The 57,671-nt window shown below is 63.4% G+C and carries 49 protein-coding genes, 1 tRNA gene, 3 rRNA genes and 6 pseudogenes (2 of these 59 cut by a window edge); 38 read left to right on the top strand and 21 right to left on the bottom strand.

The features are described 5' to 3' along the window. Both G6N41_RS00540 and G6N41_RS00535 read right to left on the bottom strand, forming a co-directional pair. On the bottom strand, positions 1–228 hold the 5' portion of the coding sequence (locus G6N41_RS00540; RefSeq protein WP_198965176.1) for a hypothetical protein. The gene continues 54 nt to the left of window position 1, outside the view; the window shows 228 of its 282 coding nt (coding positions 1–228); the start codon lies at positions 226–228; the stop codon falls past the left edge of the window. Further along, on the bottom strand, positions 204–515 hold the full coding sequence (locus G6N41_RS00535; RefSeq protein WP_198968056.1) for a hypothetical protein: 312 nt from the start codon (positions 513–515) through the stop codon (positions 204–206). The genes G6N41_RS00540 and G6N41_RS00535 overlap by 25 nt, the downstream gene beginning before the upstream one ends. A gap of 194 nt (positions 516–709) precedes the next feature. Here G6N41_RS00535 and G6N41_RS00530 point away from each other — a divergent pair, with 194 nt between their 5' ends. Then, complete coding sequence (locus tag G6N41_RS00530) at positions 710–1,591, top strand: LysR family transcriptional regulator (RefSeq protein ID WP_231608744.1); 882 nt, start codon at positions 710–712, stop codon at positions 1,589–1,591. A gap of 130 nt (positions 1,592–1,721) precedes the next feature. Continuing rightward, complete coding sequence (locus G6N41_RS29690) at positions 1,722–2,234, top strand: PE family protein (RefSeq protein WP_198966289.1); 513 nt, start codon at positions 1,722–1,724, stop codon at positions 2,232–2,234. A gap of 9 nt (positions 2,235–2,243) precedes the next feature. On the opposite strand, the gene G6N41_RS00520 is transcribed toward G6N41_RS29690, so the two are convergent. Next, positions 2,244–2,891: a TetR/AcrR family transcriptional regulator gene (locus tag G6N41_RS00520; RefSeq protein WP_198966288.1), complete on the bottom strand. Its 648-nt coding sequence runs from the start codon at positions 2,889–2,891 to the stop codon at positions 2,244–2,246. 141 nt (positions 2,892–3,032) lie between these two features. Here G6N41_RS00520 and G6N41_RS00515 point away from each other — a divergent pair, with 141 nt between their 5' ends. Genes G6N41_RS00515 through G6N41_RS00505 form a run of 3 tightly spaced genes read left to right on the top strand, consistent with a single transcriptional unit; the run spans position 3,033 to position 6,098 of the window. Then, positions 3,033–4,823 (top strand): CocE/NonD family hydrolase, encoded by a 1,791-nt coding sequence (locus tag G6N41_RS00515; protein WP_198966287.1) that lies wholly within the window; start codon positions 3,033–3,035, stop codon positions 4,821–4,823. Between the two features lie 50 nt (positions 4,824–4,873). Next, positions 4,874–5,746, top strand: coding sequence for a haloalkane dehalogenase (locus G6N41_RS00510; protein ID WP_198967662.1), 873 nt, complete (start codon positions 4,874–4,876; stop codon positions 5,744–5,746). Then, positions 5,739–6,098, top strand: a complete 360-nt coding sequence (locus G6N41_RS00505; RefSeq protein ID WP_198966286.1) for a YciI family protein — start codon at positions 5,739–5,741, stop codon at positions 6,096–6,098. The genes G6N41_RS00510 and G6N41_RS00505 overlap by 8 nt, the downstream gene beginning before the upstream one ends. 132 nt (positions 6,099–6,230) lie before the next feature. On the opposite strand, the gene G6N41_RS00500 is transcribed toward G6N41_RS00505, so the two are convergent. Further along, positions 6,231–7,348 (bottom strand): IS3-like element ISMyma1 family transposase gene (locus G6N41_RS00500; RefSeq protein WP_198967661.1). Its coding sequence is split into 2 segments (ribosomal slippage): positions 6,231–7,081 and positions 7,081–7,348, totalling 1,119 coding nucleotides; the frame shifts between segments, so codons are not numbered across the junction. Positions 7,349–7,437: 89 nt separating this feature from the next. On the opposite strand from G6N41_RS00500, the pseudogene G6N41_RS00495 reads away from it, so the two are divergent. Continuing rightward, a pseudogene (locus G6N41_RS00495) lies at positions 7,438–7,785 on the top strand (PPOX class F420-dependent oxidoreductase); the annotation flags it as partial. A 9-nt stretch (positions 7,786–7,794) separates the two neighbouring features. Here the strand turns inward: G6N41_RS00495 and G6N41_RS00490 are convergent. Continuing rightward, positions 7,795–8,666 (bottom strand): annotated as a pseudogene (locus G6N41_RS00490) (IS5 family transposase). A 46-nt stretch (positions 8,667–8,712) separates the two neighbouring features. Continuing rightward, positions 8,713–11,382, bottom strand: a pseudogene (gene adhE / locus G6N41_RS00485) (bifunctional acetaldehyde-CoA/alcohol dehydrogenase). A gap of 504 nt (positions 11,383–11,886) precedes the next feature. Here adhE and G6N41_RS00480 point away from each other — a divergent pair. Further along, positions 11,887–12,417, top strand: coding sequence for a PE family protein (locus G6N41_RS00480; RefSeq protein WP_117433081.1), 531 nt, complete (start codon positions 11,887–11,889; stop codon positions 12,415–12,417). Positions 12,418–12,952: 535 nt separating this feature from the next. On the opposite strand, the gene G6N41_RS00475 is transcribed toward G6N41_RS00480, so the two are convergent. Then, positions 12,953–13,897, bottom strand: a complete 945-nt coding sequence (locus tag G6N41_RS00475; protein WP_198966285.1) for a hypothetical protein — start codon at positions 13,895–13,897, stop codon at positions 12,953–12,955. Positions 13,898–13,947: 50 nt separating this feature from the next. Here G6N41_RS00475 and G6N41_RS00470 point away from each other — a divergent pair. After that, positions 13,948–14,819, top strand: a pseudogene (locus G6N41_RS00470) (IS5 family transposase). Between the two features lie 10 nt (positions 14,820–14,829). Here G6N41_RS00470 and G6N41_RS00465 read toward each other — a convergent pair. From G6N41_RS00465 to G6N41_RS00455, 3 genes are all read right to left on the bottom strand, one after another. After that, positions 14,830–15,120, bottom strand: a complete 291-nt coding sequence (locus G6N41_RS00465; RefSeq protein ID WP_198966284.1) for a hypothetical protein — start codon at positions 15,118–15,120, stop codon at positions 14,830–14,832. A 641-nt stretch (positions 15,121–15,761) separates the two neighbouring features. Beyond that, entirely contained in the window at positions 15,762–15,890 is a 129-nt protein-coding gene (locus G6N41_RS29375; RefSeq protein WP_259593347.1) for a hypothetical protein, read from the bottom strand. Positions 15,891–16,009: 119 nt separating this feature from the next. Beyond that, positions 16,010–16,085, bottom strand: a tRNA-Arg gene (locus G6N41_RS00455). A 134-nt stretch (positions 16,086–16,219) separates the two neighbouring features. Here G6N41_RS00455 and argS point away from each other — a divergent pair. The 5 genes from argS to thrB all read left to right on the top strand — a co-directional run bounded on the left by argS (position 16,220) and on the right by thrB (position 22,695). Next, positions 16,220–17,872, top strand: coding sequence for an arginine--tRNA ligase (gene argS / locus G6N41_RS00450; RefSeq protein WP_198966283.1), 1,653 nt, complete (start codon positions 16,220–16,222; stop codon positions 17,870–17,872). An 80-nt stretch (positions 17,873–17,952) separates the two neighbouring features. Then, positions 17,953–19,287: a diaminopimelate decarboxylase gene (lysA, locus tag G6N41_RS00445; RefSeq protein ID WP_231608962.1), complete on the top strand. Its 1,335-nt coding sequence runs from the start codon at positions 17,953–17,955 to the stop codon at positions 19,285–19,287. 3 nt (positions 19,288–19,290) lie between these two features. After that, positions 19,291–20,616, top strand: coding sequence for a homoserine dehydrogenase (locus G6N41_RS00440; protein ID WP_198966281.1), 1,326 nt, complete (start codon positions 19,291–19,293; stop codon positions 20,614–20,616). Beyond that, positions 20,613–21,695, top strand: a complete 1,083-nt coding sequence (gene thrC / locus G6N41_RS00435; protein ID WP_198966280.1) for a threonine synthase — start codon at positions 20,613–20,615, stop codon at positions 21,693–21,695. The genes G6N41_RS00440 and thrC overlap by 4 nt, the downstream gene beginning before the upstream one ends. A gap of 55 nt (positions 21,696–21,750) precedes the next feature. Continuing rightward, entirely contained in the window at positions 21,751–22,695 is a 945-nt protein-coding gene (thrB, locus tag G6N41_RS00430) for a homoserine kinase (protein ID WP_198966279.1), read from the top strand. A gap of 67 nt (positions 22,696–22,762) precedes the next feature. Here the strand turns inward: thrB and G6N41_RS27605 are convergent, their stop codons facing one another. The 4 genes from G6N41_RS27605 to G6N41_RS00410 form a co-directional block, all read right to left on the bottom strand. Further along, on the bottom strand, positions 22,763–23,341 hold the full coding sequence (locus G6N41_RS27605; RefSeq protein ID WP_231608742.1) for a hypothetical protein: 579 nt from the start codon (positions 23,339–23,341) through the stop codon (positions 22,763–22,765). 10 nt (positions 23,342–23,351) lie between these two features. After that, entirely contained in the window at positions 23,352–23,507 is a 156-nt protein-coding gene (locus G6N41_RS00420; RefSeq protein WP_198965232.1) for a hypothetical protein, read from the bottom strand. Further along, positions 23,483–23,764, bottom strand: a complete 282-nt coding sequence (locus G6N41_RS00415) for a hypothetical protein (RefSeq protein ID WP_198965176.1) — start codon at positions 23,762–23,764, stop codon at positions 23,483–23,485. Before G6N41_RS00415 ends, G6N41_RS00420 begins: the two co-directional genes overlap by 25 nt. Positions 23,765–23,836: 72 nt before the next feature. After that, the gene (locus tag G6N41_RS00410) at positions 23,837–24,052 is read right to left on the bottom strand and encodes a hypothetical protein (protein ID WP_198968062.1); all 216 of its coding nucleotides are present in this window, start codon (positions 24,050–24,052) and stop codon (positions 23,837–23,839) included. 350 nt (positions 24,053–24,402) lie between these two features. Here G6N41_RS00410 and rho point away from each other — a divergent pair, with 350 nt between their 5' ends. The 16 genes and pseudogenes from rho (at position 24,403) to G6N41_RS00330 (ending at position 39,380) form a co-directional block, all read left to right on the top strand. Beyond that, positions 24,403–26,268, top strand: a complete 1,866-nt coding sequence (gene rho, locus G6N41_RS00405; protein ID WP_198967660.1) for a transcription termination factor Rho — start codon at positions 24,403–24,405, stop codon at positions 26,266–26,268. Between the two features lie 191 nt (positions 26,269–26,459). Beyond that, complete coding sequence (gene rpmE, locus G6N41_RS00400) at positions 26,460–26,705, top strand: 50S ribosomal protein L31 (RefSeq protein WP_198966278.1); 246 nt, start codon at positions 26,460–26,462, stop codon at positions 26,703–26,705. Positions 26,706–26,792: 87 nt separating this feature from the next. Beyond that, positions 26,793–27,866, top strand: a complete 1,074-nt coding sequence (gene prfA, locus G6N41_RS00395) for a peptide chain release factor 1 (RefSeq protein ID WP_020730038.1) — start codon at positions 26,793–26,795, stop codon at positions 27,864–27,866. Beyond that, the gene (prmC, locus tag G6N41_RS00390) at positions 27,863–28,711 is read left to right on the top strand and encodes a peptide chain release factor N(5)-glutamine methyltransferase (RefSeq protein WP_198966277.1); all 849 of its coding nucleotides are present in this window, start codon (positions 27,863–27,865) and stop codon (positions 28,709–28,711) included. Before prfA ends, prmC begins: the two co-directional genes overlap by 4 nt. A 52-nt stretch (positions 28,712–28,763) precedes the next feature. Further along, a complete protein-coding gene (locus G6N41_RS00385) occupies positions 28,764–29,414 on the top strand; it encodes an L-threonylcarbamoyladenylate synthase (protein ID WP_011741633.1) in 651 nt (216 codons plus the stop codon). A gap of 78 nt (positions 29,415–29,492) precedes the next feature. Then, complete coding sequence (locus tag G6N41_RS00380) at positions 29,493–30,674, top strand: glycosyltransferase family 4 protein (protein ID WP_198966276.1); 1,182 nt, start codon at positions 29,493–29,495, stop codon at positions 30,672–30,674. Between the two features lie 249 nt (positions 30,675–30,923). Then, positions 30,924–31,424 (top strand): annotated as a pseudogene (locus tag G6N41_RS00375) (ATP synthase subunit I). Continuing rightward, positions 31,417–32,169, top strand: coding sequence for a F0F1 ATP synthase subunit A (gene atpB, locus G6N41_RS00370; protein WP_198966274.1), 753 nt, complete (start codon positions 31,417–31,419; stop codon positions 32,167–32,169). Before G6N41_RS00375 ends, atpB begins: the two are co-directional and overlap by 8 nt. A 90-nt stretch (positions 32,170–32,259) precedes the next feature. Beyond that, complete coding sequence (locus G6N41_RS00365) at positions 32,260–32,505, top strand: F0F1 ATP synthase subunit C (RefSeq protein WP_011741629.1); 246 nt, start codon at positions 32,260–32,262, stop codon at positions 32,503–32,505. A gap of 41 nt (positions 32,506–32,546) precedes the next feature. Next, complete coding sequence (locus G6N41_RS00360) at positions 32,547–33,059, top strand: F0F1 ATP synthase subunit B (protein WP_198966273.1); 513 nt, start codon at positions 32,547–32,549, stop codon at positions 33,057–33,059. Between the two features lie 6 nt (positions 33,060–33,065). After that, the gene (locus tag G6N41_RS00355) at positions 33,066–34,403 is read left to right on the top strand and encodes a F0F1 ATP synthase subunit B/delta (RefSeq protein WP_198966272.1); all 1,338 of its coding nucleotides are present in this window, start codon (positions 33,066–33,068) and stop codon (positions 34,401–34,403) included. Positions 34,404–34,464: 61 nt separating this feature from the next. Further along, positions 34,465–36,114: a F0F1 ATP synthase subunit alpha gene (gene atpA, locus G6N41_RS00350; protein WP_198966271.1), complete on the top strand. Its 1,650-nt coding sequence runs from the start codon at positions 34,465–34,467 to the stop codon at positions 36,112–36,114. 18 nt (positions 36,115–36,132) lie between these two features. Continuing rightward, positions 36,133–37,047 (top strand): F0F1 ATP synthase subunit gamma, encoded by a 915-nt coding sequence (locus G6N41_RS00345; protein ID WP_198966270.1) that lies wholly within the window; start codon positions 36,133–36,135, stop codon positions 37,045–37,047. Positions 37,048–37,075: 28 nt separating this feature from the next. Further along, the gene (atpD, locus tag G6N41_RS00340; RefSeq protein WP_011741624.1) at positions 37,076–38,527 is read left to right on the top strand and encodes a F0F1 ATP synthase subunit beta; all 1,452 of its coding nucleotides are present in this window, start codon (positions 37,076–37,078) and stop codon (positions 38,525–38,527) included. A 36-nt stretch (positions 38,528–38,563) separates the two neighbouring features. Continuing rightward, a complete protein-coding gene (locus tag G6N41_RS00335; protein WP_012395670.1) occupies positions 38,564–38,929 on the top strand; it encodes a F0F1 ATP synthase subunit epsilon in 366 nt (121 codons plus the stop codon). 7 nt (positions 38,930–38,936) lie between these two features. Further along, positions 38,937–39,380 (top strand): DUF2550 domain-containing protein, encoded by a 444-nt coding sequence (locus tag G6N41_RS00330; protein WP_011741622.1) that lies wholly within the window; start codon positions 38,937–38,939, stop codon positions 39,378–39,380. Positions 39,381–39,470: 90 nt separating this feature from the next. Here G6N41_RS00330 and G6N41_RS00325 read toward each other — a convergent pair whose 3' ends face one another. After that, the gene (locus tag G6N41_RS00325; protein ID WP_198967659.1) at positions 39,471–40,064 is read right to left on the bottom strand and encodes a cob(I)yrinic acid a,c-diamide adenosyltransferase; all 594 of its coding nucleotides are present in this window, start codon (positions 40,062–40,064) and stop codon (positions 39,471–39,473) included. A 70-nt stretch (positions 40,065–40,134) separates the two neighbouring features. Between G6N41_RS00325 and murA the strand changes: the two genes are divergently transcribed. The 4 genes from murA to rrf all read left to right on the top strand — a co-directional run bounded on the left by murA (position 40,135) and on the right by rrf (position 46,796). Further along, complete coding sequence (gene murA / locus G6N41_RS00320; protein WP_198966269.1) at positions 40,135–41,388, top strand: UDP-N-acetylglucosamine 1-carboxyvinyltransferase; 1,254 nt, start codon at positions 40,135–40,137, stop codon at positions 41,386–41,388. Positions 41,389–41,680: 292 nt separating this feature from the next. Continuing rightward, positions 41,681–43,211 (top strand): 16S ribosomal RNA (locus G6N41_RS00315). Positions 43,212–43,486: 275 nt separating this feature from the next. Further along, positions 43,487–46,591: ribosomal RNA gene (locus G6N41_RS00310) — 23S ribosomal RNA — on the top strand. A 91-nt stretch (positions 46,592–46,682) separates the two neighbouring features. Beyond that, a 5S ribosomal RNA gene (rrf, locus tag G6N41_RS00305) occupies positions 46,683–46,796 on the top strand. Together the 16S, 23S and 5S rRNA genes form the textbook arrangement of a ribosomal RNA operon. A gap of 42 nt (positions 46,797–46,838) precedes the next feature. On the opposite strand, the gene G6N41_RS00300 is transcribed toward rrf, so the two are convergent. From G6N41_RS00300 to G6N41_RS00285, 4 genes are all read right to left on the bottom strand, one after another. Continuing rightward, on the bottom strand, positions 46,839–47,357 hold the full coding sequence (locus G6N41_RS00300; RefSeq protein WP_198966268.1) for a methylated-DNA--[protein]-cysteine S-methyltransferase: 519 nt from the start codon (positions 47,355–47,357) through the stop codon (positions 46,839–46,841). Beyond that, positions 47,354–48,841 carry a DNA-3-methyladenine glycosylase 2 family protein gene (locus G6N41_RS00295; protein WP_198966267.1) on the bottom strand — a complete coding sequence of 496 codons (1,488 nt, stop codon included), beginning with the start codon at positions 48,839–48,841 and terminating at the stop codon, positions 47,354–47,356. The genes G6N41_RS00300 and G6N41_RS00295 overlap by 4 nt, the downstream gene beginning before the upstream one ends. Before the next feature lie 82 nt (positions 48,842–48,923). Continuing rightward, on the bottom strand, positions 48,924–50,543 hold the full coding sequence (locus G6N41_RS00290; RefSeq protein WP_198966266.1) for an adenylate/guanylate cyclase domain-containing protein: 1,620 nt from the start codon (positions 50,541–50,543) through the stop codon (positions 48,924–48,926). Positions 50,544–50,674: 131 nt separating this feature from the next. Continuing rightward, the gene (locus G6N41_RS00285) at positions 50,675–52,315 is read right to left on the bottom strand and encodes an adenylate/guanylate cyclase domain-containing protein (protein ID WP_198966265.1); all 1,641 of its coding nucleotides are present in this window, start codon (positions 52,313–52,315) and stop codon (positions 50,675–50,677) included. Positions 52,316–52,360: 45 nt separating this feature from the next. Between G6N41_RS00285 and nucS the strand changes: the two genes are divergently transcribed. Continuing rightward, complete coding sequence (gene nucS / locus G6N41_RS00280) at positions 52,361–53,032, top strand: endonuclease NucS (RefSeq protein WP_012395662.1); 672 nt, start codon at positions 52,361–52,363, stop codon at positions 53,030–53,032. 22 nt (positions 53,033–53,054) lie between these two features. After that, positions 53,055–53,348 (top strand): hypothetical protein, encoded by a 294-nt coding sequence (locus G6N41_RS00275; RefSeq protein WP_198966264.1) that lies wholly within the window; start codon positions 53,055–53,057, stop codon positions 53,346–53,348. Here G6N41_RS00275 and mce read toward each other — a convergent pair. Then, complete coding sequence (mce, locus tag G6N41_RS00270) at positions 53,345–53,812, bottom strand: methylmalonyl-CoA epimerase (protein ID WP_198966263.1); 468 nt, start codon at positions 53,810–53,812, stop codon at positions 53,345–53,347. The genes G6N41_RS00275 and mce overlap by 4 nt on opposite strands. Positions 53,813–53,894: 82 nt before the next feature. Between mce and G6N41_RS00265 the strand changes: the two genes are divergently transcribed. The 3 genes and pseudogenes from G6N41_RS00265 (at position 53,895) to G6N41_RS00255 (ending at position 57,158) form a co-directional block, all read left to right on the top strand. Beyond that, entirely contained in the window at positions 53,895–55,076 is a 1,182-nt protein-coding gene (locus tag G6N41_RS00265; protein WP_198966262.1) for an acetyl-CoA C-acetyltransferase, read from the top strand. 176 nt (positions 55,077–55,252) lie between these two features. Beyond that, positions 55,253–56,167: a tetratricopeptide repeat protein gene (locus G6N41_RS00260; protein ID WP_036456211.1), complete on the top strand. Its 915-nt coding sequence runs from the start codon at positions 55,253–55,255 to the stop codon at positions 56,165–56,167. A 117-nt stretch (positions 56,168–56,284) separates the two neighbouring features. Further along, positions 56,285–57,158 (top strand): annotated as a pseudogene (locus G6N41_RS00255) (IS5 family transposase). A gap of 10 nt (positions 57,159–57,168) precedes the next feature. Here the strand turns inward: G6N41_RS00255 and glgB are convergent. Then, positions 57,169–57,671, bottom strand: partial view of a 1,4-alpha-glucan branching protein GlgB gene (glgB, locus tag G6N41_RS00250; RefSeq protein WP_198966261.1) — the 3' end only. 1,693 nt of this gene lie beyond the right edge of the window; 503 of the gene's 2,196 nt are visible here — the last part of the coding sequence; its start codon lies off the right edge, out of view; its stop codon occupies positions 57,169–57,171.

Genomic DNA, 57,671 nt, shown 5'->3' with positions numbered 1-57,671 from the left:
CTTCGGCCTCATCGCCTGCTTTGCAGATGGTGATCGAGGACCGCAGCAGCGGGAGGGTTTCGTCGTCGACACACCCGAGATCTGGTCGCGGGCCTTGGCGCCGCGCAGGTAGCGGTCGATCGTGGCGCTGCTCATCGCCAACAGCTCGGCACGCACCGCCGGGCCGTAACGGTCACGGCCGTCCACCAGTTCGCCGTGGCGTTCTAGAGCATCCAACTGAAGTGCCATGGAAGCGGCCAGATACCGGCCGCACTGCCCGCCTGAGGCCGCCCACACCTTCTGCAACACCTTGAGCGCATCCTAGAGTACTTCGGATTGCGTTGCCGGCGAGTCCGTTTGGCGACCTGCCGACCCGCTCCCGGCGGCGCGGCCGCCGCCCTCAACCGCCGCCGGGCGTTGTCACGCGACCAGCCGGTGACCGCCACCACCTGATCCAGAATCTGCCCCTTGTCCGCCTTCGGCGCCCCCACATACGCCCTGGCGAACTTCGCGGTGATCTCGGCCCGAGACGACATCGACAGCCCACTTCCCATGCCTGCTGAGGATCGACCGTTTCGCGGGCATTTTTACGTGATGCACCGAGGACGCTTCACGGGCATTTTTCGTGATGCTTGCCGTTGAATAGTCCAGCGAATGATTCTGATCTAATCTAGTAAGCAAATGTGATGAATATGGGGTCGGCGAATGTTGAATTTTGCAGCGGGTGGTCGTGCTGCACGAACTGCAGCGACGGGGCACGCTGGCCGCGGTGGCGAAGGCGCTTTCATACAGTCCATCGGCGGTCTCACAGCAGCTGGCGCAGCTCGAGCGCGAATGCGGGATGGCCCTGATCGAACCCGTGGGCCGGGGCGTGCGGCTGACCGATGCGGGTGAGGCACTCGTCGAGCACACCAGGTTGGCGATCGCTACCTTGGAGCGGGCCGAGGCCCTGCTGGCAGCCAGCCAAGGGCGGGTAGCCGGTCGGTTGCGGGTCGCGGCATTTCAGACGTTGCTGCTCTCAATCCTGCCTAGGGTGCTTGATGCGCTGGCTCGCGATTACCCCGACCTGCGCGTCGAAGTCGCGCAGCGCGAGGCTGATGAGGCGACTTCGGGTCTGCTGGCCGGCACCTTCGATGTGGTGCTGGGGGAGGAGTATCCGGGCGGGCGGCTGCCGCCGAGCCCGAGTCTGGATCGCGTGGACCTGCGAACTGACGAGCTGTTTCTCGCGATGCCAAGGATCGGGCCCTGGAGCGACGCGACGACGCTGTCCGACCTGGAATACGCGTCGTGGGCCCTGGACCCAGAACCCACTGTGCCCGGCCGGTGGGCGCGCAGCGTGTGTCGCGCCGCCGGTTTCGAACCGGATGTGCGCTTCGACGGAGTGGATCTGCTGGTGCATCTGCAGATGGTGCAGGCAGGGCTCGCGGTTGCCATCTTGCCCGCCCTGCTCGGCCAAGACCGGATGCGCGGGGTGCGGCTTGCCCCGTTGCCCGCTTCGCCGAAACGCCAGTTGTTTACGTTGACCCGTACATCACGCACCGCCCACCCGGCGGTGGTGGCGTTTCGCACCGCGTTGGCCGAGGGCTTCGACGCGCAACATCAATACGATTGAAATTCAATCTTCCGTTCGTGCGGGTCAGGTGAAATTCGGTTTTCCCACGTTGTGGTCGAAATCCGGCCTACGATTTCGGTGACGGATCGGCGGCCCATGGCTGGGCTGTCTGGTTTGCCTGGAGGTCGCAATGTCGTTTGTGATAGCAGAGCCGGAGTTGATGGCCGCGGCGGCAACGGATTTGGCGACTATCGGTTCGACACTGAGTGCGGCGCACCTGGCGGCGGCCCCAACCGCTGCGGTGCTGGCCGCCGCCGGCGACGAGGTGTCGGTGGGGATCGCGCAACTGTTCTCCGCCCACGCCCAGGACTATCAGACGCTGGCCGGGCAGGCGGCCGCATTTCATGAGCGGTTTGTCCAGAATCTGACGGCGAGCGCGAGCTCGTATGTCGGCATTGATGCGGCGCTGGCCTCGCTGTTGGACGGGTTGAAGACGATGGTGCGTTCGTTCGGGACCGCTGTGGAGGCTCAGATAGTCCGAGTCACCGGTACGGTGCTGATGGGACTGCTCACTTCGGCTCCCGAGAGTCTGTATCCTGCCCTGCTGGGCTTCATTTTGCTCAGCGCTGTCGTCGCCACGCTTCTTGTGGCCATGATCGAGGCGGCGACCGAGGTAATTACCGGGCAAGTGGCTTTGATCTAGTCGCGCGACTCACGGTCTGCGTGTGTGTCGAGGACGTTGGGCGGGCGACTTCTTCGCGGGATGCAGGTCGCCGTCGATATAGCGCTGCAGGTTCGGCGATATCGCCGCGAGGACTTCGGAATCGCTCATTGACGCGATTGGCTCGATCTGCCAGACGTACCGGGTCATGGCTAGGCCGATCAATTGACTGGCGATCAGCCCGCTTCGCGTGAGGCGGTCATCTTCGTCGGTGTCGAGCTGCGACACTCCGATCAAAGAACTCTCAACAATGCGTCGCAACTTCAGGCGGGTGGCGTCCTCATGCGCAGCCGTCAACAAAATGGCCCGCAGTGACGGGCCGATCTCGTCGTCTGCCCAGCTGCCCAGGAGGGTCTGCAAGAGCCGGCGGCCCAGGTCGGCCTTCGGGGTGGTCCATGTCTCGGCGACCGTGTCGAGCCACCGTTGCGGTGGAGTGGTCGCTGCGTCGAGCAGCCCTTCCTTTGAACCGAAATAGTGATAAATCAGCGAAGGGTCGACGTCGGCGGCCCGCGCAACCGAGCGGACAGTGGTTCCGGCCGAACCGTTTTCAGCGAAGGAATCCCGAGCTACGGAAAGGATCTGGGCGGCGAGTACGCCCTTCTCGTCGCGCGGACCCGGCTTCACCCGTCTGCTGCCCATCGTGAATCTGCCCCCTGCCCACGGCGCGCCAGTGCCGGCCGATGACAAACAAAGTTACCACTTGCGTTGAAATTATCCCGGAAGTACTGTAGCCATAGTCTCAACGAGTGACGAAACTAAAGCCGCAAGGCGGGAGGTCTCATGGCCGTGCAGGGCAGTGCTCGTCGGTTGGAAAAGGCATCCGGCTTGGTCGAGGGTGAGCGGCAACTCAACGGGCCGCAGACAACCGGCCGCGAATGCACCAATCTTAGTGAGCTGCAATACAACACGATGCGGGAGAACAATGTTGCCATCCCGGTTCGGGATGGCACCGTGTTGCTGGCCGATGTGCACCGGCCCGATGCTCAGGGCCGTTTTCCCGCCTTGATCGCCGCCTCGTCGTATCCGCGGCAAATCCAAGATCTCGGTGCCCCGATGGGGTTCATCGAAGCCGGCGTCACCGATTTCTGGGTGCCTCGGGGCTATGTCCACGTGATCGCGAACGTGCGTGGTACCGGGGGTTCGGGGGGTACCTTCGGGTTCTTCGACGCCACCGAACGCCGCGACATGCACGATCTGGTGGAGTGGGCGGCCGCGCAGCCCTGGTGCGACGGCAACGTGGGGATGATCGGCATCAGCTACTTCGCCATGACCCAGCTACAGGCGGCCGTGGAGCGGCCACCGCATCTGAAAGCCATCTTCCCGGTGGCGGTGACCACAGACCTCTACGAGGCGGCCATGCACCATGGCCTGTTCAGCTCGTCGTTTGTCAGCCCGTTTCTTGCCATGGTGGGCATTGCGTCGGAGCGAAGTGACGCACTGTGGCGGGGCAAGCTGGTCGGACTGGCCCGACAGGTGCTCAATACCCCACGGCTGCGCCGGAAGTTCGCGACGGCGAACGGGGAAGCCGCCCTGGCCATGCTGCGCCAACTGACCAAGATTCGGCACAATCCGCGCCCGTGGGACCAGTTGTGGCTCTCGGCGGCGGTCGAGCATCCCACCCGCGATGAGTGGTGGGACGAACGCGATCTCAACCCTCTGCTGGAACGGATCGATGTGCCGGTATATCTGGGTTGCGATTGGCAGAACGTCCCGTTGCACCTTCCGTCTACCTTCGCGGCATGGAAGGCGCTGGCGGACAGGCCCTCTACCCGGATGGGGATACTCGGGGAGTTCGGTTTGACCTGGCCGTGGGAGAGCCTTCATCTCGAGGCCTTGGCGCGGTTTGACCATTGGCTCAAGAGCCGCGACACCGGGATCCTGGACGGGCCGGCCATCCGCTACGTATTGCCCGGCGCCCAGGGATGGCGGACCACCGCGACGTGGCCGCCGCCCGGCGTCGTCTACCGGGAGTTTGCGCTGCGCGCTGACGGGGAACTCGGCGCCGACGAGGGTGAGCCGGGTGCTCGTGAGTACCTGGTCCTCGGCGGTGGTTTGAATCGGGCCGCCCCCAGCGCGATTGATCCGCCCTCGATGCTCACCTGGACCAGTGCGTCGCTGACCCAAGACCTCGATGTAGTCGGCGATATCGAACTGCGTCTCGTCGCCGCAGCCACCGCAATGGACACCGGGTGGATCGCGACGCTGCACGAAGTTGCCCAAGACGGCACCGTCTCCGACGTCACCGCCGGGTGGCTTCGGGCCAGCATGCGCCGCGTCGATGAGAAGGCCAGCCAGCGCGGCGCGCCGGTTCTGCCTTGCCGAGATATGGAGGCCGTTCCCATCGGTGAGGATGTCGTCTACCGGATACCGTTGGTGGCCAACGCACGACGGTTCAAGGCCGGTTGCCGCATTCGGCTGATCCTCACCAGCGACGACCAGGACCCGGCGACTCCGGCCATCATGAGCTTCCGGCACGCCAGCGTCGGCACCAGTAGCCGCAACACCATCCGTTCCTCGTCGCGGTTGCACCTTCCAGTGTTGCCCGCCCAGTCGTCGGAGCTGCAGTCGTGAGTGTCGGCCAGGGCAGCGCGGGAGCCCCTCGGGAAGCGGTCACCGGGCCGATGAAACGGGTCGACGTGCTCGACAGCGCGATGAGCTATATCGACGTGGGGCAGGGCGATCCCATTGTCTTCATACACGGCAACCCGACTTCGTCCTACCTGTGGCGCAACGTGATCCCGCATCTCAGCGACGTGGGTCGGTGCCTGGCGCCGGACCTGATCGGCATGGGGGCCTCCGGCACCTCGCCGACCTTCTCCTACCGGTTCGCCGACCATGTCCGGTACCTCGACGCGTGGTTCGAGGCCGTCGGGATTACCGAGAACGTGGTGTTGGTGATGCACGACTGGGGTTCGGCGCTGGGTTTCTACCGCGCGCTGCGCTATCCGGAACAGATTGCCGGTATCGCTTACATGGATGCGCTCGTGCAGCCCAGGACCTGGGCGGGCTTCACCGACTATGAGCCCCTGATGCGGGCGCTGCGCACCGAACAGGGCGAGCGGATGGCTTTGGCGGAGAACGTCTTTGTGGAGAAGGTGGTGCCTGGAGGTGTGCAACGCCAGCTGACCGAGGAGGAGATGGCCGTCTATCGCAAGCCCTACCCCACGCCCCAGAGCCGCATCCCCACGCTGCTCTGGGCCCGTGAGATCCCGGTCGAGGGTGAGCCGGCTGACGTGCAGGCGATGGTACAGGAGTATGTAGACTTCTTATCGCGCAGCGACATTCCGAAACTTCTCATAGTCGCGGAGCCGGGCGCAATCCTGCATGAAGGGGGCAGCGAGCTCGACTTCGCGCGCTCGTGGCCCAACCAGCGCGAAGTGAAGGTCGCCGGCCGTCACTTCCTGCAAGAGGACTCCCCGGACGCGATTGGCACGGCCGTGCGCGCCTTCGTCCTCGACGTGCGCGAACGCCAAAATGGAGCCGATCGTGCCTGACCGACTCGAATCACGCAAAGTCATCCAGGATTTCGGCGGCCCGGTTGGGTTGACGCTTTACGTGGTCACCTCGGTGGCGCAGGGATTGGACGCCGTGCAAGCGCATATCGAGGATCACCTCGGCTACCTGCGGGAGTTGGAAGACCGTGGCGTGCTCTTTGCCGCCGGCCCGTTTTGGACCGACGACGGCGATCACTTCGAAGGCGACGGATTGCTGATCTACCGCGCCGGCTCGGTGGTCGAGGCCCAGGCGATCGCCGACGCCGATCCCATGCACGCTAGCGGAGCCAGGACCTATCGGATCAGGCCGTGGTTTGTCCATGACGGCACCATCGTGAACCGCCTCTCCTAGTGGCGCCATGACCGTTGATCTTTTCCGGGCCAAGTAATTTCTGCACCATCCAGAAAGGCATTTCGATGAGTTTCAGTAGTGATGAGGTCGTGGCCTGACCCCGTGAACTGGTCCGCGGCGAACGAGAGTCATTCATCGGTGGGTACAGGCGGCAGCATAGCGGGCAGGCGGTAGGTAGCCCAGCGATGAATGCCGCCGATGATGGTTGTACTCGTGCTTCCAGTCGCCGATGACGACACGGGCCTGGGCCAGCGACCAGAAGCTATTGATGTTGAGGCACTCGTCGCGGATGCGGGAGTTGAACGACTCAACATAGCCGTTGCGCCACGGCTCGCCGGGCGGGATGAAGTGGAGTCCGACCTGGCCCTCGGCCCAGTCTGCCATTGCGCTGCAAGCCAATTCGGGTCCGTTGTCACACCGCAGCACCGCGGGTAAGGCCCCGCGCCCGGCGGCTATGCGGCCCAACTCCTCGGTGAGGTGATCACCGGTGATGCTGCGCTCGACCATACCGCCGAGGCATTGGCGGGTGTGCTCGTCGATGATCGACACGATCTTGATCGGCCGCCCATCGGTGGTCACGTCGAACTGGAAGTCCACCGCCCACACCCGATCGGGTGCATCGGCGACTACCTCTGGCGGGGCGGTGGAGGTGCCGTGCCGTTTGCACTTGCGACGCTGCGGGACCCGCAGTCCTTCCTCACGCCAAAGCCGTTGCACCTTCTTATGGTTCACTTCCCAGCCTTCGCCGCGGGCATCGTGGTAGGCCGGTCGGAACCCGCGACGAGGATGCTTGTTGGCGTAGTCGCGTAGCCACTCCCTCAGAGCGGCGTCCGGATCGGCCGGCGTGCCCGCAACCGGTTCGTGGCGTTGGGTGGCGCGGTGCTGTCCGGTGACGCGGCAGGCAAACCGCTCGCTGACCCCCAGCACGCGCTGGAGATGACGAACGGCCGCCCGCCGGCGCTCCGGGCCTAAAAGTTTCCCCGGGCGATCTCCCACAGCGCGTCCTTCTCCAACTCGGCATCGGCCAACAACCTTTTGAGTGCGGCGTTCTCGCGTTCGAGGTCCTTGAGCCGTTTAGCGTCCTCGGCCTTCAGGCCGCCGAACTGGTTGCGCCACCGGTAGTAGGTAGCCTCAGAGACCCCCAGCTCGCGGCAGACCGCCGCGGTGTCCTTGCACTCGGCCAACAGCCCGTCCGCGGTCATCAGCTTGCGCACAATCTGCTCCGGACTGTGCCGTTTCCTCGTCGCCATGATCTTGTCGAGCCTTCCTGCCCACAACGTGGGCCACAAGACTCTCACAAGCCGTGGATCAACCGATCGGGGTCAGGCCAGTCGCATTCATGAAGAGCCAGCCGCTGGCCAGGGTCGCGACGGTCGACGGTGACGGTCAACCCGATGTCGTCCCGGTCGGTTTCGAGTTCGATGGGACCTACATCAACATCGGCGGCTATCAGCCGTCGAAGACGTGGCGCCACCACAACGTCTTGGCCGGCAACGACAAGATCGCATTGGTCATTGACGATTTGGTGTCCACGCAGCCCTGGAGTCCCCGGTTTCTGCGTGTGTACGGTATGGCCGAGGTGGTAGCCGGTGATCAGCCGTATCTGCGGGTGACTCCGAAGATCTCGTGGAGTTTGAACCTGCGCGGCGAACCGGTGGCCAATGACGAATCATTGGCGCCGCCTAGGTCCTGTCTGCTAATTGCGGACGCGGTGGTAGGTGATGATGGCGGCCAGGGTGACACCGCCGAGGTAGGTCAGGGCGTATTTGTCGTAGCGGGTGGCGACCGCGCGCCAGTGTTTGAGCCGGTTGAAGCTTCGCTCGACGGTGTTGCGGTGCTTGTAGATTCGGCCTGAGAACCCCGGAGGCCGTCCTCTGTTGCGGCCTTTGGCTTTGCGGCGGGTGATCTGGTCGCTGCGCTCGGGGATGGTGTGGGCGATCTTGAGCCGGCGCAGCTGTGCCCGCGTCGAGTCATGGGAGTACGCCTTGTCCGCCAGCAGGCGATACGGGGCGTATGAGTTGCTGCACCGGGCGGCCAGCAGTGGCCAAAGCATCGGATTATCACCGGCTTGACCGGCCGACAGTGCCAGGGTGACCGGACTGCACAGCTGGTCGGTCAAGGCGTGGATCTTGGTAGTCAGCCCGCCGCGGGAATGCCCAATGGCGTGGTCATCGGGCTCATCGAGATATTTCTTGTAATTCGACAGATCCCCTGTGCGGCGCCCGGGCGCGCTCCGGCTGCGTGTTGGTGGGCGCGCACACTGGTCGAATCGACCGACAACAGTGCGCCCAGGTCGGCGTCCTCGGCGTCGAGGTCAGAGGCGATCGCCGCGAAGATCCGCGCGTAGATGCCATCGACCGACCAGCGTAGATGCCTCTCGGCCACCGATTGCCAGGGACCGAAGTGCTCGGGCAGGTCACACCACGGAGATCCCGTACGGTAACGCCAGATAATGCCCTCCAGAGTACGTCGATGATCGTTCCACGGCCGGCCACGCCGCCGCCCCGCAGGCAACACCGCCACGATCAGCGACCACAAATCATCAGAAATCGCATGCGTCCGCATCACCCAAACAGCATCAGCCAAAACACCATTCACATTAAGCAGACACGCCCTAAACGGACCGTCCATCAACATCCCCGGGCTTGATTGGCGCCGGGGCCGGCTCCCCAACGCCCGTGTCACCGTAGTAGCCCAGCCGAAGCAAATCGGTGATCTCGCTGACCAGGGGCATCCGCGGGTTGGTGCGGTTGCTGAGATCCTCGAACGCAGTCATCGCCAGCGTCGGCAGCGCGGCCAGGAACTCCTGCTCGTCAACCCCGAATTCCCGCAGCGATCTCGGCATGTCCAGTCGGTCCAGCAGATCGTCGACCCCTGCGAACAATCGCTGGCGGCTGTCGTCGGGAAGATGGCCACCAAACACCAGCTGACCGAGTTGCGCGTATTTGTCCGGTGCGATGTACGCCGAATATCCAGGCGCGGGCATGAACTTGGTAGGCAGACTTGCGTTGTAACGCAGCACGTGCGGCAGGAAGATGCCGTTCGCCCGGCCATGCGGGACCGAGAATTTCGCACCAACGGCGTGGGCGAGGGCATGATTGGTCCCGACGAAGGCATTCGAGAAGGCCAGGCCGGCAAGCGTCGCCGCATTGGACATGCTCGTTCACGCGGACAGATCTTCGGGATCGTCGTACGCCCTGGGCAGAGCGTCGAAGATCAGCCGTACCGCCTGGGCGCACAACGCATCCGTGTAGGGCGAGGCGAAGATCGACACGATCGCCTCCAGCGCGTGGGTCAGCACGTCGATGCCGGTGTCCGCGGTCAGCTTCTGCGGCATTGACGAGGTCAGCACCGGGTCCACGATCGCCAGGTCGGGGACCAAGCTGTAGTCGACGAGCGTTTCCTTCTTTCCGCCAACGGTCAACACCGCCGCCGGCGAAACTTCCGACCCGGTGCCCGATGTCGTTGGGACAGCAACCAGTTGGATGCGATGACGGTCGGTCGGATAGTCGGCCACCCGCTTGCGCGGGTCGAGGAAGGGCATCGTCAAAGCGTCGAGGCTTTTCTCCGGGTGCTCGTAGAACAGCCGCATCGCCTTGCCGGCGTCGAGCACCGAACCGCCGCCGATGGCGATCAGCAGATCGGGCTGCACCCGCTGCATGAGCGCGACACCGCGGCGGATGGTCGTCTCGTCGGGCTCGGGTGTCACTTCGCTGAACACCTGCACGTGCTGGGCGCGCAACTTGCCACGCAGCGCCTCGACCACGCCGCGCTCCTCGGTCAGTGCGTCGGTGACCACCACGACGGTCTCGCAGTCGAGCTCGCGCAGATTGTCCAATGCGCCTTCGTTGAAGTAGGTGTTGGACGGCACGCGGAACCATTGCGGCGGCGTGCGCCGCCGCGACACCGTCTTGATGTTGAGCAACTGGCGATAGTTGACGTTCTCGGTGGTGCTCGATCCGCCCCAGGTGCCACAGCCCAGCGAGAACGTGGGTGTCAGATTGTTGTAGACCCCGCCGAGCGCTCCGACCGCGGTTGGCGCGTTGACCAGGATGCGGCCGGTGCGAACCGCCAACCCGTATGCCTCGATGACGTCGTCGTCTTTGGCGTAGATCGCCGAGGTATGGCCCAACCCGCCGTGCTCGGTGACCAAGACGGCGGCGTCGATGCCGTGCTGCACACTGCGCGCGCGCACCACCCCGAGCACCGGCATCAGCTTCTCCTGCACCAGTGGGTGGGCGGCGAGTTCGTCCAAGTCCGACGGCAACTGCGCCAGCAGTACTTTCACCGTGGGAGGCACGCTGAATCCGGCCCGGGCGGCCAGTTCTGGCGCCTTCTGCCCGACCGCATCGAGGGAGACCTTGTCGCCACAACCAAACGCGAAGTCGGCCACCGCCTTCGCCTGGTCGGCGGTGAGCAACTGGGCCCCCATCCGCTCGAACTCGGCGATCATCTCGTCGTAGATCTCGTCGTCGATGATGCAGGTCTGCTCGGCCGGGCAGATGACCGAGGAGTCAAACGTTTTCGAGATGAGTATGTCGACCACCGCGCCCTTGAGGTCGGCGGTCTTGTGAATGTAGATCGGCGCATTCCCAGGACCGACACTGAGCCCCGGCTTTCCCGCCGAGTTCGCCAACGCGACGATCTTTGGCCCGCCGGTCACCCAGATGAAGTCGACCTTCGGGTGTGTGAACAAGTAGTGCGTCACCTCGTGAGCGGCATCGGGGATGACCTGCAGCGCCCCGGGAGGCATCCCGGCCGCTTCGGCCGCGGTGCGCAGGATCTCGATGCTTCGTTCGCAGCAGCGCACCGCATACGGTGACGGTCGGAAAAGAATGGCGTTGCGGGTCTTTGCGGCCACGATCGCCTTGAACAACACCGTCGAGGTCGGGTTGGTCACCGGGGTAATGCCCAGCACCACCCCGATCGGTTCGGCCACGTAGACGATGTTGTGCTCGACGTCCTCGTCGATGACGCCCACCGATTTCTTGTCGCGCAGATAGTCGTGCAGGAATTCGGTGGCCACGTAGTTCTTGACGACCTTGTCCTCGAAGACGCCGAAGCCCGTCTCCTCGATCGCCACACCGGCCAGTTCGCCGGCCGCGCGCACCCCGGCCCGCACCATCGCCTCGACGATCGCGTCGACCTGCTGCTGGTCAAGCTTGCGGAAGGCGCGGGCCGCCTCAGCGGCGGTATCAACAATGGCGTCGATTTCGGCGGTGCGTAGGTTGTCGATCGCGGGTGCTTCGACGGGGGAGGCGGACTCGGTTGGTGTCGTTGTCATGATCGGGTCCTCAAGCCGGGAAGAGGCGCGGTGTGCCTCGCGGATGAGCCGATGCTACGCATCCGTGGTCAGGCCTAACGAGGGTCCGAAGGCCCTACGTTGCGGGTACTAATGGGCTGATCGGACGGGGGCGGGTGGGGAACGCACTGTGGGAGCCGAATGCCTGCGCGCCGCTGGCACAGCGCCCTGATCGAATCACGCACGTCACCCGCTCGCTGCATCAGGCCCTACGGATTTCAATATCAGGGGTGATGGCGGTCACGTGAGGCATCGTGCGAATGGCGTGTCTCAAGACTTCCGAATCGGGTCATTGCGTGACTGCCGGTGGGTGTCGAAGGCTCGCCTGGTTTTCACTGCCGTGATCGTCGAGGGCCACACCCAGTCCGAGGTGCCGGCCTGTCATCGGGCAGAAAAGTTTGCTGCAAGGGCCTGCTGGGCTGCCGGCTTGGTGTGATATTGGCCCCTGGGCGATGGATCAAACCACGATTGGGTGGGAGGGCCGATATGTCAGATGTAATGGTGGCCCAGGAACTGGTGGCGGCCGCGGCCAACGATTACGCGAAGATTGGCGTGTTGCTGGGCGAGGCGCATGCGGCTGCGGCCGCCTCGACGGTCGAGTTGCTGCCCGCGGCCGCCGACGAAGTGTCGGCCGGCATCGCACACCTGTTCTCCGAGCATGCCGAGGACTATCAGAAGGTGGCCAGCCAAGCGGCGGCTTTTCACGATCGGTTTGCCGCGCAGGTGAACGCCAGCGCCGGTGGGTATGCCAGCGCGGAGGCCGCCAACGCCGTCTCGTTGCAGGCTTTGTTCGATAACCCGCATCTTGTCGTGGTCGCCGCGGGAACCGCCGTCTCCAACGCTTTGTCCGGCCTGTCGGCGGGCGTGAAATCGGCTTGGGATCTGTTGTGGCGGTACGGCGGCCAGTATGTGGCAACCGCGTTGGCTCAGGTGGCGTCCAGTGCCCTATTTCTCTTGCTGATTGCGTTTGTCGGACTCTATTCGCTGGTGAATGGGCGTCCGTACGTGTTTATCTAGCCCGGCGCGTGCTGATGTCTCGAGACGGCTTCTGTGTCGTCGAATGTCAGGGTGGCGCCCGGTCCGCACCGGCCGCGGCAACAAAGTGTTCTCGGGTGCGGTCGCCGGTCGGGATGGCCTTCTGGCGCTGGGCCGACAGTGGGGCTCTCGTTGGGATACAGGAGTGATGGTGAGGTCCGCGGCGGGGGATGAATAGCGGATGTGAACTGCGGCGTTTGGGTGGTGCCCCGGGCAGGATTCGAGGATGCCGCCCTCCCCGGGTGGTGACCTGCTCTAGCTTGGGGAACTGTTACGTAGCTTCGAGTACACCGCTGTGGGTATTAGGACCAGAAGTACAAGGCTGCAAACAGTCCCCCACAGCGATCCCCGTATTGCGTTGGCGATTGCACTGACGGCCAGTAGAAGCCAGGCGACACCCATGATTGCGACGTAGCGACGCGCGTGCAGCACGCCTGGCCGAAGTCGGGCGAACCCTGCGATGGCGCTGGCTAGGCATGCGGCGACGACCGCGACTGCGATGACGAGGTATGTGGTGCTATTTGGTGGCACAGTTGACCAATCCTGCTCCTGATCCGGCAACGCCGAGTAGCGCCGCGCCGAGTAGCGCCCAGTCTGCGGGGCCAGCCGGAATCGCTATGGCGGTACCGAGCGCACCAGCCGATGATCCTGCGAAGCCGGTCACGGCCGCTGTCCATTCGGCGGAGTTGCACGGCTGGTGCATGGCGTCGTATGCGAGCCTGCGTGCTTCGACGGCGATCGGGTCGTCCGGGGGCCGGGAGGCCAACGCTTTGACCATGTTGTCGACCCATTGTTTCGTGGCGTCTGACATCGGTGCCGTGTCAGTGGGCGGCAGCAGCATGGAGCTGATCGGGTCGGGTGGTGATCCGGGCTTAGCCGGGGGCGGGGGCTGTGGGCCGTCGTGTTGCTCGGTGTTGTCGACCAACTGGATTCCGTTGCCGTTGTGCGCCGGTTTAAAGGTGGCGTTGCCGACGTTGCCTGCGGTGGCGGTGAGTTGGCCCGCAACTTTTTGGTCGGCACCCTCTAATTGCGCAGCTCGGGAACATATTTCGCTGGCCATCTGTTCGGCTCGTGCTTGGCGGGCGGCCTGTTCTGCGGCTGTGCCGCTATGGTCAGTGTAGGAGACAGAGAGGTCTTCGCCGACATCGAATCCCGCGTTCTGTGCATCTTGAACGGCGTAGAGGGCGCTTCGTTGGGCTGCGCTGATGTCACTGGCACCGGTACGCGCGACCTTGGCTGCATGGCGTAGCTGGTCGGCCTTGCCGCTGACGACGGATAGGTGGGCGCCGGTGCGTCGTCGTAGTGCATCGCCGCCGGCGCCGTGCCAGGTGACGGATTGCGCCTGGTTGCGCATCGTAAAAAAGGCGTCTTCCCAACGGTCGGCGGTTTGTGTCCAGTAGGTGGCCGCGTCGATGAGGTGCTCAGTGGACCATGTCTGGATTTGTGACAACGTTGCTGGCATCTAGGGCGTGTCTGCTTAATGTGAATGGTGTTTTGGCTGATGCTGTTTGGGTGATGCGGACGCATGCGATTTCTGATGATTTGTGGTCGCTGATCGTGGCGGTGTTGCCTGCGGGGCGGCGGCGTGGCCGGCCGTGGAACGATCATCGACGTACTCTGGAGGGCATTATCTGGCGTTACCGTACGGGATCTCCGTGGTGTGACCTGCCCGAGCACTTCGGTCCCTGGCAATCGGTGGCCGAGAGGCATCTACGCTGGTCGGTCGATGGCATCTACGCGCGGATCTTCGCGGCGATCGCCTCTGACCTCGACGCCGAGGACGCCGACCTGGGCGCACTGTTGTCGGTCGATTCGACCAGTGTGCGCGCCCACCGACACGCAGCCGGAGCGCCCCGGGCGCCGCACAGGGGGATCTGTCGAATTACAAGAAATATCTCGATGAGCCCGATGACCACGCCATTGGGCGTTCCCGCGGCGGGCTGACTACCAAGATCCACGCCTTGACCGACCAGCTGTGCAGTCCGGTCACCCTGGCACTGTCGGCCGGTCAAGCCGGTGATAATCCGATGCTTTGGCCACTGCTGGCCGCCCGGTGCAGCAACTCATACGCCCCGTATCGCCTGCTGGCGGACAAGGCGTACTCCCATGACTCGACGCGGGCACAGCTGCGCCGGCTCAAGATCGCCCATACCATCCCCGAGCGCAGCGACCAGATCACCCGCCGCAAAGCCAAAGGCCGCAACAGAGGACGGCCTCCGGGGTTCTCAGGCCGAATCTACAAGCACCGCAACACCGTCGAGCGAAGCTTCAACCGGCTCAAACACTGGCGCGCGGTCGCCACCTGCTACGACAAATACGCCCTGACCTACCTCGGCGGTGTCACCCTGGCCGCCATCATCACCTACCACCGCGTCCGCAATTAGCAGACAGGACCTAGACCACCGTCACCCCTGTGATGGCGCCCATCTCGGCGGCTGAAGCGGCTTCTTGGGCGGTATATCCGCCGCTAGCCGCGGTTACCCCGCTGGCCGTTGTCTGCGTCCGCGCGGTAAAGGCCGCTGCGGCAACGTCGATCGCGGCGTTGACGGCGTTCACCGCCGCTGTGGTGGCCTGGAATGGTTGCCCCGATGTCGGCGGCGTCCCGACGAGTTGGGAGCTGAGCGCCGACCATTGGGCGGCCGTAGCTGCCAGCTCGTCGGGAACTACCTGCAATCCCTGTCCCATAGCCACCGAAGTCTAGGCGTTTACCCCGTGGGTCGATATTCACCGCGCGGTGCGGTGGCGTGCCTTGGCCCCCAGTCTGTTTAGTGAGTGGCGTTGGTTGTGATCATTCAGCCAATGCGTTGTCCCGTGCCGCAGCGTTGCCGTGATCTGCGTTGTTGTCGGTGAACTGCGCTTCGCACACGCTGCAAGCAGGCTTGTGCCCCACGACACTGGGACAGTTGCGTCGTTGTCGCAGGGGTCGTCGTTCGCCCGGGCCAACGCGGGCCCGTCATGCGCCTGGTGGGCAGCACGTCAGTGGGGTTAATAGCCGCCCCGACTGTTGTGTCCGGAGTGTTTTGTCGGTCACCGGGCTAGCTCCGCGAGCTGCCCGAACAGGGCGTGGGGCCAGCCGACGATGGCCGGGTCGAACGCGGCCGGGTCAGCGTGCAGCAGCACCCACGCCGCGCCCGTGATTGGCGGCTACGGCGAACGCCGCCCATCCGCGGCGGGGCACGGCGCACTTCCCGCGGGGTGGCGGTCTTTCGCGGCGTCGATCGCTTCGTGACGACCGTCAACCGATCGTGTGGGCCCGTAGCCGTTGAGGCGGTCAATCAGGTTCGCGGTTGTCCCAGCGGCCGCGAGGATGCCGCCGTACTCGTCCGCTAGGCCAAGTCGTAGCCGCCGGACACCGAGCACACCAGGGCGGCGCAACTGCTCGCGTGCCGTAGGTGCTGCGGAGCGTTGTTGAGCGCGGTGTGCGCCTCGGTCGGGGTGGTGGTGTTGTGCGTCATTGGAGCCTTCCGCCAGTGCTGCACTTGCTGATACCAGACGGATTGGATTCCGAAGTGCACGCCGGGGCATTCGATGTTTAGGCGGGTGGCCGAAAACGGCTTCTAGCTGCCTAAGCCCGTGGTGCCCCCGGCAGGATTCGAACCTGCGGCCTTCTGCTCCGGAGGCAGACGCTCTATCCCCTGAGCTACGGGGGCGCATCGACTGCATATTGCTTCGCGCTGCGCCATAGGGCATGAACAAGCTCCGCCAGACTAGCGCATCGCGGTGACTGCGTTGCCACCGCTATGGATTCGGGGTGCGAGCACCTCAGACCATAGGATGGACGATCGTGACCCCCGCCGACCTGGCTGAGCTGCTCAAAACCACCGCTACCGCGGTGTTGAGCGAACATGCCCTCGACACGTCTGCTCTGCCTCAGACCGTCGTGGTGGACCGGCCGCGCAATCCGGAGCACGGCGACTACGCCAGCAATGTGGCCCTGCAACTCGCCAAGAAGGTCGGTGCCAACCCCCGTGAGCTGGCCGGATGGATCGCCGAGGCGCTGACGAAGGCCGACGGCATCGCGTCTGCCGAGGTGGCCGGACCGGGCTTCATCAACCTGCGCCTCGAGACCTCGGCGCAGGCCAAGATCGTCAACGCGATCATCGACGTCGGTTCGGGCTTCGGGCACTCCGAGCTGATGGCCGCGCACAAGGTCAACCTGGAATTCGTCTCGGCCAACCCGACCGGACCCATCCACATCGGGGGGACCCGCTGGGCCGCAGTTGGCGACGCCCTGGGCCGGCTGCTGTCCACGCAGGGCGCCGACGTGGTGCGCGAATACTACTTCAACGACCACGGCGCCCAGATCGACCGATTCGCCAACTCCCTGATTGCCGCCGCCAAGGGTGAGCCGACTCCCGACGATGGCTACGCGGGTACCTACATCAACGACATCGCCGCACGGGTGCTGCAAAAGGCACCCGACGCGCTGAGCCTGCCCGACGCCCAGATGCACGAGACGTTCCGCGAGATCGGCGTCGACCTGATGTTCAGTCACATCAAAGAGTCCCTGCACGAGTTCGGCACGGATTTCGACGTCTATACCCACGAAGACTCGATGCACAGCACGGGGCGGGTTGATCAGGCCGTCGCGCGGCTGCGCGAGACCGGCAACATCTACGAAAAAGATGGCGCAACGTGGTTGCGCAGCAGTTCTTTTGGTGACGACAAGGACCGTGTCGTGATCAAGAGTGACGGCAAGCCGGCCTATATCGCCGGTGACCTCGCGTATTACCTGGACAAGCGGGAACGTGGCTTCGATCTGTGCATCTACATGCTCGGCGCCGATCACCACGGCTACATCGCCCGGCTCAAGGCCGCCGCAGCTGCCTTCGGCGAGGACCCGGCCACCGTCGAAGTGCTGATCGGACAGATGGTCAACCTGGTCCGTGACGGTCAGCCGGTCCGGATGAGCAAGCGCGCCGGCACCGTGATCATCCTCGACGATCTGGTCGAGGCGATCGGCGTGGGCGCGGCGCGCTACAGCCTGATCCGCTCCTCGGTGGGCACTCCCATCGACATCGACCTGGCGCTGTGGTCCTCGGCGTCGAATGAGAACCCGGTCTACTACGTGCAATACGCGCATGCCCGGCTCTCGGCGCTGGCCCGCAACGCGGCCGAACTCGGGTTGATCCCGGACACCGACCATCTCGAGCTGCTCAGCCACGAGAAGGAGGGCGTGCTGCTGCGCACCCTCGGTGATTTCCCGCGGATGCTCAAGACCGCTGCCGCACTGCGGGAGCCGCACCGGGTGTGCCGCTACCTGGAGGACCTGGCCGGTGACTACCACCGGTTCTACGATTCCTGCCGGGTCTTGCCGCAGGGCGACGAGGAGCCCACGCAGCTGCATACCGCGCGCTTGGCCCTGTGCCAGGCCACGCGGCAAGTCATCGCCAACGGTCTGGGAATTCTCGGAGTGACTGCCCCGGAGAGAATGTGAACGTCCACCCAGCCGGCCCCCGGCACGCCGAAGAGAGCCGCCACCCGGAAAGCCCGCAGCGGCCGCAGTCTGCCGAAGAGCTGTTGTACCTGGCGCCGAATGTCTGGCCGCGTAACACAACCCGTGATGAACAGGGTTGTGCCCGGATTGTCGGGGTACCGCTTACCGAGCTGGCCCGGGAATACGGGACGCCGCTGTTTGTCATCGATGAAGACGACTTTCGCTCGCGGTGCCAAGAGATCGCGGCGGCATTCGGCGGTGGCCACAACGTCAACTACGCGGCCAAGGCCTTCCTGTGCAGCGAGATCGCGCGCTGGGTGAACGAAGAGGGACTCTCGATTGACGTATCCACCGGTGGAGAGCTGGCAGTCGCACTGCACGCCAATTTTCCGCCGGAGCGGATTACCCTGCACGGCAACAACAAGTCGGTCGCAGAGTTGACGACCGCGGTCAAGGCCGGCGTCGGTCACATCGTGCTGGACTCGATGATCGAGATCGAGCGTCTCGACGCCATCGCGGGTGAGGCGGGCATCGTCCAGGACGTCTTTGTTCGTCTCACCGTCGGGGTCGAGGCGCACACCCACGAGTTCATCTCCACCGCGCACGAAGACCAGAAGTTCGGGCTCTCGATCTCCAGCGGCGCGGCGATGGCAGCGGTGCGCCGGGTCTTTGCGACCGACCACTTGCGGCTGGTCGGACTGCACAGCCATATCGGTTCCCAGATCTTCGATGTGGATGGTTTTGAACTGGCCGCCCACCGTGTCATCGGCCTGCTGCGCGAGGTGGTCGCTGAATTCGGTTCGGAAAAGACCGCGCAGCTTGCGACGGTCGATCTTGGCGGCGGCCTGGGTATCTCGTATCTGTCATCCGACGACCCGCCGCCGGTAGGGGAGTTGGCCGACAAGCTGGGCGCGATCGTGAGCAATGAGTCGGCGGCCGTGGGCCTGCCCGCGCCCAGGCTGGTGGTCGAGCCCGGACGCGCTATCGCCGGACCGGGCACCATCACGCTGTACGAAGTCGGCACGGTCAAGGACGTTGACGTGAGCGCCACGGCGAACCGGCGCTACGTCAGCGTGGATGGCGGCATGAGTGACAACATCCGCACCGCGCTCTATGACGCTCAGTACGACGTCCGGTTGGTCTCGCGTGTCAGTGATGCGCCGGCGACGCTGGCTCGCGTGGTCGGAAAACACTGTGAAAGTGGCGATATCATCGTGCGTGACACGTGGGTGCCCGACGACCTGCAGCCGGGCGATTTGGTGGCCGTGGCTGCGACCGGTGCCTACTGCTATTCGCTGTCAAGTCGTTACAACATGATTGGCCGTCCCGCGGTGGTGGCGGTGCGCGCGGGTAAGGCGCGTCTGGTCCTGCGCCGCGAGACGGTTGATGATTTTTTGAGTCTGGAGGTGAGGTAACCCGTGTCCGGTGACGTAAAGCCGGTCGGTGTAGCGGTGCTCGGATTGGGCAACGTTGGTAGCGAAGTTGTCCGCATCATCGAGGAAAGCGCTGATGATCTCGCGGCCCGTGTCGGCGCCCCACTGGTGCTGCGCGGCGTCGGAGTGCGTCGAGTTGCGGACGACCGCGGTGTACCCATCGACCTACTGACCGACGACATTGAGAAGCTCGTTTCGCGTGAGGACGTCGACATCGTCGTCGAAGTGATGGGTCCGGTGGAGCCGTCACGCAAGGCGATCCTGACCGCGCTCGAGCACGGCAAATCCGTCGTGACCGCCAACAAGGCGTTGCTGTCCGCCTCTACTGGTGAACTGGCGCAGGCGGCCGAAAGCGCACATGTCGATCTCTATTTCGAAGCCGCGGTGGCCGGCGCCATTCCCGTCATCCGTCCGTTGACCCAGTCGCTGGCCGGCGACACGGTGTTGCGGGTGGCCGGCATCGTCAACGGCACCACCAACTACATCCTGTCCGAAATGGACAGCACCGGGGCCGACTACGCGAAAGCGCTGGCCGATGCGGGCGCGCTCGGCTATGCCGAAGCCGATCCCACCGCAGATGTCGAGGGCTTTGACGCCGCGGCCAAAGCCGCGATCCTGGCCTCGATCGCGTTCCATACCCGGGTGACCGCGGATGACGTCTACCGCGAGGGCATCACCAAGATCACGCCCGCGGACTTCGCCTCGGCCCGCGCTCTGGGCTGCACCATCAAGCTGTTGTCGATTTGTGAGCGCCTCACCACTGACGAAGGTCAGCAACGGGTCTCGGCCCGGGTGTATCCGGCGTTGGTGCCGCTGTCGCACCCGTTGGCCACGGTCAACGGTGCGTTCAATGCCGTGGTGGTCGAGGCCGAGGCCGCTGGGCGATTGATGTTCTACGGTCAGGGCGCCGGTGGGGCGCCAACCGCCTCGGCGGTGACCGGCGACCTGGTGATGGCCGCGCGCAACCGGGTCCTCGGTAGCCGTGGCCCACGCGAATCCAAATATGCTCAACTACCGGTGGCACCAATGGGTTTCATCTCTACGCGCTATTACGTCAGCATGAATGTCGCCGATAAGGCAGGTGTGTTGTCGGCGGTAGCGGCCGAGTTCGCCAAGCGCGACGTAAGCATCGCCGAGGTGCGTCAAGAAGGGGTCGTGGACCAAGACGGCCAACGCATCGGGGCCCGGATCGTGGTGGTCACCCACCTGGCTACCGATGCCGCACTTTCGGAAACCGTTGAAGCGCTTGCGGACTTGGACGTCGTCGAAAATGTGGCCAGCGTGCTGCGACTGGAAGGCAACGACCTGTGAGCGCCTCGCCGACCGCGGTCCACAAGCCCTGGCCCGGTTTGATCGCGGCGTACCGGGACCGCCTCCCGGTGGCCGATGACTGGGCTGCTGTCACCCTGCTCGAGGGCGGTACTCCGCTGATCGCGGCTCCGAGGCTCTCCAAGCAGACCGGGTGCACGATCCACCTCAAGGTCGAGGGCCTCAACCCCACCGGATCCTTCAAGGACCGGGGCATGACCATGGCGGTGACCGACGCGCTGGCGCGTGGGCAACAGGCCGTGTTGTGCGCATCGACCGGGAACACGTCGGCGTCGGCGGCGGCCTACGCCGCCCGCGCTGGGATCACCTGTGCGGTGCTGATCCCGCAGGGCAAGATTGCGATGGGCAAGCTGGCTCAGGCGGTCATGCACGGGGCCAAGATCATCCAGATTGACGGCAACTTCGACGACTGTTTGGAACTGGCGCGCAAGATGGCTGCCGACTTCCCGACCATCTCATTGGTTAACTCCGTGAACCCGGTGCGTATCGAGGGCCAGAAGACCGCGGCGTTCGAGATCGTCGACGCGCTGGGCGTCGCACCGGATGTGCACGCACTTCCAGTCGGTAACGCGGGCAACATCACCGCGTACTGGAAGGGATACACCGAGTATCACCGAGACGGCATTATCGAGAAGTTGCCTCGCATGCTGGGCACCCAAGCCGCGGGTGCGGCGCCGTTGGTTCTCGGCGAACCGGTGAACCACCCGGAGACCATCGCCACCGCGATTCGCATTGGCTCGCCGGCGTCGTGGACGTCGGCCGTGGAGGCGCAGCAGCAGTCCAAGGGGCGCTTCCTGGCGGCGACTGATGAGGAAATCCTCGCCGCCTATCACCTGGTCGCGCGCGCCGAGGGGGTGTTCGTCGAGCCCGCCTCGGCGGCCAGCATCGCCGGTCTGCTCAAGGCCATCGACGACGGGTGGGTGGCCCGCGGGTCAACCGTGGTGTGCACGGTCACCGGCAACGGCCTGAAGGACCCCGAAACCGCGCTCAAAGACATGCCGAAGGTGTCTCCGGTACCCGTTGACTCAGTCGCGGTGGTTGAGAAGCTGGGGTTGGCGTAGTGCTGATCGCCAGCGCGGCGCAGCCGGGCGCAGCGCAGTTTGCTGAGGCCTGTCGGTGACACAGGTATTGCCCTCGGGTCTGGTGGCGAGTGCCGTCGTAGCGGCATCAAGTGCCAACCTCGGCCCGGGGTTCGACAGTCTCGGCCTCGCATTGAGTCTCTACGACGAAATCGTGCTTGAGACAACCGATTCCGGGTTGGAAGTGGTGGTCGAAGGCGAGGGGGCCGGCCAGGTTCCGCTCAACTCTGAACACTTGGTTGTGCGCGCCATCCAGCACGGGCTGCGAGCCGTGGGTGTTACCGCGGCTGGCCTAATTGTGCGCTGCCGCAATGATATTCCGCATTCCCGTGGTCTCGGATCGTCCGCGTCGGCGGTAGTTGGTGGCCTCGCTGCCGTCAACGGCCTTGTCTCACAAGCTGGTTGGGTGCCATTGAGCGACCAGCAGCTGATCCAGCTGTCTTCGGAATTTGAAGGCCACCCCGACAACGCCGCGGCCGCTGTGCTCGGCGGTGCGGTGGTTTCTTGGATTGAGCGTTGCGGTGACCGTGCCGACTACTGGGCCGTGCAGCTAGATCTTCACCCCGATATTCACTTGTTCTCGGCGATTCCCGAGGTGCGCTCCTCGACCGCGGAGACTCGGGTGCTGCTGCCTGACCTGGTCAGCCATGACGATGCGCGATTCAACATCAGCCGCGCCGCATTGCTCGTGGTTGCCCTCACCCAACGGCCCGATTTGTTGATGGCGGCCACCGAAGACGTCCTCCATCAGCCCCAGCGTGCCTCGGCAATGCCGGCCTCGGCGGAATATTTGCAGCTGTTGCGGCGTCATAAAGTGGCAGCGACTCTTTCCGGGGCTGGACCGGCGCTGATTGCGTTGAGCACCGACCCGGACTTGCCCCCGGAAGCGGTCGAGTACGGTGCCGCAAATGGATTCACAATTACCGCGATGACCGCGGGTGACAGGGTCCGGTGGAAGCCCGGAGTGGCATTCGGCGACTGATTGACAACTTGCGGGGGGTTTGCCGTGATGCATCAAGTCAAGATGCCCGCGAAACCTGGTTCATGCATCACGTAAGGAATGCCCGCGAAATCGGGGTCAGGTGGTGGTCTTGCTTTTGATGCGGATGCCGGCTTTGAGGGCGGGTAGAGCGGCGGGTATGGCGGCGAGGTAGAGCTGTTCGGTCTTGTCTTTGGCGAGTCTGAGCAGGGCGGCTTGCAGGTCGGCGATCTGGTGGGCGATCGCGGCGGGGTTGAGGCTGTTGCGGTAGGTGAGCAGCTCTGTTTGTTGGGCCGCTGAGAGGACTCCGGCGGCCAGCAGCCGGTCCAGGGGGGGTCTGGGGCTTGTCGTAGAGCCGGCGGCGGTGACCGTCGCGGCTGCAGCCGTAGCTGATGGGTTTGATGGTGGGGGTCAGGTAGTTGAGCCGGTCGTTGACCAGGTGCCACAGCCGGTTGAGCACGGCGCGTTCTTCGTCGGTGTCGTAGCGGTAGTAGAACCCGTAGCGACGCACGAGGTGGTTGTTTTTGGACTCGATGGTGGCCTGGTCGTTCTTCTTGTAGGGCCGTGAGCGGGTGAAGAAGATCTCCATGTCCGCGGCCCACTTGATGACCGCCTTATTGAGGAATTCGGTGCCGTTGTCGAAGTCCAAACCCGTTACCTTATAGGGATTTTAGTAATTCCGGTTTTGAGGGCGCCCAGGATGTGGGGTGGGCGTTGTTGCGCACCGTGCGGGTGAACACCCAGCCGATGTGCATGTCGGTGAGGTTGACCGTGCGGGCGAACTCACCTTTCAGTGTCGGGCCGCAGTGCGCCACGGTGTCGCCTTCGAAGAACCCCGGAGATTCTTCGGCCTCATCGCCTGCTTTGCAGATGGTGATCGAGGACCGCAGCAGCGGGAGGGTTTCGTCGTCGACACACCCGAGATCTGGTCGCGGGCCTTGGCGCCGCGCAGGTAGCGGTCGATCGTGGCGCTGCTCATCGCCAACAGCTCGGCACGCACCGCCGGGCCGTAACGGTCACGGCCGTCCACCAGTTCGCCGTGGCGTTCTAGAGCATCCAACTGAAGTGCCATGGAAGCGGCCAGGTACCGGCCGCACTGCCCGCCTGAGGCCGCCCACACCTTCTGCAACACCTTGAGCGCATCCTAGGAGTACTTCGGATTGCGTTGCCGGCGAGTCCGTTTGGCGACCTGCCGACCCGCTCCCGGCGGCGCGGCCGCCGCCCTCAACCGCCGCCGGGCGTTGTCACGCGACCAGCCGGTGACCGCCACCACCTGATCCAGAATCTGCCCCTTGTCCGCCTTCGGCGCCCCCACATACGCCCTGGCGAACTTCGCGGTGATCTCGGCCCGAGACGACATCGACAGCCCACTTCCCATGCCTGCTGAGGATCGACCGTTTCGCGGGCATTTTTACGTGATCCACCGAGGGCGCTTCACGGGCATTTTTCGTGATGCTTGCCGTTTGCTTGCTTCCGGCCAGGAAGCGGGCTATCCTCGGAGCCGTCCAGCAATCGCAGCATCTGCTTCTGCACACATACTGCCTTGCAGCTAGGACACCACCAATTCTTCTCGGGGACGAGGTTCGCCGTATTCGCCGCAGATCCTGGCGACCACCGTTGGGGAGTCGATGATTGGGCGCACTCGGCAATTTGGCTGAATGCAACGAACCCTCGTATGACGTAATCAAGCGGGGGAAAGAAAGGAATTCCGTGACTGATACGGACCTCATCACGGCTGGCGAAAGCACCGACGCTGATAAGAAGTCGGATTCCGTGACAAAAGACAGTTCCGACCTCAATACTGCTGCGCCGACCGGCGCGCTGGCCACCATGGTGCTGCCCGAACTGCGTGCGCTGGCCAACCAAGTTGGTGTCAAGGGGACGTCGGGCATGCGTAAGAACGAGCTGATCGCCGCGATCCAAGAATTTCGGGACCGCGCCAACGGCACGCCCGCGGCCGCCGAGCCGACCTCGGATTCCGGCGAACAGAAGTCCTCGGCGAGTCCCGAGGCCCCGGCGGTCGACGAGGCCACCAAAGACGCTCCTCAACAGGAGCAAAACGCCTCATCTGACGCCGCGGTGCGCCGCGAGCGGCGCAGATCCTCGCGTGACTCGGGAACGTCGTCACGTGACGGCGCCGACTCGGCTGGCGAAAGCACAGATAGACGAGGGAAACGGGCCGCCGGCGGCGATGCCGACAACAATCAGAAGGCGCCGGAAAAGAATCCAGAAGACGCCAAGACTGACGGGGGAGCAGCGGAGTCGGGCGGTGACCAAGGCACCGGCCAGCAGGGCTCGGGTGGCCAGCAATCGCGCGGCGAAGACGATGGCGAAGGGCGGCAGGGCCGGCGAGGACGCCGATTCCGCGACCGCCGGCGTCGTGGGGAGCGCTCGGGTGACGGTTCCGACTCCGAGTTGCGTGAGGACGACGTCGTCCAGCCGGTCGCCGGCATTCTTGACGTGCTCGACAACTACGCCTTTGTGCGTACCTCCGGCTACCTTGCCGGCCCGCACGACGTCTACGTGTCGATGAACATGGTGCGCAAGAACGGCCTGCGCCGCGGCGACGCGGTCACCGGCGCCGTTCGGGTTCCGCGCGAAGGCGAGCAGCCCAACCAGCGGCAGAAATTCAACCCGCTGGTGCGGTTGGACAGCGTCAACGGGGGATCGGTCGAAGACGCCAAGAAGCGGCCCGAATTCGGCAAGCTGATGCCGCTCTACCCCAACCAGCGTCTTCGCTTGGAAACCACCCCAGAGCGGCTGACCACACGGGTCATCGATCTGATCATGCCGATTGGCAGGGGCCAGCGCGCGCTGATCGTCTCGCCCCCCAAGGCCGGTAAGACGACGATCCTGCAGGACATCGCCAACGCCATTACCAAGAACAATCCGGAATGCCACCTCATGGTCGTGCTCGTCGACGAGCGGCCCGAGGAGGTCACCGACATGACGCGTTCGGTCAAGGGTGAGGTCATCGCCTCAACGTTCGACCGACCGCCATCCGACCACACGTCGGTCGCGGAGCTGGCCATCGAGCGTGCCAAGCGCCTCGTGGAGCAGGGCAAAGACGTCGTGGTGCTGCTGGACTCCATCACCCGGTTGGGGCGTGCCTACAACAACGCGTCACCGGCATCGGGCCGGATCCTGTCCGGTGGTGTCGACTCCACCGCGCTGTACCCGCCCAAGCGATTCCTGGGCGCGGCACGCAACATCGAAGAAGGCGGCTCGCTGACCATCATCGCGACCGCGATGGTCGAGACTGGCTCCACCGGTGACACCGTCATCTTCGAAGAGTTCAAGGGCACCGGCAACGCCGAGCTCAAGCTGGACCGCAAGATCGCCGAACGGCGCGTCTTCCCCGCGGTCGACGTAAACCCGTCGGGTACCCGTAAAGATGAGCTGCTGCTCTCACCTGACGAGTTCGCCATCGTCCACAAGCTGCGTCGCGTGCTGTCCGGCCTGGATTCCCACCAGGCCATCGACCTGATGATGTCGCAGCTGCGGAAGACCAAGAACAACTACGAGTTCCTCGTGCAGGTCTCCAAGACCACACCAGGAAATATGGACAACGACTAGAGCAATACACCGGCTGCGGGTGCCAGGGAATGCGCGCGCAGATCTCGGTGTTTGGGGTGATGGTGGTTGACCTGGCATAATCGAGGCTCGACCACCCAGAACTGCCTCAGGTTCTTGAGTCAAGCCTGACCGCCGCTTGAACATCGGGGAGCACCGGAGGGCACGAGCGGCTGACGATCGAAGAGGACAGCATGAAATCTGACATTCATCCCACCTACGAGGAGACCACTGTGTTCTGCGGGTGCGGAAACACGTTCCAGACGCGGAGCACCAAGCAGGGCGGCCGTATCGTGGCCGAGGTTTGCTCGCAGTGCCATCCGTTCTACACCGGCAAGCAGAAGATCCTCGACAGCGGTGGTCGGGTTGCCCGCTTCGAGCGTCGCTACGGCAAGCGCAAGGCCGGAGCCGACAAGGACCAGGCGGCGGCCGACAAGTAGCTGGATTACCGACGCCCGAACTGTGCATGAGCAGCACAGGCCGGGCGTCGGTTCGTGTTTGCGGTAGGAGCTGGCAGGAGGTGTGAGATGGCAGCGCCGGTGCAGACGATTGACGTCCTGCTCGCCGAACACGCAGACCTTGAGCGCGCGTTGGCGGATCCAGAACTGCACAGCAGGCCCGACGAGGCGCGCAAAGCCGGACGTCGGTTTGCCCGCTTGGCACCGATCGTGGCCACCTACCGCAAGCTGGTAGCCGCGCGCGAAGATCTGGAGACCGCGCACGAATTGGCGGCCACCGACGAGTCGTTTGCCGCCGAAGCCGCCGAACTGGAGGCCCGGGTCGCCGAACTGGACTCGCAGCTCACCGACATGTTGGCGCCGCGCGACCCGCATGACGCCGACGACATCGTGCTCGAAGTCAAGTCTGGCGAGGGTGGCGAAGAATCGGCGCTATTCGCTGCCGACCTGGCCAGAATGTATATCCGCTATGCCGAACGCCACGGCTGGACCGTGACGGTGCTCGGGGAGACCACCTCGGATCTGGGCGGCTACAAGGACGCGACGCTGGCCATCGCAAGCAAGGGCGACACGGCCGACGGCGTGTGGTCGCGGATGAAGTTCGAGGGCGGGGTGCACCGGGTGCAGCGGGTCCCGGTAACCGAATCTCAAGGTCGCGTGCATACCTCGGCGGCCGGCGTACTTGTCTACCCCGAGCCCGAGGAAGTCGGCGAGGTGCAGATCGACGAGTCGGACTTGCGCATCGACGTCTACCGGTCGTCGGGCAAGGGCGGCCAGGGGGTCAACACCACCGACTCCGCGGTGCGGATTACCCACCTGCCCACCGGGATCGTGGTCACCTGCCAAAACGAACGCTCGCAGCTGCAGAACAAGATCCGTGCCATGCAGGTGCTCGGGGCTCGTCTGCAGGCGATCGCCGAAGAGCAGGCGATGGCTGACGCCTCGGCGGATCGGGCCAGCCAGATACGAACCGTGGACCGTAGCGAACGCATCCGCACCTACAACTTCCCCGAGAACCGGATCACCGATCACCGAATCGGCTACAAGTCCCACAACCTCGACCAGGTCCTCGATGGCGATCTGGACGCTCTATTCGACGCACTGGCTGCCGCTGACAAACAGGCCCGGCTGCAGCAGTCATGACCTCGCTGCGCCACGCGATCGACTCCGCTGCGGCGCTTCTTGCCGAAGCCGGGATCGACTCTGCACGTGGTGATGCCGAATGGTTGGCCGCTCACCTGACCGGCACCGACCGCGGTCTGCTGTACCTGCCTGGCGATCCGCTTGATACCGATGCTCTCGGTCAGTACCAAGGCATGGTGACCGCCCGATCACGCAGGGTGCCGTTGCAGCATCTCATCGGCACGGTGCAGTTTGGGCCGGTGGAGTTGCAGGTCGGTCCGGGTGTCTTCGTGCCGCGCCCAGAGACCGAGGCAGTGTTGGAATGGACTGGTGCACAACAGCTTTCCGAAGACCCCGTCATTGTTGACCTGTGTACCGGATCCGGCGCGTTGGCAGTCGCGTTGGCCAACCGTTGGCCCGCGGCGCGGATTCTTGGCGTCGACGATTCGGCCGCTGCGCTCGAGTACGCACACCGCAATTCCGTGGGCACCAAGGTGGAACTGGTGCGAGCCGATGTCACCACTCCGGGGCTGATGCCCGAACTCGATGGACAGGTCGACCTCGTGGTGACCAACCCGCCATACATTCCCGACGGCGCTGTTCTGGAACCTGAAGTAGCACAGCATGATCCGCATAGTGCGCTGTTTGGAGGGCCGAACGGGATGGCGGTGATACCCCACGTCGTACGGCTGGCCGGCCGTTGGTTGCGTCCCGGCGGGCGGTTCGCCGTCGAACACGACGACACCACCGCGCGGCAGACCGTTGAATGTATTGAAAGCGCAGGCGTTTTCGAGGACATCGTGGCTCGGCAAGATCTGGCCGGACGGCCAAGGTTCGTGACCGCCGTCAAGAGGCTGGTTCGGTGACAGCTGCGGTGAGGATGCGGGGCGAAGCGAATGCGAAGGAGGGCCAGCGCCCATGAGTGAGGTGTTCGACTGCGCCGACCCCGACCAGCGTTCCAACGGGATCGCTTCTGCGGCAGGGGCGCTCAAAGCCGGTCGGCTGGTCGTAATGCCGACGGACACCGTCTATGGGATCGGTGCCGACGCATTCGACAGTGCCGCGGTGAACGCGCTGCTGTCAGCCAAGGGGCGCGGGCGCGATATGCCGGTGGGCGTGCTGGTGGGCTCCTGGCACACCATCGAGGGGCTGGTTTTCTCGATGCCCGCTGGAGCGCGTGAACTGATCCGTGCATTCTGGCCGGGCGCCTTGAGCCTGGTTGTGGTGCAAGCGCCGTCCCTGCAGTGGGACCTCGGCAACGCGCACGGCACCGTGATGCTGCGCATGCCGTTGCACCCGGTGGCCATCGAGTTGTTGCGCCAGGTGGGCCCCATGGCGGTTTCCAGCGCCAACGTCTCGGGGCAGCCGCCGGCGGTCGACGTCGCGGATGCACGTAATCAGTTCGGCGATCTGGTCGACGTCTACCTGGATGGTGGTCCCGCGGCGCAGCAGGCCGCCTCGACGATCGTCGACCTCACCGGGGCCCCGCGCATCCTGCGTCCGGGACCGGTCAGCGCCGAGCGGATCGCTGACGTGCTCGGAGTGGACGCGACAACGCTGACCGCATAGCACCGTCGTGGTGGCTGCCGCTGGGCGCTGCGGCCGGGCGCGGCTATTCGGGTTCTCAGGTTGGTGAAGTAGGGTCTCGTGGTGTCCAGCGTTGCCGACGGCTTGCTCGCCCTTTCGGTTCGCAGCGCCGGTGTCCCGCTGCGTGAGCTTGCGCTCGTCGGGTTAACCGCAGCGATCATCACGTATTTCGCGACCGGGCCGGTTCGCGTCTTGGCGACTCGCCTGGGCGCGGTCGCCTACCCGCGCGAACGCGACGTCCACGTGACACCCACCCCTCGCATGGGTGGGCTGGCGATGTTCCTCGGGGTGCTCGCCGCGGTCTTTCTCGCCTCCCAACTTCCCGCCCTCACCCGCGGGTTCGTCTATTCGACCGGCATGCCCGCGGTGCTCGTCGCGGGTGCGGTGATCATGGGTATCGGTCTGATCGATGACAGGTGGGGTCTGGATGCCCTGACGAAGTTTGCCGGTCAGATCACCGCAGCTAGCGTGTTGGTCACCATGGGCGTCGCCTGGAGCGTGCTCTACATCCCGCTGGGTGGTGTCGGGACCATCGTCTTGGACCAAGCCTCGTCCATTTTGCTCACCCTCGCGTTGACCGTGTCCATCGTCAACGCCATGAACTTCGTCGACGGACTCGATGGGCTGGCGGCTGGGCTGGGCCTCATCACGGCCTTGGCGATCTGCACCTTCTCGGTGGGGTTGCTTCGTGACCATGGCGGCGACGTACTTTTCTATCCGCCAGCGGTGATCTCGGTGGTGCTCGCAGGGGCCTGTCTCGGGTTCTTGCCGCACAATTTCCACCGAGCCAAGATCTTCATGGGCGATTCCGGTTCAATGCTGGTCGGTTTGATGCTTGCCGCGGCCTCCACCACCGCCGCGGGGCCCATCTCCCAGAACGCCTACGGGGCCCGGGACGTGTTTGCCCTGCTATCGCCGTTCTTGCTGGTGGTGGCGGTGATGTTCGTGCCGATGCTGGACCTGTTACTGGCAATCGTGCGCCGCACCCGCGCCGGACGAAGCGCATTCAGCCCCGACAAGATGCATCTTCACCACCGCTTGCTGCAGATCGGCCATTCGCATCCCCGGGTCGTGCTGCTCATCTACCTATGGGTGGGCATCGTCGCCTTCGGGGCGGCCAGCACGATCTTCGTGGACCCTCGCCACACCGCGGCGGTGATGCTCGGCGCACTGGTAGTCGCCGGGGTTGTGACAGCGATCCCGTTGCTGCGTCGTCGCGACGACTACTACGACCCGGACTAGGGCACGTCTACGACAGGCGGTAGTAGTGGCATCTACCTTGTGGTACGGTCCTGGTAGAGCCCCGAAATAAACCTCGTGGGTTGCCGGCACCCGGCCCGGCGGATGCCTATCTGACCGCGCCAGTTAACGACCGACACAGGGAGCTACCCCTTGGGTGAAACCAGCCCAACCGTTGCGATACGCTCGGCGGGCCACCGATCAGTCGATCGGGCGGTTTCCGCTCCACTAACCGGGGATTGAGGTGCTGCAGTGACAACACCAGCGCAGGACGCGCCGTTGGTGTTTCCCTCTGTTGCTTTCCGTCCGGTTCGTCTATTGGTGATCAGCCTTGGACTCACCGCGGTTGCCACTGTGGTCGCCGGACTGGTCGGTCACCTGATGGTCGGAGTGTTTCTCGGCATTGGGCTGCTGCTCGGTTTGCTCAACGCCCTGTTGGTCCGGCGGTCGGTGGAGTCGATCACCGGCCGGGACCACCCGCTGAAAAGGTCGATGGCACTCAACTCGGCCGCTCGGGTCGCGGTCATTACCATCATGGCGCTGATCATCGCGTATATTTTCCGGCCGGCCGGACTTGGCGTGGTGTTCGGGTTGGCGCTCTTCCAGCTGCTGCTGGTGGCATCCACGGCACTGCCGGTCTGGAAGAAGCTACGTACCGGGGACTTTGCGGCCGACGATGCGTAGAACCAGCCCGTCGGCTCGGACAGTGGCGTTTTCAAGGGATCGGAAGGGAGTACCGCCAGCGATGACTGAGTCGATCCTGGCTGCCCAGATTGAGGTCGGCGAGCACCACACCGCGACCTGGCTGGGCATGACCGTCAACACCGACACGGTGCTGTCGACGGCGATCGCCGCGCTCATTTTGCTCGCGTTGGCGTTCTACCTGCGCTCCAAGGTCACCTCGACCGCGGTGCCCGGTGGGGTGCAGCTGTTCTTCGAAGCGATCACCATCCAGATGCGCGGCCAGGTCGAAAGCGCAATCGGGATGCGGATCGCGCCCTTTGTGCTGCCGCTCGCGGTAACCATCTTCGTCTTCATCTTGATCTCGAACTGGCTGTCAGTCCTCCCGGTGCAGTACACCGACGAACACGGGCAGACCACCGAGTTGCTCAAGCCCGCGGCCGCAGACATCAACTACGTGCTGGCGCTGGCGCTGTTCGTCTTCGTCTGCTATCACGCGGCCGGCTTCTGGCGTCGCGGCATCGTCGGCCACCCCATCAAGCTGCTCAAGGGGCACGTGCCAATCCTGGCGCCGATCAACCTCGTCGAAGAAATCGCCAAGCCGATCTCGCTGTCGCTGCGTCTTTTCGGCAATATCTTTGCCGGCGGAATTTTGGTCGCGCTCATCGCGCTCTTCCCGCCCTACATCATGTGGGCACCGAATGCGATCTGGAAGTCCTTTGACTTGTTCGTCGGCGCGATCCAGGCCTTCATTTTCGCGCTGTTGACGATCTTGTACTTCAGCCAAGCAATGGAGCTAGAAGAGGACCACCACTAATACTGCGAGAAACTGCCTAGAAAATCCCGACCCCATACCAGTACCGGAACCTGGTAAACCGCTACCAGAGTTATCAAGGAGGATAAAGTAATGGACCCCACTATCGCTGCCGGCGCCCTCATCGGCGGTGGACTCATCATGGCTGGTGGCGCGATCGGCGCCGGTATCGGTGACGGTATCGCCGGTAACGCTCTGATCTCCGGTGTTGCCCGCCAACCCGAGGCGCAGGGACGGCTGTTCACGCCGTTCTTCATCACCGTCGGTCTGGTTGAGGCCGCCTACTTTATCAACCTGGCGTTCATGGCGCTGTTCGTCTTCGCCACGCCCGTTAAGTAATTCGGCAGCTGTAACCGTTGAAATGGTTGTGATGGGTAGTAATGGATGACGTGAACTCTATTGTCCTGGCTTCGGGCCAGGCAGCAGAGGAAGGCGGCACAAACAACTTCCTCGTTCCCAACGGGACGTTTTTCTTCGTGCTGGCCATCTTCTTGGTGGTGCTTGCGGTCATCGGCACATTTGTCGTACCGCCGATCCTGAAGGTGTTGCGTGAACGCGACGCCATGGTTGCCAAGACGCTGGCCGACAACAAGAAATCGGCCGAGCAGTTCACGGCCGCCCAGGCGGACTACGAGGCAGCCATGGCCGAAGCCCGGGTACAGGCGTCGTCCTATCGGGTCAACGCCCGGGCCGAGGGTCGTAAGGTCGTCGAGGATGCGCGTGCCCACGCTGAACAGGAAGTGGCATCGACATTGCAGCAGGCCAACGAGCAACTGAAGCGCGAGAGGGACGCTGTGGAACTGGATTTGCGTGCCAACGTGGGAACAATGTCGGCGACGCTGGCCAGCCGGATCGTTGGTGTCGACGTGACTACTCCAGCTGCGACGGGGTAGCAAACCATGTCGACATTCATCGGACAGCTAGTTGGTTTCGCGGCCATCGTTTTTCTGGTGTGGCGTTACGTCGTGCCGCCCGTGCGGCGCATGATGGCAGCCCGCCAGGACACGGTTCGGCAGCAACTGGCAGACGCGGCTACCGCCGCCGAGCGGCTCTTGGCGGCCTCCACCGCGCACAGTAAAGCGGTGGAGGCCGCCAAGGCGGAGGCTGAGCAGGTCGTCGAAGAGGCCAAGGAAGGTGCCAAGCGTATCACGGCGCAGATGCAGACCCAGGCGGGTGTCGAAGCCGAACGGATCAAGGTCCAAGGTTCTCGTCAGGTCGAGCTGCTCCGAACTCAGCTGACCCGTCAGCTGCGCTTGGAGCTGGGCCACGAATCAGTCCGCCAGGCAAGCGAATTGGTGCGCAATTACGTTGCCGACCCGGCGCAGCAGGCGGCCACGGTCGACCGCTTCCTCGACGAGCTCGACGCGATGGCGCCGGCAGCGGCAGAAGTCGAGCGTCCGGTGGCGGCCAAGATGCGGTCGGCCAGTCGGCGGGCGCTGGGCAGCTTGGTCGACAAGGGCGCCGGTTTGGCCAAGGGCCTGGACAATGCGGCACTTTCCGCTCTGGCCAGCGACCTCGTGTCGGTAGCCCAACTGCTACAACGCGAAGTCACCGTCACCCGCTACCTCACGGTGCCAGCCGAAGACGCAGCACCCAGGATTCGGCTGTTGGAGCGGCTGATATCCGGCCAGGTCGGCAATCCCGCGCTGGATGTACTGCGAGCCGCCGTCACGGAGCGGTGGTCGGCAAGCTCCGATCTGATCGACGCCATCGAGCATGTGTCTCGGCAGGCCCTGCTGGAAGTCGCCGAGCGTGACGGACAGGTCGACGAGGTCGAGGACCAGCTGTTCCGGTTCTCCCGCATCTTGGACGCGCAACCGCGCCTCTCCATCTTGCTCGGCGACTATGTGGTTCCGGCCGAGGGCCGAGTTGGATTGCTGCGCAAAGTCCTCGACAGCGCGGGCGACATCAGTCCGATTGCAGTCGCATTGCTGTCCCAGACGGTCGAACTCCTGCGAGGTCAGCCGGCCGAGGACGCCGTGCTGCTGTTGGCCGAGGTGGCCGTGGCTCGACGCGGGGAAGTTGTCGCACAAGTCAGCGCGGCCGCCGAGCTCAGCGATTCGCAGCGCACCCGCGTTACTGAGGTGCTGAGTCGCATCTACGGTCACCCCGTGACCGTGCAGCTCCAAACGGATCCCACGTTGTTGGGGGGTCTGTCGATTGCCGTGGGTGACGAAGTGATCGACGGAACGCTCTCGTCGCGTTTGACCGCTGCCGAGGCTCAGTTGCCTGATTGATGACGAAGCCCGACTGAACACGAACCAGCCAGCACAACCCAAAAGTAGGAAGACAGCAGCCATGGCCGAGTTGACAATCTCCGCTAATGACATTCAGAGCGCGATCGAAGAGTACGTAGGCTCCTTCACCGCGGATACCTCCCGCGAGGAAGTCGGCACCGTTGTCGACGCCGGGGACGGTATCGCGCACGTCGAAGGTTTACCGTCCGTGATGACGCAGGAGCTGCTCGAGTTCCCCGGCGGTGTGCTCGGCGTGGCCCTCAACCTCGACGAACACAGTGTTGGCGCGGTGATCCTGGGTAACTTCGAGAAGATCGAAGAAGGCCAGCAGGTCAAGCGCACCGGCCAGGTGTTGTCGGTTCCCGTCGGCGACGCATTCTTGGGGCGGGTGGTCAACCCGCTCGGACAGCCGATCGATGGCCGGGGAGACATCGAGGCCGAGACGCGGCGGGCCCTCGAGTTGCAAGCACCGTCGGTGGTTCAGCGTCAAAGCGTCAAGGAACCGCTGCAGACCGGCATCAAGGCGATCGACGCCATGACCCCGATCGGCCGCGGTCAGCGTCAGCTGATCATCGGCGACCGCAAGACCGGCAAGACCGCGGTCTGCGTCGACACCATCCTCAACCAGCGCCAGAACTGGGAGACCGGTGATCCCAAGAAGCAGGTGCGCTGCGTATACGTGGCCATCGGGCAGAAGGGCACCACGATCGCTTCGGTGCGGCGCGCCCTGGAAGAGGGCGGCGCGATGGACTACACGACCATCGTCGCGGCCCCCGCGTCGGACTCCGCCGGCTTCAAATGGCTTGCCCCTTACACTGGCTCGGCCGTCGCTCAGCACTGGATGTACGCCGGTAAGCACGTCCTGATCGTCTTCGACGATCTGACTAAGCAGGCCGAGGCATACCGGGCTATCTCGCTGCTGCTGCGCCGTCCGCCTGGCCGTGAGGCATATCCGGGCGACGTGTTCTATCTGCACTCGCGGCTCCTGGAGCGCTGCGCAAAGCTGTCCGACGAACTCGGTGGCGGCTCGTTGACCGGTCTTCCGATCATCGAGACCAAGGCCAACGACATCTCGGCCTACATCCCGACCAACGTCATTTCGATTACGGACGGGCAGTGCTTCCTCGAGACCGATCTGTTCAACCAGGGCGTTCGCCCGGCCATCAACGTCGGCGTCTCGGTGTCCCGAGTCGGTGGTGCGGCACAGATCAAGGCAATGAAAGAGGTGGCGGGAAGCCTCCGTCTGGACCTGTCGCAGTACCGCGAGCTGGAAGCCTTTGCCGCTTTCGCCTCCGACCTTGACGCCACGTCGAAGGCACAGCTGGACCGCGGTGCCCGGCTGGTAGAGCTGCTCAAGCAGCCGCAGTACCAGCCGATGCCCGTCGAAGAGCAGGTCGTTTCCATCTTCCTGGGCACCGGCGGTCACCTGGACTCGGTGCCCGTCGAGGACGTCCGGCGTTTCGAAACCGAACTGCTGGACCACATTCGGGCCTCCGAAGAGACACTGCTGAGCACCATCCGTGACACGCAGAAGCTCACCGAGGAAACTGAGGAAGCACTGACGAAAGTGATCAACCACTTCAAGAAGGGCTTCGCGTCGTCCAGTGGTGAATCCGTGGTCCCCGACGAGCATGTCGAGGCCATGGATGAGGGAGAGCTGGGCAAAGAATCGGTGAAGGTCAAGAAGCCCGCGCCGCAGAAGAAGAAATAGCACACATAGGTATATGAGATGGCTGCCACACTTCGCGAACTGCGCGGACGGATCCGCTCGGCCGGATCGATCAAGAAGATCACCAAGGCTCAGGAGCTGATCGCGACGTCGCGCATCGCCAGGGCGCAGGCTCGACTCGAGTCCGCCCGGCCCTACGCCGACCAGATCACTCAGATGCTCACCACCCTGGCTGCGGACGCCGCTCTCGACCATCCCTTGTTGGTTGAGCACCCGGAGCCGAAGCGGGCGGGGGTTTTGGTGGTGTCCTCTGACCGCGGTCTATGCGGTGCGTACAACGCCAATGTCTTCCGGCGTTCCGAGGAACTCTTCTCACTTCTGCGTGAGGAGGGCAAGCAACCGGTTCTCTATGTTGTGGGCCGCAAGGCGTTGGCTTACTACACATTCCGCAATTGGGACATCGCCCAATCGTGGACGGGTTTCTCCGAGCAGCCGAAGTACGAGAATGCCGCGGAGATCGCTTCCACGCTGGTAGATGCGTTCATGCTGGGCGCTGGCGAAGGCGAGGACTTGCAGTCCGACAACGAGCAGAGCGTTGACGAACTGCACATCGTGTTCACCGAGTTCAAATCGATGCTGTCGCAGTCGACCGAGGCACGCCGGATGGCACCCATGGTCGTGGAGTACGTCGAGGAAACCGGCCCGAGGACGCTCTACTCATTTGAACCGGATGCGACCACGCTGTTCGAGTCTCTTTTGCCGAGGTATCTGACTACCCGCGTGTATGCGGCGATGCTCGAATCTGCGGCATCGGAGCTAGCGTCGCGTCAGCGGGCGATGAAGTCGGCGACCGATAACGCCGACGACCTGATCAAGGCGCTGACACTGATGGCAAACCGGGAGCGCCAGGCCCAGATCACCCAGGAGATTGGCGAAATCGTCGGTGGCGCAAACGCGCTGGCGGACGCTCGCTAGACAGGCCCACGAGGAAGCGAAGAAAGATATGACTGTTACAGCCGAAAAGACTGACAAGTCTGCAAGTTCAGAGACCAGCGGCCGCGTGGTGCGGGTCACCGGGCCGGTCGTCGACGTCGAGTTCCCCCGCGGTTCTGTTCCCGAGCTGTTTAACGCTCTGCATGCGAAGATCGACTTCGGGTCGCTCGCAAAAACCCTCACGTTGGAGGTGGCGCAGCACCTCGGCGACAGCTTGGTGCGCACGATCTCGCTGCAACCCACCGACGGCCTGGTCCGTGGTACGGAGGTCACTGACACGGGCCGACCGATCTCGGTTCCAGTCGGTGAGAGTGTCAAGGGTCACGTTTTCAACGCGCTCGGGGACTGCTTGGACGAACCCGGCTACGGAGAAGACTTCGAGCACTGGTCGATTCACCGCAAGCCGCCGGCCTTCGAGGACCTCGAGCCTCGCACCGAGATGCTCGAGACCGGCCTGAAGGTCGTCGACCTGCTGACTCCATATGTGCGTGGTGGCAAGATCGCGCTGTTCGGCGGTGCCGGCGTGGGCAAGACGGTCCTGATCCAGGAGATGATCAACCGTATCGCTCGTAACTTCGGTGGTACGTCGGTGTTCGCCGGCGTGGGGGAGCGCACCCGTGAGGGCAACGACCTGTGGGTCGAGCTCCAGGAAGCCAACGTGCTCAAGGACACCGCGCTGGTGTTCGGCCAGATGGACGAGCCGCCCGGCACCCGTATGCGCGTTGCGCTGTCCGCGCTGACCATGGCGGAGTGGTTCCGCGATGAGGCCGGCCAGGACGTGCTGCTGTTCATCGACAACATCTTCCGGTTCACCCAGGCCGGCTCGGAGGTGTCCACACTGCTGGGCCGCATGCCGTCAGCCGTGGGTTACCAGCCCACGCTGGCTGACGAGATGGGCGAGCTGCAGGAGCGAATCACTTCGACGCGGGGACGCTCGATTACGTCGATGCAGGCCGTCTATGTGCCCGCCGACGACTACACCGACCCGGCGCCGGCCACCACGTTCGCGCACCTGGACGCCACCACCGAGCTCTCGCGTGCGGTGTTCTCCAAGGGCATCTTCCCCGCGGTGGACCCGCTGGCATCCAGCTCGACCATCCTGGACCCCGGTGTGGTTGGTGACGAGCACTATCGGGTGGCGCAGGAAGTCATCCGAATCCTGCAGCGCTACAAGGACCTTCAGGACATCATTGCGATTCTGGGTATCGACGAGCTGTCCGAAGAGGACAAGCAGCTGGTCAACCGGGCCCGCCGGATCGAGCGGTTCCTGTCCCAGAACATGATGGCGGCCGAGCAGTTCACTGGTCAGCCGGGTTCGACGGTGCCGGTCAAGGAGACCATCGAGGCGTTTGACCGGTTGTGCAAGGGCGAGTTCGACCACGTGCCTGAGCAGGCGTTCTTCCTCATCGGTGGGCTGGACGACTTGGCTAAGAAGGCCGAGAGCCTCGGCGCCAAACTGTAGTGGCTGGTCTCCTGCTAAGTCGAAAGGTGGTGTGACATGGCCGAATTGAACGTCGAGATCGTTGCTGTCGATCGGAAGATCTGGTCGGGCGCGGGAACGTTTCTTTTCACCCGCACTACCGTCGGTGAGATCGGAATTCTCCCGAACCATATCCCGTTGGTGGCCCAGTTGGTCGACGACGCGATGGTGCGCGTTGAACGCGATGGCGACAAGGATCTGCGGATCGCAGTGGACGGTGGCTTCATGTCGGTGACGGACGCCGGGGTCAGCATTCTGGCTGAATCCGCGGAGTTCGAGTCCGAGATCGATGAGGCTGTGGCGAGGCAGGACTCCGAATCCGACGATCCCCGTACCGCCGCCAGGGGTCGCGCTAGATTGCGCGCCGTCGGCGCGATCGACTAACAGCCCGGTGAGCGCGCCCATGGTCGGCATGGTCGTGCTGGTTGTCCTGTTGGGTATGGCGGTGCTTGCGCTGAGCTACCGGTTATGGAAGCTGCGCCAGGGCGGCACCGCCGGGATCATGCGTGATATCCCGGCTATCGGAGGACACGGGTGGCGTCACGGCGTCATCCGCTACCGCGGCGGCGAGGCGCGGTTCTACCGCTTGTCGAGTTTGCGCTTATGGCCAGATCGGCGGCTCAGCCGACGAGGTGTCGAGATCATCGCTCGGCGGGGACCCCGCGGCGACGAGTACGACATCATGACCGACAAGATCGTGGTTCTCGAACTGCGCGACAGCACCCAGGACCGCAGACCCGGCTCCGAACTCGCGCTCGATCAGGGTGCGTTGACCGCATTTCTGTCTTGGCTCGAGTCTCGTCCTTCGCCTCGTGCCCAAAAGCGGAGCCGCTGACGGCTCTCGTTCGCGCGGTGAGCAGCGGCCCGAACAGTGGCTGCTCGACGCACCTGTCGGCAGTTGCTGTTGGAGCGCTTAGCTTCTGATCTATCCGGCGCTGGGCCTATTGCCGCCCGGTCGCCACAGCACATCGCCGTCCGGGTTGGCGACTCGCGCCAGAATAAACAGCAGATCCGAGAGCCGGTTCAGATATTTCGCGGGCAGCGCACTGACGCCTTCGGGGTCCGCTTCGACAGCGGCCCAGGCCGACCTCTCAGCCCGCCGTGCGACTGTGCGGGCGACGTGCAGCAGTGCGGACAAAGGCGAACCACCCGGCAGCACAAACGAATTCAAGGCGGGCAGGGTCTCGTTATATTTGTCACACCAGCCCTCGAGCCGTTCGACGTAGGCCTCGGTGATGCGCAGCGTAGCGTGCTCCGGCTGGTCATGGAAGCGTTTCAGCGGTGTCGACAGGTCCGCTCCGGCGTCGAACAAGTCGTTTTGGAGCTGCCGCAACACGTCGGCGAGTTGTGGATCGGGGCTGCCCATCGCGACTGCAACGCCGATCGCGGAGTTGGCTTCGTCACAGTCTGCGTAGGCCACCAGGCGCGGATCGTTCTTGGAAACCCTGGAGAAGTCACTCAATCCTGTCGTTCCGTCGTCGCCGGTCCGGGTGTAGATACGGGTCAGATGGATCGCCATGATCAAACGGTACCCGGATGACTTACCTGGTTGACTGACAAGCTGATAGCGCTTCACTAGACTGACGCGGGTGGCGGAGCGATTCGTGGTCACCGGTGGGAACCGGTTGTCAGGCGAAGTCGCTGTTGGGGGCGCTAAAAACAGTGTGCTCAAGCTCATGGCAGCGACGCTGCTGGCCGAGGGAACCAGCACAATCACCAACTGCCCCGACATCCTCGATGTGCCGCTGATGGCAGAGGTGTTGCGCGGGCTCGGCGCCACCGTCGAACTCGACGGAGATGTGGCCCGCATTACCTCGCCCGACGAGCCGAAATATGACGCAGACTTCGCGGCAGTGCGGCAGTTTCGGGCTTCCGTATGTGTGCTCGGACCCCTGGTCGGACGATGTAAACGGGCCAAGGTTGCGCTGCCGGGCGGAGATGCGATCGGGTCCCGGCCGTTGGACATGCACCAGGCTGGCCTGCGTCAACTGGGCGCGCAGTGCAATATCGAGCATGGGTGTGTGGTGGCCCAGGCAGACACCCTGCGCGGCGCGGAGATTCAGCTGGAATTCCCCTCGGTCGGGGCTACGGAGAACATCTTGATGGCCGCGGTGGTCGCCGAGGGCGTGACGACCATCCACAATGCGGCACGCGAGCCCGATGTGGTTGACCTTTGCACGATGCTTAATCAGATGGGGGCGCAGATCGAGGGTGCCGGCTCGCCGACGATGACGATTACCGGCGTTCCCCGGTTACACCCGACCGAGCACCGCGTGATTGGCGACCGCATCGTCGCCGCTACCTGGGGTATCGCTGCGGCGATGACCCGTGGCGACATCACCGTGACGGGTATCGATCCATCGCATCTGCAGCTGGTTTTGCACAAGTTGTACGACACCGGTGCCACCGTTACGCAGACCGACGACAGTTTTCGCATCGTGCAGTACGAGCGGCCCAAGGCTGTCAATGTCGCGACCTTGCCGTTTCCGGGGTTTCCGACCGATTTGCAGCCAATGGCGATCGCACTGGCGTCGATCGCCTACGGCACGTCGATGATCACCGAGAACGTGTTCGAGGCCAGGTTCCGATTCGTCGAAGAGATGATCAGGCTGGGAGCGGATGCCCGCACCGACGGACACCATGCCGTAGTGCGTGGTCTGCCTCAGTTGTCGAGCGCTCCAGTCTGGTGTTCCGACATCCGCGCCGGCGCCGGTTTGGTGTTGGCGGGCTTGGTCGCTGACGGCGAGACCGAGGTTCACGACGTGTTCCACATCGACCGTGGCTACCCACTTTTCGTCGATTACCTGGGGATTTTGGGAGCGGAGATTGAGCGGGTACAGTAGCCAAGGCCAAGCTCGAAGGCGCGGGCTTCACTGAGAAGATCGAAAATCCGAGTTTGACTTTCCTGCCGGATCTGTATTATCCTGGCAGGGTTGCCCCGAAGAGGGGCGAGTGCGAGTAAAAAATGTTGTTTGAGAACTCAATAGTGTGTTTGGTGTTATGTTTTGTTGTAGTTTTTTTGGACTACATCTTATCACCCCCGTGTGAGGGAGTAGTCGTTTTTTTAGACGCCAGTTTATTGGCGTCTTGTCAGGGATCTCTGATTGTGAATTCACCTCTTTATCGAGGGGCTTTTGTTTGGAGAGTTTGATCCTGGCTCAGGACGAACGCTGGCGGCGTGCTTAACACATGCAAGTCGAACGGAAAGGTCTCCTCGGAGATACTCGAGTGGCGAACGGGTGAGTAACACGTGGGCGATCTGCCCTGCACTTCGGGATAAGCCTGGGAAACTGGGTCTAATACCGGATAGGACCACGGGATTCATGTCCTGTGGTGGAAAGCTTTTGCGGTGTGGGATGAGCCCGCGGCCTATCAGCTTGTTGGTGGGGTAACGGCCTACCAAGGCGACGACGGGTAGCCGGCCTGAGAGGGTGTCCGGCCACACTGGGACTGAGATACGGCCCAGACTCCTACGGGAGGCAGCAGTGGGGAATATTGCACAATGGGCGCAAGCCTGATGCAGCGACGCCGCGTGGGGGATGACGGCCTTCGGGTTGTAAACCTCTTTCACCATCGACGAAGGTTCGGGTTTTCTCGGATTGACGGTAGGTGGAGAAGAAGCACCGGCCAACTACGTGCCAGCAGCCGCGGTAATACGTAGGGTGCGAGCGTTGTCCGGAATTACTGGGCGTAAAGAGCTCGTAGGTGGTTTGTCGCGTTGTTCGTGAAATCTCACGGCTTAACTGTGAGCGTGCGGGCGATACGGGCAGACTAGAGTACTGCAGGGGAGACTGGAATTCCTGGTGTAGCGGTGGAATGCGCAGATATCAGGAGGAACACCGGTGGCGAAGGCGGGTCTCTGGGCAGTAACTGACGCTGAGGAGCGAAAGCGTGGGGAGCGAACAGGATTAGATACCCTGGTAGTCCACGCCGTAAACGGTGGGTACTAGGTGTGGGTTTCCTTCCTTGGGATCCGTGCCGTAGCTAACGCATTAAGTACCCCGCCTGGGGAGTACGGCCGCAAGGCTAAAACTCAAAGGAATTGACGGGGGCCCGCACAAGCGGCGGAGCATGTGGATTAATTCGATGCAACGCGAAGAACCTTACCTGGGTTTGACATGCACAGGACGCGTCTAGAGATAGGCGTTCCCTTGTGGCCTGTGTGCAGGTGGTGCATGGCTGTCGTCAGCTCGTGTCGTGAGATGTTGGGTTAAGTCCCGCAACGAGCGCAACCCTTGTCTCATGTTGCCAGCACGTAATGGTGGGGACTCGTGAGAGACTGCCGGGGTCAACTCGGAGGAAGGTGGGGATGACGTCAAGTCATCATGCCCCTTATGTCCAGGGCTTCACACATGCTACAATGGCCGGTACAAAGGGCTGCGATGCCGCGAGGTTAAGCGAATCCTTTAAAGCCGGTCTCAGTTCGGATCGGGGTCTGCAACTCGACCCCGTGAAGTCGGAGTCGCTAGTAATCGCAGATCAGCAACGCTGCGGTGAATACGTTCCCGGGCCTTGTACACACCGCCCGTCACGTCATGAAAGTCGGTAACACCCGAAGCCAGTGGCTTAACCCTTTGGGAGGGAGCTGTCGAAGGTGGGATCGGCGATTGGGACGAAGTCGTAACAAGGTAGCCGTACCGGAAGGTGCGGCTGGATCACCTCCTTTCTAAGGAGCACCACGATAAACACTCCAATTGGTGGGGTGTAAGCCGTGAGGGGTTCTCGTCTGTAGTGGACGGAAGCCGGGTGCACAACAACAAGCAAGCCAGACACACTATTGGGTCCTGAGGCAACATCTCTGCTGGTTTCGGGATGTTGTCCCACCATCTTGGTGGTGGGGTGTGGTGTTTGAGAATTGGATAGTGGTTGCGAGCATCAATTGGATGCGCTGCCTTTTGGTGGCGTGTTCTGTTGTGCAATTTTATTCTTTGGTTTTTGTGTTTATAAGTGTTTAAGGGCGCATGGTGGATGCCTTGGCATCGAGAGCCGATGAAGGACGTGGGAGGCTGCGATATGCCTCGGGGAGCTGTCAACCTAGCGTGGATCCGAGGATTTCCGAATGGGGAAACCCAGCACGAGTGATGTCGTGTTACCCGCACCTGAATATATAGGGTGCGGGGGGGAACGCGGGGAAGTGAAACATCTCAGTACCCGTAGGAAAAGAAAACAATTGTGATTCCGTAAGTAGTGGCGAGCGAACGCGGAAAACGGCGAAACCGCACGCATGTTTAACCGGGTAGGGGTTGTGTGTGCGGGGTTGTGGGAATGATATGTCTCAGCTCTACCTGGCTGAGAGGCAGTCAGAAAGTGCCGCAGTTAACGGAAATGGCCTGGGATGGTCTGCCGTAGACGGTGAGAGCCCGGTACGTGAAAACCCGGCGCCTGCCTAGTATCAACTCCCGAGTAGCAGCGGGCCCGTGGAATCTGCTGTGAATCTGCCGGGACCACCCGGTAAGCCTAAATACTACTCGATGACCGATAGCGGATTAGTACCGTGAGGGAATGGTGAAAAGTACCCCGGGAGGGGAGTGAAAGAGTACCTGAAACCGTGCGCCTACAATCCGTCAGAGCCTCCTCGTGGGGTGATGGCGTGCCTTTTGAAGAATGAGCCTGCGAGTCAGGGACATGTCGCGAGGTTAACCCGAGTGGGGTAGCCGCAGCGAAAGCGAGTCTGAATAGGGCGTATCCCCGTAAGGGGTGTAGTGGCATGTTCTGGACCCGAAGCGGAGTGATCTACCCATGGCCAGGGTGAAGCGCGGGTAAGACCGCGTGGAGGCCCGAACCCACTTAGGTTGAAGACTGAGGGGATGAGCTGTGGGTAGGGGTGAAAGGCCAATCAAACTCCGTGATAGCTGGTTCTCCCCGAAATGCATTTAGGTGCAGCGTTGCGTGTTTCACCACGGAGGTAGAGCTACTGGATGGCCGATGGGCCCTACTAGGTTACTGACGTCAGCCAAACTCCGAATGCCGTGGTGTGAAGCGTGGCAGTGAGACGGCGGGGGATAAGCTCCGTACGTCGAGAGGGAAACAGCCCAGATCGCCGGCTAAGGCCCCAAAGCGTGTGCTAAGTGGAAAAGGATGTGCAGTCGCAGAGACAACCAGGAGGTTGGCTTAGAAGCAGCCACCCTTGAAAGAGTGCGTAATAGCTCACTGGTCAAGTGATCGTGCGCCGATAATGTAGCGGGGCTCAAGCACACCGCCGAAGCCGCGACAACCGCAAGGTTGGGTAGGGGAGCGTCCCTCATTCAGCGAAGCTGCCGGGTAACCGGTGGTGGAGGATGGGGGAGTGAGAATGCAGGCATGAGTAGCGATAAGGCAAGTGAGAACCTTGCCCGCCGAAAGACCAAGGGTTCCTGGGCCAGGCCAGTCCGCCCAGGGTGAGTCGGGACCTAAGGCGAGGCCGACAGGCGTAGTCGATGGACAACGGGTTGATATTCCCGTACCCGTGTGTGCGCGCCCGTGATGAATCAGCGGTACTAACCACCCAAAACCGGATCGATCATTCCCCTTCGGGGGCGTGGAGTTCGGGGGCTGCGTGGAACCTTCGTTGGTACTAGTCAAGCGACGGGGTGACGCAGGAAGGCAGCCGTACCAGTCAGTGGTAATACTGGGGCAAGCCCGTAGGGAGAGCGATAGGCAAATCCGTCGCTCATTAATCCTGAGAGGTGATGCATAGCCGATTGAGGCGAATTCGGTCATCCTCTGCTGCCAAGAAAAGCCTCTAGCGAGCACACACACGGCCCGTACCCCAAACCAACACAGGTGGTCAGGTAGAGAATACCAAGGCGTACGAGATAACTATGGTTAAGGAACTCGGCAAAATGCCCCCGTAACTTCGGGAGAAGGGGGACCGGAATACCGTGAACACCCTTGCGGTGGGAGCGGGATTCGGTCGCAGAAACCAGTGGGGAGCGACTGTTTACTAAAAACACAGGTCCGTGCGAAGTCGCAAGACGATGTATACGGACTGACGCCTGCCCGGTGCTGGAAGGTTAAGAGGACCCGTTAACTCGTAAGGGTGAAGCGGAGAATTTAAGCCCCAGTAAACGGCGGTGGTAACTATAACCATCCTAAGGTAGCGAAATTCCTTGTCGGGTAAGTTCCGACCTGCACGAATGGCGTAACGACTCCCCAACTGTCTCAACCATAGGCTCGGCGAAATTGCACTACGAGTAAAGATGCTCGTTACGCGCGGCAGGACGAAAAGACCCCGGGACCTTCACTACAACTTGGTATTGGTGTTCGGTTCGGTTTGTGTAGGATAGGTGGGAGACTGTGAAACTCCAACGCCAGTTGGGGCGGAGTCATTGTTGAAATACCACTCTGATCGTATTGGACACCTAACGTCGAACCCTGAATCGGGTTCACGGACATTGCCTGGCGGGTAGTTTAACTGGGGCGGTTGCCTCCTAAAATGTAACGGAGGCGCCCAAAGGTTCCCTCAACCTGGACGGCAATCAGGTGACGAGTGTAAGTGCACAAGGGAGCTTGACTGCGAGACCTACAAGTCAAGCAGGGACGAAAGTCGGGACTAGTGATCCGGCACCTCTGAGTGGAAGGGGTGTCGCTCAACGGATAAAAGGTACCCCGGGGATAACAGGCTGATCTTCCCCAAGAGTCCATATCGACGGGATGGTTTGGCACCTCGATGTCGGCTCGTCGCATCCTGGGGCTGGAGCAGGTCCCAAGGGTTGGGCTGTTCGCCCATTAAAGCGGCACGCGAGCTGGGTTTAGAACGTCGTGAGACAGTTCGGTCTCTATCCGCCGCGCGCGTCAGAAACTTGAGGAAACCTGTCCCTAGTACGAGAGGACCGGGACGGACGAACCTCTGGTACACCAGTTGTCCCACCAGGGGCACCGCTGGATAGCCACGTTCGAAAAGGATAACCGCTGAAAGCATCTAAGCGGGAAACCTTCTCCAAGATCAGGTTTCTCACCCACTTGGTGGGATAAGGCCCCCCGCAGACGACGGGTTCGATAGGTCAGACCTGGAAGCACAGTAATGTGTGAAGGGAACTGGCACTAACCGGCCGAAAACTTACCAACACAAAAACGCCTCGCAACCACATATCCATGTTCTTAGACAATTACTGTCGAAGAACACCACACCCCCCATCAGCACAAATTTAAATAGAGTTACGGCGGCCACAGCGACAGGGAAACGCCCGGTCCCATTCCGAACCCGGAAGCTAAGCCTGTCAGCGCCGATGATACTGCCCAGCTCGGGTGGAAAAGTAGGACACCGCCGAACATACACAAAAACACCCCCATACTCTGGGGGTGTTTTTGCATGTCAACAATCGAATAACGTCAGATCCGCCCGCACAGTCAGATCCGCCGGCACACACGCCCTCTCCAACTCCAACAGCGCCTGCTTCCGATCAAGGCCACCCCCATAGCCGGTAAGCCCCCCACTGGCACCAATCACACGATGGCACGGAACAATCACCGCTACCGGATTACGGCCATTGGCCAGCCCAACCGCACGAGCCGCACCCCGCGCACCAATCCGCTCCGCAATTTCGCCATAGGAACGGGTGTCGCCGTAGGGAATTGTCAGCAGTGCCTGCCAGACGCGTCGCTGGAACTCGGTCCCACGCAGGTCTAGCGCCAGATCGAAGTCGAAACACTCACCAGCGAAATAGGCGTCGAGTTGGCTCACCGCATCGGCGAACGCCTCATCATCAACTTCCCAGCCGACGCGGCTGGGTTCGTAGGTCTGGTCGACCATCCGCAGATTGGTCAACACGCCGTCATGCCCGGCCAGGGTCAGCGGTCCTATTGGGCTATCAATGATGCGGTAGTGAGTCATGCAACCTCCCGTGGTGGCCAATCGTTTACCGAATGCTCGAGTGTGGTCCAAAGGTGTTGGGTTGCATACGAACGCCAGGGACGCCAGCGCGCACTGCGCTCCAGTAGACCCGGTTGACGCTGGGGCAGGCCCAACTGTTTCGCGGCGAGCCGGACGCCAAGGTCTGCCAACGGAAACGCGTCCGGGTCGCCCAGCCCGCGCATGGCAATGACTTCCGCGGTCCATGGGCCGACTCCGGGGATATCGAGCAGCTGCTCTCGCGCCCGAGTCCAGTCGCATCCGGCGTCCAGGTTCACCCTTCGGTCGGCGATGGCGTCGACCATCATGCTCAAGGTGCGCTGTCGGGTCTTGGGGACGGCCAGATGGATCGGGTCGATTTCGGCCAGGTCCTGCACCGACGGGAAGGTATGAGTCAAGGTTCCGCCTTGATCGTGGATCGGTCGGCCGTAGGCGGTGACCAGGCGGGCCGCGTGGGTACGCGCAGCCTTGGTCGACACCTGTTGTGCGAGCACGGCGCGCACGGCGAGTTCTGCCTCGTCCACGGTGCGGGGTATGCGCTGCCCAGGTGCCGTGGCTACTACCGGGCCCAGAGCGGGGTCGCCACTGAGGGCCTCCACAACAGCCTCCGGGTCGGCATCAAGATCGAGCAGGCGCCGGCATCTGGCTGTGGCGGCCGCGAGGTCGCGGAAATCGTCGAGCACCAGTAGACACCGGACGTGGTCGGGCGCGGGTGTCAGCGTGACGATGCCATTGCCGGACGACAGTCGCAGCGTGCGTCGATAGGCACCATCACGGACCTCCTCACAACCCGGCACGGCCCCGGCGGCGAGGTGGCCGAAGACACCCTGGTAGGCAAAGGGGGTTCGCACCGGCAGGCGCAGGGATACCGTGCCCGGCGAGGCGGCGGGTGCGCCGAACCGCGCGGCAGCGTGTCGACGCAACGCCGTTGGTGTGCTGTCGCAAACCAGGCGGATGGTGTCATTGAACTGCCGGATACTGGAGAACCCGGCCGCAAACGCCACGTCGCCGAAGGGCAGATCGGTGGTCTCGATCAGCACCCGTGCGGTCTGCATCCGTTGGGCGCGGGCCAGCGCGAGGGGACCGGCGCCGACCTCAGCCTGCAGCAGGCGTTCCAGCTGGCGTGTGGTGTAGCCCAGACTCGCGGCAAGCCCGGTGACACCTTCGCGGTCCACGGTGCCGTCGGCAACCAACCGCATCGCCCTCGCGACGATGTCGCCGCGCACGTTCCATTCCGGCGAACCCGGTGACGCGTCAGGGCAGCAACGTTTGCAGGCCCGGAAGCCCTCACGTTGAGCTGCCGCAGCTGTTGGAAGAAACCGCACGTTGCGGGCGAACGGTGGGCGAACGGGGCAACTCGGCCGGCAGTAGATCCGGGTGGTCAGCACCGCGGTCACGAACCAGCCGCCAAACCGAGCGTCCTTGGATTGGACCGCCCGATAGCAGCGTTCGAAGTCTTCGTGCACCCTTAGAGGATTACACCTGCGCAGCGTCATGACTGGCGGAAAAACGACATCAAAGTGAGCTGACAGCGGTCTCCGGCGACGGCTACGGGCGTGGGCTGTTGGCGGGGATGGCCAGGCGGGTCGGCCGGTCGCGGCCGCGAAGTGTCACCGTCTCCGCCAAATTCCAATGGGCACGTTCGGTTTCGGTTGCGCCGGCTACCGTTTCCGAGGATGCCACTAGGCGGGCGGAATGCGATTTGGCCAGTTCACACAGCCGGGCCGCCTCGTTCACCGGTCCACCGATCACTGTGTATTCGAACCGCTCATTGGCGCCGACATTGTCGGCGACCACTTGTCCTGCGGCCACGCCGATGCCCGCCCGGCACTCCGGCACCTCGGTGCAGAGTCGCCCGGCGATGGCCCGTGCGGCGCTCAATGCCGCGACTTCGGGGCACTCGAGTGGATTTGGCGCACCGAAGATGGCCAGGGAGGCGTCACCTTCGAATTTGTTGACCAGGCCGCGGTGACGCTCCACCTCATCGACGATCGCCGCGAAAAATCGGTTGAGCAACTGCACCACGTCTGTGGCCGGCCGGTTGCTCACCAGTTGTGTCGAGCCGATGATATCGACGAAAACAACCGCGGCATAACGCTCTTCGCCGCCCAGCTGCGGCGGCTTTCGTTCCGCGGCCGCGGCAACTTCGCGTCCGACGTGGCGGCCGAAAAGGTCGCGGACGCGTTCGCGCTCACGCAGCCCCTCGACCATGGAGTTGAAGCCGCTCTGCAGCTCGCCGAGTTCGCTGCCGTCGAAGACCACAACATCTCCCCGTAGGTCCCCTCGTTCGACGCGCTTGAGTGCGGCCCGCACGACCCGTACCGGGGTAGCCGTCAGCCACGCCGAGATAGCGATCAGCAACAACCCGAAGACCAGGGTTGCACTGGACGCAATCAATACGCCCACGGCGAATTCCACCTCGGTGAGGTGCAACAGCGCTATTTCGAAGACCGCCAGTAAAGCGATGCCCACGACCGGCACGCCCGAACCGAGCAGCCAGATCAGGATGGTTCGCCCCATGATGCCCGAGACGATCCGTCGGGGTGGGGGGCCTGTTTCAAGAGCTTGAGCGGTCAGCGGCCGCAAGGCGAACTCGGTGAGTAGGTAGCTGCCGGTGGCCACCAAGATTCCGCAAAAGCTGACCGCGAAGAGATATTTCGGGATAAAGCGGATGTCGATCAGGCCGTAGAGGGTGGTGAACAACAACGTCCCCAGTCCCCACAAGAACAGGTGGACAGCCGCGATTCGGGACGGAACCAGGAAGGTTTCACGACTCTCGGCGCGGTTGGACGGGCGGCCCTCGATGTACCAACGCAGGGCCCGAACGGTGTTGGAGGTAATCCAGAAGCTTCCGACCACAAATGCCGTCACGTCATATCCGGCTCCGACGCCGAAGGTGAGCCATCTCGGCGCCTCGGTAATGACGTTGGGCTCCTGGATGGCCACGAACACCAGCAGCAACGCGACACCTATCGCGACCAGGTTCGCGGCCATGATGGATGAGGTCAGCATGAGCTGGATGCGGATTCGCCGGCGTTGTGGAGTCTCCGTCAACTGTCCGAGCAGCCGGGAGCCGTACGCATAGTTTTCTGTTAGCTGGTCGCTCTGCTGGGTAATCTTCTCCAACGCTCGACGCAAGCGCTGGACTACCGTGTTTGTGGCGACCACGGTTGCGCAAGCCTAGTTCCTTGACGGCTGTTTGAGGCTGGAATTTATTCGCCACATCGCCGGGTCCGTCTCGGTGTGGACAGGTGAGTTGGGGTGGCCGTATGGAACTGGACTCCCAGCGCGGCCAGGTTTCAGATGGGTGCGGCCAGGCGGGTGGGTTGGTCGTGGCCGCGTAGTGTCACGGTCTTGCCGACAGACCAGCGCGCACGTTCGTCGTGGCTGGCGCCGTCGAGTGCGGCCCCTGACGCCAGCAACCGGCCCGGGTGGTCTTTGGCGAGCTCGCACAGGCGGGCGGCCTCGTTGACGGGTTCGCCGATCACCGTGTACTCGAAGCGCTCCTTGGAACCGACGTTGCCGGCCACCACCTGTCCTGCCGCCACACCGATGCCCGCCTGGCATTCGGGTACTTCGCTGGCCAGCCGTGCGGCGATGGCTCGCCCCGCGGCCAGGGCCTGATCCTCGGGCCGCTCGAGGTGGTTGGGCGCTCCGAAGACCGCCAGCGATGCGTCGCCCGCGAACTTGTTGACCAGCCCGCGATGGCGATCCACCTCGTCGACGACCACCGCGAAAAACCGGTTGAACAGCGCGACGACATCGGCCGGCGGCTGGCTGGTGACCAATTTGGTGGAGCCGACGATGTCGATAAAAACCACGGCGACGTGGCGTTCTTCGCCGCCGAGTTTGGGCCGTTCCCGTTCGGCCGCGATCGCCACCTCGCGCCCGACGTGGCGGCCAAACAGGTCGCGCACTCGTTCACGCTCGCGCAGTCCGTCGACCATCGTGTTGAAACCGCGTTGCAGCTCGCCGAGCTCTGTCCCGTCGAAGACCACCAGATCCCGCTGCAGGTCGCCGTTGGCCACCCGATGCAGCGCCGCACGGACCACGCGCACCGGTGTCGCGGTCAGCCACGACATGATCCACATCAGGATGAAACCGAAGATCAGCGTTGCCATCGACACGATGAGTACCCCGACCGCGAACTGGGTCTCCGACAGGTTGCGCAACGCAATCTGGAAGACGGCGACCAGGGCGATGCCGACCACCGGAACTCCCGAACCAAGCAGCCACACCATCATGGTTCGGCCCATGATTCCCGAGGACAATCGCCGTGGCGGCGGTCCCGCCGCCAACGCCTGAGCCGCGACCGGACGCAAGGCAAACTCGGTGAGCAGATAGCTGCCGGTGGCGACCAGCACCCCGCAGAATGTCACGGCGAACAGAAACCGTGGGATGAACATGGTGTTGGCCATGCCATACAGAGTCGTCAGCAGGACCGCTCCGGATCCCCACAGAATCAGGTCGAAGACGGCCACTCGCCACGCGGCCAGGAATGTGTTGCGCTCGTCCTCCGGCGTCGGCTGGCGTTCCTCGATCGCCCATCGCAGGGCAAGCACCGTCCGTCGGGTGATCCAATACGTTCCCAGCGCCAGCGCAACCACGATGTAGGACGGCACCACCACGAACGTGATCCACCACGGTGCTTCGGTGAAAACGCTCGGTGATGGGATTGCGACGGTCACCAGCAGGATGGACACCGCGATCCCGAGCAGATTCGCGACCACGACCATGACCGTCAGGATCGTTTGGATGCGTATCCGTCGGCGTTGTTGGCTTTCCGAGACCCGACCGAGCAGCCATGAGCCGTACGCCGGTGTCTCCGGCAGCCGCCCGCTTTGACGGGTCACCCTTTCGAGCACCCGCCCCAGGCGCTGCGAAACGCCCTTCTTGGCGCCTTTCTTGCTGCCCGTCTCGGCGGCCTTCGTCGACGGCATGGTGGCGTCAGCCTAATTTGTCGGGCACGCTCTAAGGTGATTCGGGTGCGTCTAGTCATTGCTCAATGCACCGTCGACTACGTTGGCCGCCTCACCGCACATCTGCCGTCCGCGCGCAGGTTGCTGTTGTTCAAGGCCGATGGTTCGGTCAGCGTGCATGCCGACGACCGTGCCTATAAGCCGTTGAACTGGATGAGTCCGCCCTGCTGGTTGACCGAAGAGCCCGGCGGCGACTCACCGGTGTGGGTGGTGACCAACAAGGGTGGCGAACAGCTGCGCATCTCCGTCGAAGAAATCGAGCACGACTCCAGCCACGAGCTGGGGGTCGATCCCGGATTGGTGAAGGACGGTGTGGAGGCCCACCTGCAGGTGCTGCTCGCCGAGCATGTTCAGCTGCTGGGGGAGGGGTACACGCTGGTCCGGCGGGAGTACATGACCGCGATCGGGCCGGTGGACCTGTTGTGCCGCGATGAAAGCGGAGGAGCGGTTGCGGTGGAGATCAAGCGCCGCGGTGAAATCGACGGTGTGGAGCAGCTCACCCGCTATCTCGAGTTGCTCAACCGTGACAGCGTGCTGGCACCGGTGAAAGGTGTGTTCGCGGCTCAACAGATCAAGCCGCAGGCCCGCACTCTGGCCACCGACCGGGGTATCCGTTGTGTGACATTGGATTACGACAAGATGCGTGGGATGGACAGTGACGAGTACCGGCTGTTCTGAGCGCCGCGATTAGACTGGCCGGATGGCTCGGCGCCGCGGATCCCCACGCCGGCAGCGGCCGATGTCCTTCGCACCGATGTTGCGCAGGGTGGAGGCAGGGTCGGACGGCTACGACTACGAAGTGCGCCCAATTGCGGCGGCCCGCGCCGTCAAGACCTATCGGTGTCCGGGGTGCGACCACGAAATCCGTTCGGGCACTGCACATGTGGTGGTATGGCCGATTGAGCTACCGGGATCGGCGGACGACCGGCGGCACTGGCACACGTCGTGCTGGGCAAGCCGCGCAACTCGCAGTCCGACGCGTAAGTGGTCTTAGACCCTGCGGGCCGGCTCCACCAATTCGATGAGGACGCCACCCGCGTCCTTCGGGTGGATGAAGTTGATCCGCGAATCCGCGGTGCCCCGTCGAGGGGTTTCGTAGACCAAACGGATGCCCTGAGCCCGCAGCTGCTCGCTCAGTTTCTCGAGATTGCTTACCCGGCAGGCGAACTGCTGGATGCCCGGACCCCGCTTCTGCAGGAACTTCGCGATCACTGACGACTCGTCGATCGGCGCCATCAACTGGATTTGGGCCGTCTCGGGGGCGCTGGGCACCGCCAGCATCGCCTCACGGATTCCCTGGTCGTCGTTGACTTCCTCGTGGACTAGAATCAGCCCCAAGTGGTCGTGGTACCACTCGATGGCCGCATCTAGATCGGCGACGGCGATGCCGAGGTGATCGAGCCCGGTCACCAGTGAGGTTTCCAGAATCTGACGGGCGTCAACTTGATCGGTCGTCATAACACAACGGTAACCTCATAGCGGAGAATCTGCTTCTTCGGGTTGGCCGGATCGGCCGTTCCGTTGCGTTTAGGAGGTAGTCATGACGACGTCGGTGATCGTTGCTGGAGCCCGGACACCGATCGGTCGGTTGATGGGTTCGCTGAAGGATTTCAGCGCGAGCGACCTGGGCGCGATCGCCATCAAGGCAGCCTTGGAGAAGGGGAATGTGCCGGCCTCACTGGTCGAGTACGTGATCATGGGCCAGGTGCTCACGGCGGGCGCGGGACAGATGCCCGCGCGGCAGGCCGCGGTCGCGGCGGGCATCGGCTGGGACGTACCCGCGCTGACGATCAACAAGATGTGTCTGTCCGGCATCGACGCCGTCGCGCTGGCTGACCAGCTCATTCGGGCCGGGGAGTTCGAAGTGGTGGTCGCCGGTGGTCAGGAATCCATGACCAAGGCGCCTCATCTGCTGATGGATAGCAGGTCCGGCTACAAATACGGCGATGTCACCGTGCTGGACCACATGGCCTACGACGGACTGCACGACGCCTTCACCGATCAGCCCATGGGCGCTCTCACCGAGCAACGCAACGACGTGGACGGTTTCACCCGGCGCCAGCAAGACGAATACTCGGCCGCGTCGCATCAAAAAGCGGCCGCTGCCTGGAAAGATGGCGTCTTCGCCGATGAAGTGGTGCCGGTGAGTGTGCCTCAGCGCAAGGGCGATCCGCTGCAGTTCAGCGAAGACGAAGGAATCCGGGCCAACACCACCGCCGATTCCTTGGCAGGCCTCAAGCCGGCGTTTCGCAAGGACGGCACCGTCACCGCAGGCTCATCGTCGCAGATTTCCGACGGTGCGGCCGCGGTCGTGGTGATGAGCAAGGAAAGGGCTCAGGAACTGGGGCTGACTTGGCTGGTCGAGATCGGTGCGCACGGTGTGGCGGCGGGCCTGGACTCGACGCTGCAGTCGCAGCCGGCCAACGCGATCAAGAAGGCCCTGGACAAAGAGGGCATCACGGCCGACCAGCTCGATGTGGTGGAGATCAACGAGGCATTCGCCGCCGTTGCCTTGGCCTCGACCAAGGAACTTGGACTCGATCCGGAGATCGTCAACGTCAACGGTGGTGCGATCGCCTTCGGGCACCCGATCGGTATGTCGGGAGCCCGCATCACGCTGCACGTTGCGCTGGAGCTGGCGCGGCGCGGTTCGGGCTACGGGGTTGCCGCGCTGTGTGGCGGCGGAGGGCAGGGCGACGCCCTGATTCTGCGCGCCGGATAGGCCCTCCCGAGGGCTCGCCGAGGTTGCTGGATGCGAGCCGGCAAGGGGTGGTGTGAGATTGGTCATAATTCCGTGACCCAGGCGTCGTGGGCGTATTCAGGGCACTCAATTGGCCAGTCGTGAGACCGCCGCGACCGGGTGGATCGGTGCCGACGCGGCGTGACAGACTTGATCACGTGACGCGTCCCCGACCTCCGATCGGGCCGGCCTTGGCAGGTGCGGTCGATCTTTCCGGTCTCAAGCAACGAGCCCAACAAGACACCGCGGCAGGCGGCGCTTCCGGCAAGGCGCCCGAGGCTCAGCCGGGTGTGGTTGAGGTCACCGAGGCCAACTTCGAAGACGAGGTGATTGGCCGGTCCGACGAAGTGCCCGTTGTGGTGGTGCTGTGGTCGCCGCGCAGCGATGTGTGCGTCGAACTGGTCGACACGCTGTCCGGCCTTGCCGCCGCCGATATGGGCAAGTGGCGGCTTGCCACGGTCAACGTCGACGTGGTGCCCCGAGTCGCTCAGATATTCGGTGTGCAAGCGGTGCCAACGGTGGTGGCATTGGCTGCGGCGCAGCCGATTTCGAGCTTTCAGGGGCCCCAGCCTGCCGAGCAACTGCGCCTCTGGGTGGATTCTCTCCTGTCGGCGACCGACGGAAAGCTAAGCGGTGTAGTCGGTTCGGAGGATGCAGAGGAAGTCGATCCAACTGTGGCCCAGGCCCGCGCGGAACTCGAGGAAGGCGACTTCGACGCCGCAAGGGGGTCGTATCAGGCGGTGCTGGACGCCAATCCAAACAGCGTCGAAGCGAAGGCGGCCATTCGTCAGATCGACTTCCTTTCGCGGGCAACCGCCCAGCGGCCCGATGCCGTCCTTGTTGCCGACGCCGCTCCGGATGATGTCGATGCGGCGTTTGCGGCCGCCGACGTGCAAGTCCTCAGTCAGGACGTCACCGGGGCATTCGAACGTCTGGTTGCGTTGGTACGACGCACCTCCGGTGACGAACGCACCAGGGTGCGCACTCGGCTGATCGAGCTGTTCGAGCTCTTTGACCCTGCCGACCCCGAGGTGATCGCGGGCCGGCGCAGCCTGGCCAGCGCGCTCTACTGACGGCCAGCAGCATCAACCGCCCCCGCTGATGCCGGGTGGGTCGCGGTGGCGCCGGCGTCGATCGCGGCTAGGGTGTGTCTGCTTAATGTGAATGGTGTTTTGGCTGATGCTGTTTGGGTGATGCGGACGCATGCGATTTCTGATGATTTGTGGTCGCTGATCGTGGCGGTGTTGCCTGCGGGGCGGCGGCGTGGCCGGCCGTGGAACGATCATCGACGTACTCTGGAGGGCATTATCTGGCGTTACCGTACGGGATCTCCGTGGTGTGACCTGCCCGAGCACTTCGGTCCCTGGCAATCGGTGGCCGAGAGGCATCTACGCTGGTCGGTCGATGGCATCTACGCGCGGATCTTCGCGGCGATCGCCTCTGACCTCGACGCCGAGGACGCCGACCTGGGCGCACTGTTGTCGGTCGATTCGACCAGTGTGCGCGCCCACCAACACGCAGCCGGAGCGCGCCCCGGGCGCCGCACAGGGGGATCTGTCGAATTACAAGAAATATCTCGATGAGCCCGATGACCACGCCATTGGGCGTTCCCGCGGCGGGCTGACTACCAAGATCCACGCCTTGACCGACCAGCTGTGCAGTCCGGTCACCCTGGCACTGTCGGCCGGTCAAGCCGGTGATAATCCGATGCTTTGGCCACTGCTGGCCGCCCGGTGCAGCAACTCATACGCCCCGTTTCACCTGCTGGCGGACAAGGCGTACTCCCATGACTCGACGCGGGCACAGCTGCGCCGGCTCAAGATCGCCCATACCATCCCCGAGCGCAGCGACCAGATCACCCGCCGCAAAGCCAAAGGCCGCAACAGAGGACGGCCTCCGGGGTTCTCAGGCCGAATCTACAAGCACCGCAACACCGTCGAGCGAAGCTTCAACCGGCTCAAACACTGGCGCGCGGTCGCCACCTGCTACGACAAATACGCCCTGACCTACCTCGGCGGTGCCACCCTGGCCGCCATCATCACCTACCACCGCGTCCGCAATTAGCAGACAGGACCTAGGCGGGTTCCAGCCACAGCGCCGACGAGGGCGGCAGCACCAGCACCGCGGATGCCGGACGGCCGTGCCATGGCTCCGCGGTGGCATCAACGCCGCCGAAATTACCGACTCCAGAGCCGTTGTAGATCGTTGCGTCGGTATTGAGCACCTCACGCCAACGACCGGCGATCGGCAGGCTGAGGCGATAGTCGCTGTGTTCTGAACCCGCGAAGTTGAATATGCAGGCCATCACCGAGCCGTCGCTGCCATGCCGCAGGAAGCTCAAGACATTGTTCGCCGAGTCGTTGGCGTCGATCCAGGAATAGCCCTCGGGGGTGGTGTCCTGACTCCACAATGCGCAATGGTCGCAGTAGATCTCGTTGATGTCGCGGACCAGGCGCAAGACGCCATTTGAGAAGCCTTTCTCTTCGAGTTGGAACCAGTCCAGGCCGCGCTGTTCGGACCACTCGGCGCGCTGACCGAACTCCTGTCCCATGAACAGCAGTTGCTTGCCGGGGTGGG

The organism is Mycobacterium shottsii (assembly GCF_010728525.1).
GTDB lineage: Bacteria > Actinomycetota > Actinomycetes > Mycobacteriales > Mycobacteriaceae > Mycobacterium > Mycobacterium marinum.
This window is presented reverse-complemented; position numbering and strand designations above follow the sequence as displayed.

Bases quoted from the DNA above. Each gene is read 5' to 3' on its own strand.
- G6N41_RS00535 (WP_198968056.1), bottom strand. From the start codon at position 515: ATGTCGTCTCGGGCCGAGATCACCGCGAAGTTCGCCAGGGCGTATGTG.
- G6N41_RS29690 (WP_198966289.1), top strand. From the start codon at position 1,722: ATGTCGTTTGTGATAGCAGAGCCGGAGTTGATGGCCGCGGCGGCAACG.
- G6N41_RS00520 (WP_198966288.1), bottom strand. From the start codon at position 2,891: ATGGGCAGCAGACGGGTGAAGCCGGGTCCGCGCGACGAGAAGGGCGTA.
- G6N41_RS00515 (WP_198966287.1), top strand. From the start codon at position 3,033: ATGGCCGTGCAGGGCAGTGCTCGTCGGTTGGAAAAGGCATCCGGCTTG.
- G6N41_RS00510 (WP_198967662.1), top strand. From the start codon at position 4,874: ATGAAACGGGTCGACGTGCTCGACAGCGCGATGAGCTATATCGACGTG.
- G6N41_RS00480 (WP_117433081.1), top strand. From the start codon at position 11,887: ATGTCAGATGTAATGGTGGCCCAGGAACTGGTGGCGGCCGCGGCCAAC.
- G6N41_RS00475 (WP_198966285.1), bottom strand. From the start codon at position 13,897: ATGCCAGCAACGTTGTCACAAATCCAGACATGGTCCACTGAGCACCTC.
- G6N41_RS00465 (WP_198966284.1), bottom strand. From the start codon at position 15,120: ATGGGACAGGGATTGCAGGTAGTTCCCGACGAGCTGGCAGCTACGGCC.
- G6N41_RS29375 (WP_259593347.1), bottom strand. From the start codon at position 15,890: ATGACGCACAACACCACCACCCCGACCGAGGCGCACACCGCGCTCAAC.
- G6N41_RS00415 (WP_198965176.1), bottom strand. From the start codon at position 23,764: ATGGCACTTCAGTTGGATGCTCTAGAACGCCACGGCGAACTGGTGGAC.
- G6N41_RS00410 (WP_198968062.1), bottom strand. From the start codon at position 24,052: ATGTCGTCTCGGGCCGAGATCACCGCGAAGTTCGCCAGGGCGTATGTG.
- rpmE (WP_198966278.1), top strand. From the start codon at position 26,460: ATGAAATCTGACATTCATCCCACCTACGAGGAGACCACTGTGTTCTGC.
- prfA (WP_020730038.1), top strand. From the start codon at position 26,793: ATGGCAGCGCCGGTGCAGACGATTGACGTCCTGCTCGCCGAACACGCA.
- prmC (WP_198966277.1), top strand. From the start codon at position 27,863: ATGACCTCGCTGCGCCACGCGATCGACTCCGCTGCGGCGCTTCTTGCC.
- G6N41_RS00385 (WP_011741633.1), top strand. From the start codon at position 28,764: ATGAGTGAGGTGTTCGACTGCGCCGACCCCGACCAGCGTTCCAACGGG.
- atpB (WP_198966274.1), top strand. From the start codon at position 31,417: ATGACTGAGTCGATCCTGGCTGCCCAGATTGAGGTCGGCGAGCACCAC.
- G6N41_RS00365 (WP_011741629.1), top strand. From the start codon at position 32,260: ATGGACCCCACTATCGCTGCCGGCGCCCTCATCGGCGGTGGACTCATC.
- G6N41_RS00360 (WP_198966273.1), top strand. From the start codon at position 32,547: ATGGATGACGTGAACTCTATTGTCCTGGCTTCGGGCCAGGCAGCAGAG.
- G6N41_RS00355 (WP_198966272.1), top strand. From the start codon at position 33,066: ATGTCGACATTCATCGGACAGCTAGTTGGTTTCGCGGCCATCGTTTTT.
- atpA (WP_198966271.1), top strand. From the start codon at position 34,465: ATGGCCGAGTTGACAATCTCCGCTAATGACATTCAGAGCGCGATCGAA.
- G6N41_RS00345 (WP_198966270.1), top strand. From the start codon at position 36,133: ATGGCTGCCACACTTCGCGAACTGCGCGGACGGATCCGCTCGGCCGGA.
- atpD (WP_011741624.1), top strand. From the start codon at position 37,076: ATGACTGTTACAGCCGAAAAGACTGACAAGTCTGCAAGTTCAGAGACC.
- G6N41_RS00335 (WP_012395670.1), top strand. From the start codon at position 38,564: ATGGCCGAATTGAACGTCGAGATCGTTGCTGTCGATCGGAAGATCTGG.
- G6N41_RS00325 (WP_198967659.1), bottom strand. From the start codon at position 40,064: ATGGCGATCCATCTGACCCGTATCTACACCCGGACCGGCGACGACGGA.
- G6N41_RS00300 (WP_198966268.1), bottom strand. From the start codon at position 47,357: ATGACTCACTACCGCATCATTGATAGCCCAATAGGACCGCTGACCCTG.
- G6N41_RS00285 (WP_198966265.1), bottom strand. From the start codon at position 52,315: ATGCCGTCGACGAAGGCCGCCGAGACGGGCAGCAAGAAAGGCGCCAAG.
- G6N41_RS00275 (WP_198966264.1), top strand. From the start codon at position 53,055: ATGGCTCGGCGCCGCGGATCCCCACGCCGGCAGCGGCCGATGTCCTTC.
- mce (WP_198966263.1), bottom strand. From the start codon at position 53,812: ATGACGACCGATCAAGTTGACGCCCGTCAGATTCTGGAAACCTCACTG.
- G6N41_RS00265 (WP_198966262.1), top strand. From the start codon at position 53,895: ATGACGACGTCGGTGATCGTTGCTGGAGCCCGGACACCGATCGGTCGG.